The 56,065-nt window shown below is 70.2% G+C and carries 51 protein-coding genes and 2 tRNA genes (2 of these 53 cut by a window edge); 25 read left to right on the plus strand and 28 right to left on the minus strand.

The window, feature by feature from the left end; all coding sequences use genetic code 11:
• From R3I40_RS11150 to R3I40_RS11185, 8 genes are all read right to left on the minus strand, one after another.
• Positions 1–750, minus strand: the 5' portion of a protein-coding gene (locus R3I40_RS11150; protein WP_285261965.1) for an HpcH/HpaI aldolase family protein. The gene continues 180 nt to the left of window position 1, outside the view; 750 of the gene's 930 nt are visible here — the first part of the coding sequence; the start codon lies at positions 748–750; its stop codon lies beyond the left edge, outside the window.
• Positions 747–1,577 carry a 2-keto-4-pentenoate hydratase gene (locus R3I40_RS11155; protein WP_285261964.1) on the minus strand — a complete coding sequence of 277 codons (831 nt, stop codon included), beginning with the start codon at positions 1,575–1,577 and terminating at the stop codon, positions 747–749. Before R3I40_RS11155 ends, R3I40_RS11150 begins: the two co-directional genes overlap by 4 nt.
• Entirely contained in the window at positions 1,574–2,683 is a 1,110-nt protein-coding gene (hpaD, locus tag R3I40_RS11160; protein WP_285261963.1) for a 3,4-dihydroxyphenylacetate 2,3-dioxygenase, read from the minus strand. Before hpaD ends, R3I40_RS11155 begins: the two co-directional genes overlap by 4 nt.
• A gap of 79 nt (positions 2,684–2,762) precedes the next feature.
• The gene (gene hpaE, locus R3I40_RS11165) at positions 2,763–4,262 is read right to left on the minus strand and encodes a 5-carboxymethyl-2-hydroxymuconate semialdehyde dehydrogenase (protein WP_285261962.1); all 1,500 of its coding nucleotides are present in this window, start codon (positions 4,260–4,262) and stop codon (positions 2,763–2,765) included.
• A complete protein-coding gene (locus R3I40_RS11170; protein WP_317700009.1) occupies positions 4,259–5,020 on the minus strand; it encodes a GntR family transcriptional regulator in 762 nt (253 codons plus the stop codon). The genes hpaE and R3I40_RS11170 overlap by 4 nt, the downstream gene beginning before the upstream one ends.
• Positions 5,017–6,552 carry a fumarylacetoacetate hydrolase family protein gene (locus R3I40_RS11175; protein WP_285261961.1) on the minus strand — a complete coding sequence of 512 codons (1,536 nt, stop codon included), beginning with the start codon at positions 6,550–6,552 and terminating at the stop codon, positions 5,017–5,019. The genes R3I40_RS11170 and R3I40_RS11175 overlap by 4 nt, the downstream gene beginning before the upstream one ends.
• 76 nt (positions 6,553–6,628) lie before the next feature.
• Positions 6,629–6,955: a tetraspanin family protein gene (locus R3I40_RS11180; protein WP_285261960.1), complete on the minus strand. Its 327-nt coding sequence runs from the start codon at positions 6,953–6,955 to the stop codon at positions 6,629–6,631.
• 17 nt (positions 6,956–6,972) lie between these two features.
• Complete coding sequence (locus R3I40_RS11185; RefSeq protein ID WP_285261959.1) at positions 6,973–8,670, minus strand: sodium:solute symporter family protein; 1,698 nt, start codon at positions 8,668–8,670, stop codon at positions 6,973–6,975.
• Between the two features lie 464 nt (positions 8,671–9,134).
• Between R3I40_RS11185 and R3I40_RS11190 the strand changes: the two genes are divergently transcribed.
• Positions 9,135–10,469 (plus strand): alpha/beta fold hydrolase, encoded by a 1,335-nt coding sequence (locus R3I40_RS11190; protein WP_317700011.1) that lies wholly within the window; start codon positions 9,135–9,137, stop codon positions 10,467–10,469.
• 63 nt (positions 10,470–10,532) lie between these two features.
• Here R3I40_RS11190 and R3I40_RS11195 read toward each other — a convergent pair whose 3' ends face one another.
• Together R3I40_RS11195 and R3I40_RS11200 are read right to left on the minus strand one after the other, a co-directional pair.
• Positions 10,533–10,991 carry a SufE family protein gene (locus R3I40_RS11195; protein WP_259922455.1) on the minus strand — a complete coding sequence of 153 codons (459 nt, stop codon included), beginning with the start codon at positions 10,989–10,991 and terminating at the stop codon, positions 10,533–10,535.
• Positions 10,991–11,911, minus strand: coding sequence for a sulfurtransferase (locus tag R3I40_RS11200; protein WP_183377301.1), 921 nt, complete (start codon positions 11,909–11,911; stop codon positions 10,991–10,993). The genes R3I40_RS11195 and R3I40_RS11200 overlap by 1 nt, the downstream gene beginning before the upstream one ends.
• Between R3I40_RS11200 and R3I40_RS11205 the strand changes: the two genes are divergently transcribed.
• Positions 11,910–12,059, plus strand: coding sequence for a hypothetical protein (locus R3I40_RS11205; protein ID WP_239376818.1), 150 nt, complete (start codon positions 11,910–11,912; stop codon positions 12,057–12,059). The genes R3I40_RS11200 and R3I40_RS11205 overlap by 2 nt on opposite strands.
• A 61-nt stretch (positions 12,060–12,120) precedes the next feature.
• On the opposite strand, the gene R3I40_RS11210 is transcribed toward R3I40_RS11205, so the two are convergent.
• The 5 genes from R3I40_RS11210 to R3I40_RS11230 all read right to left on the minus strand — a co-directional run bounded on the left by R3I40_RS11210 (position 12,121) and on the right by R3I40_RS11230 (position 18,271).
• Positions 12,121–13,176 (minus strand): SPFH domain-containing protein, encoded by a 1,056-nt coding sequence (locus R3I40_RS11210; RefSeq protein ID WP_259922458.1) that lies wholly within the window; start codon positions 13,174–13,176, stop codon positions 12,121–12,123.
• A gap of 12 nt (positions 13,177–13,188) precedes the next feature.
• Positions 13,189–13,686: a glutathione peroxidase gene (locus tag R3I40_RS11215; RefSeq protein ID WP_285261958.1), complete on the minus strand. Its 498-nt coding sequence runs from the start codon at positions 13,684–13,686 to the stop codon at positions 13,189–13,191.
• Positions 13,687–13,722: 36 nt separating this feature from the next.
• The gene (locus R3I40_RS11220; protein WP_285261957.1) at positions 13,723–14,694 is read right to left on the minus strand and encodes a PfkB family carbohydrate kinase; all 972 of its coding nucleotides are present in this window, start codon (positions 14,692–14,694) and stop codon (positions 13,723–13,725) included.
• Positions 14,691–16,682: an oxidoreductase gene (locus tag R3I40_RS11225; protein ID WP_285261956.1), complete on the minus strand. Its 1,992-nt coding sequence runs from the start codon at positions 16,680–16,682 to the stop codon at positions 14,691–14,693. The genes R3I40_RS11220 and R3I40_RS11225 overlap by 4 nt, the downstream gene beginning before the upstream one ends.
• 74 nt (positions 16,683–16,756) lie before the next feature.
• A complete protein-coding gene (locus R3I40_RS11230) occupies positions 16,757–18,271 on the minus strand; it encodes a SulP family inorganic anion transporter (protein WP_285261955.1) in 1,515 nt (504 codons plus the stop codon).
• 84 nt (positions 18,272–18,355) lie between these two features.
• On the opposite strand from R3I40_RS11230, the gene R3I40_RS11235 reads away from it, so the two are divergent.
• On the plus strand, positions 18,356–18,865 hold the full coding sequence (locus R3I40_RS11235) for an SRPBCC family protein (RefSeq protein WP_259922463.1): 510 nt from the start codon (positions 18,356–18,358) through the stop codon (positions 18,863–18,865).
• Positions 18,862–19,683, plus strand: coding sequence for an HAD family hydrolase (locus R3I40_RS11240; RefSeq protein ID WP_239376197.1), 822 nt, complete (start codon positions 18,862–18,864; stop codon positions 19,681–19,683). Before R3I40_RS11235 ends, R3I40_RS11240 begins: the two co-directional genes overlap by 4 nt.
• Positions 19,684–19,813: 130 nt before the next feature.
• On the opposite strand, the gene R3I40_RS11245 is transcribed toward R3I40_RS11240, so the two are convergent.
• A complete protein-coding gene (locus R3I40_RS11245; protein WP_285261954.1) occupies positions 19,814–20,953 on the minus strand; it encodes an EamA family transporter in 1,140 nt (379 codons plus the stop codon).
• A 43-nt stretch (positions 20,954–20,996) separates the two neighbouring features.
• On the opposite strand from R3I40_RS11245, the gene R3I40_RS11250 reads away from it, so the two are divergent.
• From R3I40_RS11250 to R3I40_RS11265, 4 genes are all read left to right on the plus strand, one after another.
• A complete protein-coding gene (locus R3I40_RS11250) occupies positions 20,997–21,854 on the plus strand; it encodes a sulfurtransferase (RefSeq protein ID WP_239376195.1) in 858 nt (285 codons plus the stop codon).
• Positions 21,851–22,582: a hypothetical protein gene (locus R3I40_RS11255; RefSeq protein WP_285261953.1), complete on the plus strand. Its 732-nt coding sequence runs from the start codon at positions 21,851–21,853 to the stop codon at positions 22,580–22,582. The genes R3I40_RS11250 and R3I40_RS11255 overlap by 4 nt, the downstream gene beginning before the upstream one ends.
• Before the next feature lie 56 nt (positions 22,583–22,638).
• A complete protein-coding gene (locus tag R3I40_RS11260) occupies positions 22,639–23,697 on the plus strand; it encodes a zinc-binding alcohol dehydrogenase family protein (RefSeq protein ID WP_239376192.1) in 1,059 nt (352 codons plus the stop codon).
• Between the two features lie 69 nt (positions 23,698–23,766).
• Positions 23,767–24,708: an NAD(P)-dependent oxidoreductase gene (locus R3I40_RS11265; RefSeq protein WP_285261952.1), complete on the plus strand. Its 942-nt coding sequence runs from the start codon at positions 23,767–23,769 to the stop codon at positions 24,706–24,708.
• Positions 24,709–24,715: 7 nt separating this feature from the next.
• Here R3I40_RS11265 and R3I40_RS11270 read toward each other — a convergent pair whose 3' ends face one another.
• Together R3I40_RS11270 and mtnN are read right to left on the minus strand one after the other, a co-directional pair.
• A complete protein-coding gene (locus tag R3I40_RS11270) occupies positions 24,716–26,548 on the minus strand; it encodes a BCCT family transporter (protein WP_183377288.1) in 1,833 nt (610 codons plus the stop codon).
• A 112-nt stretch (positions 26,549–26,660) separates the two neighbouring features.
• Positions 26,661–27,392 carry a 5'-methylthioadenosine/S-adenosylhomocysteine nucleosidase gene (mtnN, locus tag R3I40_RS11275; protein ID WP_246371094.1) on the minus strand — a complete coding sequence of 244 codons (732 nt, stop codon included), beginning with the start codon at positions 27,390–27,392 and terminating at the stop codon, positions 26,661–26,663.
• Positions 27,393–27,435: 43 nt separating this feature from the next.
• Between mtnN and R3I40_RS11280 the strand changes: the two genes are divergently transcribed.
• Positions 27,436–28,341 (plus strand): alpha/beta hydrolase fold domain-containing protein, encoded by a 906-nt coding sequence (locus R3I40_RS11280; protein WP_183377286.1) that lies wholly within the window; start codon positions 27,436–27,438, stop codon positions 28,339–28,341.
• Between the two features lie 86 nt (positions 28,342–28,427).
• On the opposite strand, the gene R3I40_RS11285 is transcribed toward R3I40_RS11280, so the two are convergent.
• The 5 genes from R3I40_RS11285 to R3I40_RS11305 all read right to left on the minus strand — a co-directional run bounded on the left by R3I40_RS11285 (position 28,428) and on the right by R3I40_RS11305 (position 34,774).
• The gene (locus R3I40_RS11285; protein ID WP_239376188.1) at positions 28,428–28,697 is read right to left on the minus strand and encodes a hypothetical protein; all 270 of its coding nucleotides are present in this window, start codon (positions 28,695–28,697) and stop codon (positions 28,428–28,430) included.
• A complete protein-coding gene (argS, locus tag R3I40_RS11290; RefSeq protein WP_285261951.1) occupies positions 28,694–30,475 on the minus strand; it encodes an arginine--tRNA ligase in 1,782 nt (593 codons plus the stop codon). The genes R3I40_RS11285 and argS overlap by 4 nt, the downstream gene beginning before the upstream one ends.
• Positions 30,476–30,626: 151 nt before the next feature.
• Positions 30,627–31,625 (minus strand): D-2-hydroxyacid dehydrogenase, encoded by a 999-nt coding sequence (locus R3I40_RS11295; protein WP_285261950.1) that lies wholly within the window; start codon positions 31,623–31,625, stop codon positions 30,627–30,629.
• A gap of 14 nt (positions 31,626–31,639) precedes the next feature.
• A complete protein-coding gene (locus R3I40_RS11300) occupies positions 31,640–32,809 on the minus strand; it encodes a PTS sugar transporter subunit IIC (RefSeq protein WP_317700017.1) in 1,170 nt (389 codons plus the stop codon).
• A gap of 276 nt (positions 32,810–33,085) precedes the next feature.
• Positions 33,086–34,774, minus strand: coding sequence for a SulP family inorganic anion transporter (locus R3I40_RS11305; protein WP_239376183.1), 1,689 nt, complete (start codon positions 34,772–34,774; stop codon positions 33,086–33,088).
• A gap of 330 nt (positions 34,775–35,104) precedes the next feature.
• Between R3I40_RS11305 and R3I40_RS11310 the strand changes: the two genes are divergently transcribed.
• From R3I40_RS11310 to R3I40_RS11335, 6 genes are all read left to right on the plus strand, one after another.
• Entirely contained in the window at positions 35,105–35,590 is a 486-nt protein-coding gene (locus R3I40_RS11310; RefSeq protein ID WP_239376181.1) for a flavin reductase family protein, read from the plus strand.
• 290 nt (positions 35,591–35,880) lie between these two features.
• Complete coding sequence (locus tag R3I40_RS11315; protein ID WP_285261948.1) at positions 35,881–37,692, plus strand: DUF7937 domain-containing protein; 1,812 nt, start codon at positions 35,881–35,883, stop codon at positions 37,690–37,692.
• Positions 37,693–37,707: 15 nt separating this feature from the next.
• Positions 37,708–38,973 (plus strand): uracil-xanthine permease family protein, encoded by a 1,266-nt coding sequence (locus R3I40_RS11320; protein ID WP_259922493.1) that lies wholly within the window; start codon positions 37,708–37,710, stop codon positions 38,971–38,973.
• Position 38,974: 1 nt separating this feature from the next.
• Positions 38,975–39,274, plus strand: a complete 300-nt coding sequence (locus R3I40_RS11325) for a putative acetyltransferase (protein WP_239376177.1) — start codon at positions 38,975–38,977, stop codon at positions 39,272–39,274.
• A 61-nt stretch (positions 39,275–39,335) separates the two neighbouring features.
• Entirely contained in the window at positions 39,336–40,160 is an 825-nt protein-coding gene (locus R3I40_RS11330) for a DUF5926 family protein (RefSeq protein ID WP_239376176.1), read from the plus strand.
• Entirely contained in the window at positions 40,157–41,029 is an 873-nt protein-coding gene (locus R3I40_RS11335; RefSeq protein WP_285261947.1) for a glycosyltransferase, read from the plus strand. Before R3I40_RS11330 ends, R3I40_RS11335 begins: the two co-directional genes overlap by 4 nt.
• Here the strand turns inward: R3I40_RS11335 and R3I40_RS11340 are convergent.
• The gene (locus R3I40_RS11340; RefSeq protein ID WP_239376174.1) at positions 41,026–42,936 is read right to left on the minus strand and encodes a hypothetical protein; all 1,911 of its coding nucleotides are present in this window, start codon (positions 42,934–42,936) and stop codon (positions 41,026–41,028) included. The genes R3I40_RS11335 and R3I40_RS11340 overlap by 4 nt on opposite strands.
• 29 nt (positions 42,937–42,965) lie before the next feature.
• Between R3I40_RS11340 and pheA the strand changes: the two genes are divergently transcribed.
• Entirely contained in the window at positions 42,966–43,934 is a 969-nt protein-coding gene (gene pheA / locus R3I40_RS11345; RefSeq protein WP_183375965.1) for a prephenate dehydratase, read from the plus strand.
• Positions 43,935–43,972: 38 nt separating this feature from the next.
• Here the strand turns inward: pheA and R3I40_RS11350 are convergent, their stop codons facing one another.
• Positions 43,973–44,941 carry a diacylglycerol/lipid kinase family protein gene (locus tag R3I40_RS11350; RefSeq protein ID WP_183375968.1) on the minus strand — a complete coding sequence of 323 codons (969 nt, stop codon included), beginning with the start codon at positions 44,939–44,941 and terminating at the stop codon, positions 43,973–43,975.
• 22 nt (positions 44,942–44,963) lie between these two features.
• Here R3I40_RS11350 and serS point away from each other — a divergent pair, with 22 nt between their 5' ends.
• The 4 genes from serS to R3I40_RS11370 are packed head-to-tail and all read left to right on the plus strand — an operon-like array spanning position 44,964 to position 48,065.
• On the plus strand, positions 44,964–46,223 hold the full coding sequence (gene serS / locus R3I40_RS11355) for a serine--tRNA ligase (protein WP_183375971.1): 1,260 nt from the start codon (positions 44,964–44,966) through the stop codon (positions 46,221–46,223).
• Positions 46,224–47,126 carry an HAD family hydrolase gene (locus R3I40_RS11360; protein WP_239376172.1) on the plus strand — a complete coding sequence of 301 codons (903 nt, stop codon included), beginning with the start codon at positions 46,224–46,226 and terminating at the stop codon, positions 47,124–47,126.
• Complete coding sequence (locus R3I40_RS11365) at positions 47,119–47,646, plus strand: aminoacyl-tRNA deacylase (protein ID WP_239376170.1); 528 nt, start codon at positions 47,119–47,121, stop codon at positions 47,644–47,646. Before R3I40_RS11360 ends, R3I40_RS11365 begins: the two co-directional genes overlap by 8 nt.
• Positions 47,643–48,065, plus strand: coding sequence for a GNAT family N-acetyltransferase (locus tag R3I40_RS11370; protein ID WP_239376169.1), 423 nt, complete (start codon positions 47,643–47,645; stop codon positions 48,063–48,065). Before R3I40_RS11365 ends, R3I40_RS11370 begins: the two co-directional genes overlap by 4 nt.
• Positions 48,066–48,167: 102 nt before the next feature.
• On the opposite strand, the gene R3I40_RS11375 is transcribed toward R3I40_RS11370, so the two are convergent.
• The gene (locus tag R3I40_RS11375; RefSeq protein WP_259922511.1) at positions 48,168–49,250 is read right to left on the minus strand and encodes a zinc-binding dehydrogenase; all 1,083 of its coding nucleotides are present in this window, start codon (positions 49,248–49,250) and stop codon (positions 48,168–48,170) included.
• A 293-nt stretch (positions 49,251–49,543) separates the two neighbouring features.
• Between R3I40_RS11375 and R3I40_RS11380 the strand changes: the two genes are divergently transcribed.
• From R3I40_RS11380 to R3I40_RS11390, 3 genes are all read left to right on the plus strand, one after another.
• Positions 49,544–49,631: transfer RNA gene (locus R3I40_RS11380), tRNA-Ser, on the plus strand.
• A 158-nt stretch (positions 49,632–49,789) separates the two neighbouring features.
• On the plus strand, positions 49,790–50,266 hold the full coding sequence (locus R3I40_RS11385) for a peroxiredoxin (RefSeq protein ID WP_259922513.1): 477 nt from the start codon (positions 49,790–49,792) through the stop codon (positions 50,264–50,266).
• 3 nt (positions 50,267–50,269) lie between these two features.
• Positions 50,270–51,277, plus strand: a complete 1,008-nt coding sequence (locus R3I40_RS11390) for a hypothetical protein (protein WP_285261946.1) — start codon at positions 50,270–50,272, stop codon at positions 51,275–51,277.
• Here the strand turns inward: R3I40_RS11390 and R3I40_RS11395 are convergent.
• Entirely contained in the window at positions 51,183–51,953 is a 771-nt protein-coding gene (locus tag R3I40_RS11395) for a CDP-alcohol phosphatidyltransferase family protein (protein WP_239376166.1), read from the minus strand. The genes R3I40_RS11390 and R3I40_RS11395 overlap by 95 nt on opposite strands.
• A gap of 233 nt (positions 51,954–52,186) precedes the next feature.
• Between R3I40_RS11395 and R3I40_RS11400 the strand changes: the two genes are divergently transcribed.
• Positions 52,187–52,276: transfer RNA gene (locus tag R3I40_RS11400), tRNA-Ser, on the plus strand.
• Between the two features lie 307 nt (positions 52,277–52,583).
• On the plus strand, positions 52,584–55,430 hold the full coding sequence (gene ppc, locus R3I40_RS11405) for a phosphoenolpyruvate carboxylase (protein ID WP_259922517.1): 2,847 nt from the start codon (positions 52,584–52,586) through the stop codon (positions 55,428–55,430).
• Between the two features lie 76 nt (positions 55,431–55,506).
• Here ppc and R3I40_RS11410 read toward each other — a convergent pair whose 3' ends face one another.
• Positions 55,507–56,065, minus strand: partial view of a response regulator transcription factor gene (locus R3I40_RS11410; RefSeq protein ID WP_285261945.1) — the 3' portion only. The gene runs 89 nt beyond the window's last position; the window shows 559 of its 648 coding nt (coding positions 90–648); the start codon falls outside the window, past its right edge — the gene reads right to left on this strand; the stop codon is at positions 55,507–55,509.

The following is a 56,065-nucleotide window of genomic DNA, read 5'->3' on the forward strand; positions in this document are numbered from 1 at the left end:
GGGAGCGAACGCGTTGATGCCGACGGGCACCCCCGCCTCCTGCGCGATGCCGATCACCTGCTCCACCGCGGCCACCACCTCGGGTGCGCCCGGGTTGTTCGGGTAGCCCATGGAGCCGGCGAGATCGGCGGGACCGATGAAGATGCCGGAGACGCCGTCGGTGCCGGCGATGTCACGGGCGTTCTCCACACCGGCACTGGACTCGATCTGCACGATCACGTTGACGTGCTGGTCGGCCTGGTGCACGTACTCCGGCACCTGGCCCCAGCGGGAGGAGCGGGCGAGGGCAGCGCCGATGCCGCGGGCGCCGTACCGGCCGCCCTTCTCACCCGGGTAGCGGGCGGCGTCAACAGCGGCGCGGGCCTGCTCACCGGTGCCGACCTTCGGGATGATGAGGTTCTGCGCGCCGATGTCCAGCACCTGCTTGATGCGGACCGTGTCGTTCCACGGCACCCGCACCAGCGGGGTGGCGGGGTAGGCGGCGGTGGCCTGCAGAACCCGCAGGATGCCGTCGAGCTCCATCGGGCCGTGCTCACCGTCGATGATGAGGAAGTCCGCCCCGCTGGAGGCGAGGATCTCCCCGGCCACGGAGGAACCAGAGGAGTTCCACAGGCCCACCAGGGGCCGGAACCCGTCGGCCTGCCCCTCGGCGGCGGCGCGGGCCTCATCGACCCGCTGGTGGAAGGTCGGCGGCAGGATCACGCCGCGGGCGCGGGCATCCGCCATGGTCCGGTTGATCTCGTGACTCATTCGAAGGACACCTCCACTGCCCCCAGGTCCTGGTACTCCACCCGGAAATGATCGCCCACCTCGGCCCACACGGGCCGGGTGAAGGAGCCGGCGAGGATGGTGTCACCGGCGCGAAGACCGTCGCCGTGACCGGCGATCCTGTTGACCAGCCACGCCGCGGACAGCGCCGGGTCGCCGAGGACCCCGCCGGACACTCCGGTCTCGGTGATCTGGTCGTTGACGAAGCACTGAGCACCGATCCACCGCAGGTCACGGGCGTCCGGCGCGAAGCGGAGGTCCTCACCGCCGAGGACCATGGCGCCGAGGGCGGCGTTGTCGCTGATGGTGTCGACGATCGTGCGGCCCTTCAGCTGCACGTGCGCATCGAGGATCTCCAGCGCCGGCACCACGTAGTCGGTGGCGGCGATGACATCCGCAGCACCGATCGCGTCCTCACCGGCGACGCCCGCGAGGTCGTGCTTCAGCACGAACGCGAGCTCCACTTCGACCCGCACGTTCGACCAGCGGTCGTGGCGCACGCGCTCGCCGGAGCGGATCACCTGGTCGGCGAAGATGACCCCGTAGTCCGGTTCGGTGATGCCGGTGGCGTCCTGCATCGCCTTCGAGGTGAGGCCGATCTTGTGGCCCACCACGGTGCCGCCCTGGTCTTCGCGGCGCTGCCGCCACACGCGCTGCACGGCGTAGGCGTCCTCCACGGTCATGCGGGGGTGGCGCGGGGAGATCAGGTCGATGGTGCCGCCGGTGGTCGCTGCGCGCAGCAGGTCGTCCGCGATGGCGACGGTCTGCTCCTCGGTGAGGGTGCGGCCGGTCTGGGGAACGCCGGTCACAGCTGGTTCCCCAGTTTGAAGCCCTTGGACGCCTTGCCCCGGTAGGTGCCGTCCTCGTCGCCCTCGCGGGTGTAGGAGAACCCGTCGGCGCCGATCGTCACCTCCATTTCGGAGGAGTCGGTGCGCTGGGTGAGCGGCTGGACGGCGCCGTCGAGGTCGAGGACGCGGGAGGCGTCGGTGTACCAGGACGGCACCACGGGGTTGCCCCACCAGTCGCGGCGCTGGTTGTCGTGCACGTCCCAGGTGATGACGGGGTTGTCCGGATCGCCGGTGTAGTAGTCCTGCGTGTACACCTCGATGCGGTGCCCGTCGGGGTCCCGCAGGTACAGGTAGAACGCGTTGGAGACGCCGTGGCGGCCCGGTCCGCGTTCGATCTGGTCGGACAGCCGCAGGGCGCCGAGCTTGTCGCAGATCTGCAGGATGTTGTGCTTCTCGTGGGTGGCGAACGCGATGTGGTGCAGACGGGGCCCGTCACCGCCGGTGAGGGCGGTGTCGTGCACGGTGCCCTTGCGGTGCATCCACGCGGCGTAGGTGGTGCCGGCCTCGTCCTTGATGTCCTCGGTGACGCGGAAGCCGAGCTCCTCCAGGTACGTCCGGCCGCGCGGCACATCCGGGGTGACCTGGTTGAAGTGGTCGATGCGGACGAGCTCCCCGGCGGAGATGAGGTCGTAGCGCATATGGAGGCGCTCGGCGTGCTCCACCTCGTGGAAGAACTCGTACGGGAAGCCGAGCGGGTCCTCCACGCGGACGGTGTCGCCGACGCCGCGCACGAACCCGTCGGCCCGCCGCTCCACCCGGCAGCCCATCTCCCGGTAGTACGCCTCGGCCGCGTCGACGTCCTCGGGGGTGCGCACACGGTACGAGATGGCGGCGACGGCCGGCTCATCGCCCTGGCGCAGCACGAGGTTGTGGTGGATGAACTCCTCGAAGGAGCGCAGGTAGATGACCTGGTCGTCCTCCTCGGTGACGTGCAGACCGAGGACGTCCACGTAGAAGCGGCGCGACGCGGCCAGGTCGGTGACGACCAGCTCGGCGGAGGCGCAGCGCAGGATGTCGGGCGGCGGGCTGGACGGGGTGGGGATGGGGTCGGTGACGGGTGCGGACATGGGGACTCTCCTTTGAGTGCCGATGGCGGAATGGGGGCGGGGGCCGACGGGTGCCGAAGCGGGCCGACGGGTGCCGGCGTCAGCAGGCGCTGGCGCCGAACCGCTTCGTCTTCACATCGCCGAGGGTGATGTGCACGGCCTGCTGGTCGGAGTAGAAGTCGAGGGAGCGGTAGCCGCCCTCCTGGCCGAGGCCGGACGCCTTCACACCGCCGAACGGGGAGCGGAGGTCGCGCACGTTGTGACTGTTCAGCCACACCATGCCGGCGTTGACGTTCTGGGTGAACAGGTGGGCGCGCTGCACGTCCCGGGTCCAGATGTAGGCGGCGAGACCGTACTTCGTGTTGTTCGCCAGCTCCAGGGCCTCCTCCTCCGTGTCGAACGGGGTGATGGCAACAACCGGCCCGAAGATCTCCTCCTGGAAGATGCGGGCATCCGGCCGGACATCGGCGAACACCGTGGGCGCCACGAAGTTGCCCTCGTCGCCGAAGCCCTCGGGACGGCCGCCGCCGGCGACGAGACGGCCCTCGCTCTTGCCGATCTCCACGTAGCTCATCACCTTGTCGTAGTGCTCGGGGTGCACGAGCGCCCCCACCTCGGTGGCGGGGTCGGACGGGTCGCCGACGATGACGGCCTTCGCGCGGGCGGCGTAGCGCTCCACGAACTCGTCATAGATCGAGCGCTCCACCAGGATGCGGCTGGAGGCGGTGCAGCGCTCACCGTTGAGGGAGAACACGCCGAAGAGGGTGGAGTCCAGGGCGGCGTCGAGGTCGGCGTCGGCGAACACCACGGCGGGGGACTTGCCGCCGAGCTCCATCGACAGGCCCTTGAGGTGGTCGGCGGCGTTGCGGAAGATCAGCTGCCCGGTGGAGGACTCACCGGTGAAGGAGATGAGGGGGACGTCCTCGTGCTTGACGAGGGCGTCACCAGCGGTCTCACCGAAGCCGTTGACGAGGTTGAACACGCCCCGGGGCAGCTCCGCCTCTTCGAAGATCCCGGCCCAGAGCGACGCGCTCAGCGGCGTGAACTCGGCGGGCTTCAGCACCACGGTGCAGCCGGAGGCGAGGGCGGGGCCGAGCTTCCACGACTCCAGCATGAACGGGGTGTTCCACGGGGTGATGAGACCGGCCACGCTCTTCGGCTTGCGGTTCACGTAGTTCATCTGCATGCCGGGGACCTTGTAGGCGTCGTCCCGCTGGGCGACGATCAGGTCCGCGAAGAAGCGGAAGTTCTCGGCGGCGCGCTGCGCCTGCCCCTTCGCCTGCGTGATCGGCAGGCCGGAGTCGAACGACTCCATGGCGGCGAGCTCCTGGTCACGGGACTCGACGATGTCGGCGATGCGGTTGAGGACGCGGGCGCGCTCGCGGTTCTTCATCCGCGGCCACGGGCCGTCCTCGAACGCGCGGGCGGCGGCGGCGACAGCACGGTCGATGTCGGCCTTGTCGCCGCTGGCGGCTCGGGTGTAGACGGTGTTGCCGACGGGTTCCAGGACCTCGAACGTCTCCCCGGAGACCGATTCGACGCGTTCGCCGTCGATGTAGTGGGGGATCAGGTCGGGAATGTTCGCGGGGCGGGTGGTCATGCGGGTGCTCCTTCGCTCGCGGTGGTGATCGCGGGGCTCGTGCTGTCTGGTCTCGTGCGGTCAGGTGTCGTGCGGTCAGTGACGGTGCCACCAGCGGCGGGCGGCTGGTCGGCGTGGATGCGCGCCAGGTAGGCGCGCGGAGTGGTCATGCGGTGCTCCCGCATCGCCAGTTCGATGTCGATGCCGGCGGCGCCGCTCTCGATGAGGTGCAGGATCCGCTCGTGCTCCTCCACGGAAGCGGCCGCGCGGTCCGGAACGAAGCTGAACGTGGAGTTCCGCAGCGCGGACAGGCGGTTCCACGCGCGGTCCACCAGCATCACCAGATGCGGGTTCGGACACCGGTGGGACAGCGCCCGGTGGAACTGCTCGTTCAGGTGCGTGAACTCGACGGCGTCGAAGTCGCCGGCGGCGGCGAGGTCGCGCATCTGTTCGTTGACGGCGCGGGCCTCAGCGACCTGTTCGGCCGTCAGGGACGGCGCGGCGAGCGCCACGGCGGCGGATTCGATGACGCTCATCGTCTCCATCGTGTGGACGTACTCGCTCTCGTCGATGGCGGCGACGCGCGCTCCCACGAACTTCTCGAACGTCACGAGCCCTTCGGCCTGCAGGCGGCGGATCGCTTCGCGCACGGGCACCACGGAGGAGCCGATCTCCTCACCGATGTGCTCGAGCTTGAGGCGATCGCCGGGCAGGTAGTCGCCCTGGACGATCCGCTGCTGGATCATCCGGTAGGCGCGCTCGGACTTCGTGGCGGTCATCGCTGCTTCTCGAACTCCGCCCGCCATTCGGCGTTCATCGGGAACAGGCCCTCCACCGGGTGGCCCTCGGCGACGCGCGCGGCGATGAACGCCTCCTCCGCCTCCTTCGTCTCGCACGTGGAGATGATGTTCTCGAGCATCGACGGAGGGATCACGAGGACGCCGTCGTCATCGCCGACGATCACATCGCCCGGCTGCACCGTCGTGCTGCCGCAGGCGACGGTCTCGTCGATGCCCCAGGGGACGTGCCGGCGGCCCAGCACGGCCGGGTGCCCGCCCTTGTGGTACGTGGGCAGGCCGATCTCGGTGACTTCGGCGAGGTCGCGGACGCAGCCGTCGGTGACGATGCCGGCGGCGCCGAGAGCACGCGCGCGCAGGGCGAGGATGTCACCGAGGGTGCCGGCGTCATCCACACCGCGGGCATCCATGACGAGCACATCGCCGCTGGTCAGAGAGTCGAAGAGGCGCTTCTGCGCGTTGTAGCCGCCGCCGTGGGACTTGAACAGGTCCTCCCGGTTCGGCACGTACCTCAGGGTGCGGGCGGTGCCGATCAGCTTCTTCCCCGGCTGGGTGGTGCGCACCCCGTCGATGGAGACGTTGTTCAGGCCCTTGGAGCGCATCACGGAGGAGATGGTCGCCAGCGCCACCTTCTCGATGCGCTCGCGCATGTCGTCGGTGAGCGGGCCGACGGATCCGGCGCCCCCGTCGGCCCCGGAGAACTCACTGATGTCCCGGCCGGAGGCGTCCGCCCACTGCTGCGCGGTGGGCTTCGGCTGCGGGGAGAACGGCTCGAGGTCCACCGTGCCCTGCACCGCCTGGGTGCGGAGGCGGCCGGAGGAGAGGGCGGGGTCCTCCGACCCGCCGGCGGTGACCTCGACCTCCACCACCTGGCCGGGGCCGAAGGTGGAGGCGCCGGCGGGCGTGCCGGTGAGGATGACATCGCCCTTCTCCAGGGTGATCAGCTGCGAGAGGTCGGAGACGATCTGCGGCAGCGGGAACAGGAGAGTGGACGTGGAGTCCTCCTGGACGAGGTCGCCGTCCAGCCAGACGCGGATCGCGATGTTCGCCGGATCGAGGCGGTCCGCGGGGATGAGCCGGGGACCGATCGGGGCGTAGCCGTCGCCGCCCTTGGAGCGGACGTTCGCTCCCTTATCGGCCCAGCGGAAGTCGAACGCGCCGAGGTCGTTCGCGGCGGTGACGGCGGCGACGCGGCCCCAGGCGTCGGTGGGGGAGACGCGGCGGGTGCGCTCGCCGATCACCAGGGCGATCTCGCCTTCGAATCCGAGGATCTCGGCGCCCTTCGGCAGCTCCACCACGGTGGGGTCCTCACCGGTGGGGGTGGTGAGGGAGGTGGGCGGCTTCATGAAGTAGCCGGGGGCTTCAGGGGTGCGGCCCTTCTGCTCCGCGCGGGCGGCGTAGCTGATGTGCATCGCGTACACGGCGCCGGGCTTCGTCCCGAGGAGTGACCAGGCGGCTTCGGCCGGATGCGGGGCGGACTGCTCGGCGGATGTGGGGCTCGTCACTGAGGTCATGCCGGCATCGTATACGATCCCCGCTCAGCTGTCAGCTGTGTCACTACCCGGGATTCCACCGGCCCGGGCGGGCGCGTCAGAGCGCGGCGATGTCCTTCGGCTCCTCCGCGCCCGGCTCGTTGTCCGCCACCACGATGCGGATCGGTTTCACCTTCGCCCAGATCGCCATCAGCGCGCCGAACACGATCAGGCCCACGCCGACCCACAGGTTCGCGTTGAACCCGTCGGTCTTCTCGGCGTCGGCGGCGGAGAACGCGAACAGGCCGAGGGCCGCCAGGATGACGCCGTACAGCGCCATCAGCGCGCCGATGAACATGCGGATGTCGAACGCGCCGGTGGTCTCCACATGGGAGTCGGCGGGCAGCTGCGGGGTCTCGCCCGTCGGCGTGATGCTGGTGCTCATAACTGCTGCTCCTTCGATCAGGCGAAGACGATGTTCAGGCCGATCACCAGGACCAGGCCCAGGATCGCCATCGGGATGGGGCGGCGGAAGATCGGCAGATCGGCCTCGTCCGGATCCACCAGGTCGGCCTTCGGGGTCTCGGAGTACACCAGACCCTTCAGCTCATGCGCCGGCTTCGGCTGCGTCACCATCGTGACGACCACCGACACCACGATGTCCACCACGAACGCCGTCGCCGCGGACAGGAACGCCAGCCCCTGACCCGGCAGTTCGAACAGGCCGAAGAACGTGGAGGACGACCACAGGACCACCGCGGCGAGCGTGCCCGCCACCAGGCCCGTCCAGCCGGCGGTCGGAGTCATCCGCTTCCAGAACATACCGAGGATGAACGTGGCGAACAGCGGTGCGTTGAAGAACCCGAACAGGGTCTGCAGGTAGTCCATCAGGTTGGAGAAGTGGCCCGCGATCAGCGCGGTGAAGATGGCGATGATGCACGCGGTGATCGTCGCGATGCGGCCCACCGTCAGGTAGTACTCGTCATCGCGGTCCTTCTTCACGTAGGTCTGCCAGATGTCGTACGAGAACACGGTGTTGAAGGCGGACACGTTCGCCGCCATGCCGGCCATGAACGCCGCCAGCAGGCCCGCGATCGCCAGACCCAGCAGTCCGTTCGGCAGCACGTCCCGCATCAGCAGCAGGAGCGCGTCGTTGTACGTGACGCCCGTGCTGGCGGCCCCCGCGGAATCGCCCGCGCTCTCGAACTGCTTGAACGCGGTGAGCTCGTTGACCAGGACCGCGGCGATCATTCCGGGCACGATCACGATGAACGGGATGAACATCTTCGGGAACGCGCCGATGATCGGGGTCATGCGCGCAGCGGTGATCGACTTCGAGGCCATCGCGCGCTGCACCTCCACGAAGTTCGTGGTCCAGTAGCCGAACGACAGCACGAAGCCCAGACCGAACACGATGCCGATCACACTCAGCACCGGCGACTCGAAGCCGGACAGCTGCTGGCCCGGCCACGTGTGCAGCTGCTCCGCACCGAGCATGCCGTCACCGGACACCTTCTCCTTCAGCCCGGACCAGCCGCCCACACGGTGCAGACCGATCAGGGTCAGCGGCAGCAGCGCCGCCACGATCACGAAGAACTGCAGCACCTCGTTGTAGATCGCGGCCGTCAGCCCGCCGAGGGTGATGTAGGACAGCACGATCGCAGCGGCGACGATCAGCGCCACCCACATCGGCCAGCCCAGCAGACGGTTCACGATCGAACCGAGGAGGAACAGGTTCACGCCCGCGATCAGCAGCTGGGCCAGCGCGAACGACAGCGCGTTCACCAGGTGCGCGGCATTGCCGAAGCGCATCCGCATGAACTCCGGCACGGAGCGGACCTTCGAGCCGTAGTAGAACGGCATCATCACCACGCCGAGGAACAGCATCGCGGGGATCGCACCGACCCAGAAGTAGTGCATGGTCGGGAAGCCGTACTGGGCGCCCGTGGCGGACATGCCCATGATCTCCACGGCGCCGAGGTTCGCCGAGATGAATGCGAGGCCGGTGACCCAGGCCGGCAGAGACCGGCCCGAGAGGAAGAATTCGATCGAGTTCGAGACGCCGCGCTTGGCGTAGACGCCCACACCGATCACGAACACGAAGTAGATCGCGATGATGAGGTAGTCGACGATGTTCGCGTCGAGTCTGATGGTGTCCATGGCGCACAGATTCCAGTCAGGTGGGGGAAGGGGTGCTTGCCAACCTACCGCCCCGCGCCGCGCGACGGGAAGTCGGGCCGGGCCCCTCGGCCCGGGCGAAGTCTGGCCGGGCCCATCGCCCCGGGTCCATCGCCCCGGGCCCGCTCGCCGCCCATTCGGCTGGCGACCGATCACAAACCCTGGTGGAACCAGGGCTGTAGGCCAGTCCGGCTGCGAAAAAGGGCGGTTCAGCGGCTGAATCTGTTCGCGCACCCCTGCCGATCAAGGCGTGGAGGACGTGAGTGAGCACAATCCGACCAGAATCCGACCCCGGCGGGCGGTTCGCTGCCGAATCGGCCGATCTGCTCCAACTTGTGCACACGCCTCGCCACCGGCACTCCCGCCGTGCCGCCCGGGGAACGGGGCCGAGCCGTCCCTGCCGGCCGAGCCCCTGCCGGTCGCCGGGGCCGCGCTACGGTTGACCCATGCACACCTCTGACTCCGCATCCCGCCCCGCCCCGTTCCCGTTCGGGAACCAGAACCCGTCGGCCTCCCTCATGCCGGAGCACCGGATCGAGGACATCACGATCGATGTTCCGCTGGTGCACGATGACCCGTCGCGCGGCACGATCGAGGTGTTCGCCCGCGTCATCACCGCACCCGGCGGCGAGGACCGGCCGTTCCTGGTGTACCTGCAGGGCGGTCCCGGCAGCGAAGCGCCGCGGCCCGCGCCCGGGCAGCCGGCCTGGGTGGCGCGCCTGCTGGAGGAGTACCGGGTCGTGATGCTGGACCAGCGCGGCACCGGCCGGTCCACCCCGGTGGGTCTTGACCTGCCGTTCCCGCCCGCGCCGGAGCGCACGTTCCGCGAAGCGATCGAGCACAGCGCGGACGAGGTCGCGGAGTACCTCACCCACCTGCGGGCCGATGAGATCGTCAACGACGCCGAAGCGATCCGCCGCCACCTCGGCGCTGAGCAGATCTCCACGCTCGGCCAGTCGTTCGGCGGCTTCACCACCCTCGCCTACCTCAGCGCGCACCCCGAATCGCTGCGCGAAGTCCTCATCACCGGCGGGCTCGCCGCGGTCGGCCGCCACAGTGACGAGGTGTATGCGGAGACATGGCGGATCATGCGGGAGAAGTCCGAGGCGTTCTACCGCCGCTTCCCCCACGCCCGCGACCGCATCCGCGAGCTGATGGGCCTGGCGGACAGGGGCGAGATCCGACTGCCGAACGGCGACGCCGTCACCCCGGCGCGGCTGCGCACCCTCGGCCACCGCCTCGGCTCCGACGACGGCTTCGTGGCGCTCCACAACCTCCTCGAACTGGACCACCGCGCGCCCGCCTTCCAGCACGACCTCGCCGCCCTGCTGCCGTTCACCGGCCGCAACCCCCTGTACGCGGTCATCCACGAGAGCTGCCAGGCCGACGGGATCGTCACTGACTGGAGCGCGGAGCGCACCATGCCGCAGGACTTCCACGAGGATCCGACCCTGCTGGGCGGCGAGCATGTGCACCGCTCCCTGTTCGATGAGGATTCGGAGCTGGCGCCGTGGAAGCCGGTCGCCGAGATCCTCGCCGGCCACCAGTGGGGCCGCGTCTACGACGAGGACGCGCTGCGCAGCGCCGGGGTTCCGGGTGCCGCGGCCGTCTACTTCCACGACGCCTTCGTGCCGTCCGTGTTCTCCCTGGAGACGGCGGCGCTGATGCCGCAGGTCGCGCCGTTCGTGACCAGCGAGTACGAGCACTCCGGTCTGCGCTCCAGCGGCGACGCGGTGATCAGCCACCTGATCGACCTGGTGAAGGGCCGACGGGTCCGCTGATCCGCGGGACCCGTCGGCCGCCCGGCGGTCCGTCCTGCCGGGGCCGACGGGGCAGCCGTCTGCTCAGGCCTCCTCGGGGCCGATCTCCGCCTTCTCCCGCAGCTGCCGCTTGATCCGCGCCAGCATGCCGGCCATGCCGCGCAGGCGCAGCGCCGAGACGACCTCCGCGAGGCCCATCCGTTCGGTGACGTCGTTCGGAACGTCGAGGATCTCCCCGACGCTCAGGCCGTCGAGGCCCTCCGCGAGGATGCCGGCGAAGCCGCGCGTGGTCGGCGCCTCCGGCGGGGCGGAGAAGAACAGGTGCGCCTCGGCGTCGCGGCCCGTGCCCTCCACCTCGGTGATGAGGAAGATCGGCGACTGGCATTCCGGCACCGGTTCCAGCAGCTCCGGGTGGTCGGCGTAGCGCTCGGGCAGCTCGGGTAGGTCGTCGGAGAACTCCAGCAGCAGCTGCAGGCGGTTGTCGCCGGACAGTTCGGTGAAGTCGTCGGCGATCTCCTGCAGGGCGGCGGGGACGGCGGACATCAGCGGCCCTCCCCGGCGGTGAGGCCGACGGGTGCCTCGCCCGGCTCCTCGCCCTGGGCGACGGGCACGCGCACGGTGTTGCCCCACTCGGTCCAGGAGCCGTCGTAGTTGCGGACATTGTCGAAGCCGAGCAGGTAGGTGAGGACGAACCAGGTGTGGCTGGAGCGCTCACCGATGCGGCAGTACGCGATCACCGGCTCGCTGGAGTCGAACGACAGCTCGTCGACGTAGATCGCCTCCAGTTCCTTACGGGACTTGAACGTCTCGTCGTCGTTCGCGGCGCGCGCCCACGGCACGGACTTCGCGGTGGGGATGTGGCCGCCGCGCAGGGTGCCCTCCTGCGGGTAGTCCGGCATGTGGGTGCGTTCGCCCGTGTACTCCTGCGGGGAGCGGACGTCTACGAGCTGGCCGCCGAGGAAGCCGAGCACGTCGTCCTTGTAGGCGCGGATGGGGGCGTCCTGGCGCTCCACCACCGGGTAGTCGGTGCGCTCACGCTGCGGCTTCTCACGGGTCATCTCGCGGCCCTCGGCCTGCCACTTGGCGCGGCCGCCGTCGAGGAGGCGCACGTCCTCGTGGCCGAACAGTTCGAACACCCAGAGGGCGTAGGCGGCCCACCAGTTGGACTTGTCGCCGTACACCACGATGGTGTCGTCGCGGCTGATGCCCTTGGCGCTCATCAGTTCGGCGAACTCCTCGCCGCCCACGTAGTCGCGGGTGACGGGGTCGTTGAGGTCGAGGTGCCAGTCGACCTTCACTGCGCCGGCGATATGGCCGACGTCGTACAGCAGCACGTCCTCGTCGCTCTCCACCACAACGAGGCCGTCGGCTCCGAGGTTGTCGGCGAGCCAGTCCGTGGTGACGAGCTTCTCGGGGTGGGCGTAGTCCTGGAGCTTCGGTGCCGGATCGGCGGGGATGGTCATGAAGAAACGGTCCTCCAAACGCGGGGTCGGTTGTGCTCCGATTGTCTCACCCGTCGGCGGCGCCAGCGCCCAGCTCGCCGCCGCGATGAACCTGGTGCTGGACGCACAGGACCGCGCCCTGCTCGAGGTTCTGCTGCCGCAGACCTGAGCGCGAGCGCGGTCCGGATGGTGGGGCGGTCCCGGCGGGGCCGCCCCTCAGCTGATGGGGGTCAGCCCTGGTCGGAGCCGGCCGACGGGTGCTCCCACGGCTGCTGCGGCGCCGCCTGGTAGCCCTCGGGCTGAGAGGGCTGCTGGCGCTTCGGCTGGGCGCGGCGCAGGCGGGTCGCGGCGGAGTCGGCGTCGTCGTCGGCCTTCTGCGCGGCCTGCGACTGCAGCATGGCGTTGCGGATCTCGTCGCCCATGGCGCTGACGGAGCCGGGGTTGGACGGCAGGTACAGCACGTTGGAGCGGCCGTTGCGGGCCACGTCCTGCATGGTGTCGAAGTACTGGGTCATCAGCAGCAGCTGCTCAGCGGACTGTTCGATGCCCACGCGCTTGAGCATCTCGTACTGCTCGGCGATGCCCAGCGCGATGGCCTTGCGCTGTGCGGCCACACCCTCACCCTGGAGGCGCTTGGACTCGGCCTCGGCCTCAGCCTGGGTGACGCGCTTGATCTTGTCGGCCTCGGCGAGGGACTGCGCTGCCACGCGGTCGCGCTGCGCGGCGTTGATGGAGTTCATCGAGTCGCGCACGCGCGGATCCGGGGAGATGTCCGTGACGAGGGTGTTGACGATGTTGAAGCCGAAGTCGGCCATCTGCGAGGACAGGGTGTTCTCCACGCCGCGGGCGATGTCGTCCTTCGATTCGAACGCGGCGTCCAGCTCCAGGGTGGAGAGGGCGGAGCGGACGGTGTCGAACACGTAGGAGCGGATCTGCGCCTCCGGGTTGGACAGCCGGTAGTAGGCGTCCACCACGGACTCCTCGCGGATCACGTACTGAACGGCGACCGGGACGGTCACGAACACGTTGTCCTTGGTCTTGGACTCGATGTTCACTTCGAGCTGCTGGATGCGCAGGGAGATCGGCGGGGTGAGGGTGTCGCGGAACGGCACCTTCATGTTGAGGCCCGGCTTCGCAACGCGGCGGAAGCGGCCGAAGCTCTCCACGATCACGTTCTCCTGCGTGCGGACGGTGAAGAAGATCGACGAGCGGAGCCCGCCGAACAGCGCGAAGACGATCGCGATGAGGATGACGATCGGGATCAGGATCGCGATGAGCACCTCCATGGTGTCCCCTTTCTACTGGTCGGTGATGAGAGTGTCGATGCGGCGCGCGATCCGCGCCGGTGCGATGGGCGGCCCGAAGCGGTCCACTACGTGGCCGTCGCGGTCGATGAGGAACTTCGTGAAGTTCCAGGCGATCCGTCCGCCTGCGATGCCGGGCTTCGACGCCTTCAGCCACTGGTACAGCGGGTGCGCACCGGGTCCGTTGACCTCGATCTTCGAGAACATCGGGAAGTCCACGGAGAAGTTCGTGGAGCAGAACTCGGCGATCTCCTCATCGGAGCCGGGCTCCTGGTGGCCGAACTGGTCGCAGGGGAAGCCGAGGACGCTGAAGCCGCGGTCCGAGTACTCGTCCTGCAGCTGCTGCAGGCCCGCGTACTGCTTGGTGAAGCCGCATTCGCTGGCGGTGTTGACGATGAGGAGGACCTGACCGGCGAAGTCGGCGAGGCTGCGCTCCTGCCCGTCGATGCTGAGCGCGCTGAAGTCACGGATCGAGCGTGGGGTCTCAGTCATCGGGCCCTTCTCCGCTGGTGGCGTGCATCAACGGCGTCAGTCTATCGACGACCGCGGCGGATCCGAAGCGAGGAAGGCGGAGACTTCTTCCCGTGCGGGCACGGACGCCGGACCGAGCCGCGTCACCTTGAGCGCCGCCCCGGCGTTGGCGCGCTCCGCCGCAGCCGCCCAGTCGCTGCCCAGTGCCCGTTCGGCGAGCAGGATGCCGGTGTGGGTGTCGCCGGCGCCGTTGGTGTCCACCGGGGTCTGCGGGAACCCCGCCACGTCGACAGTCGCACCGCCGGCGAGGACGGTGCAGCCCTTCTCGCCGTCGCGGACGATCACCACGTCACCGGCGATCAGATCGCGGATCGCGTGCAGGTCATCGGCGGCGCCCACGAGGCCCTCCGCTTCGTCGGCGTTCGAGGTCCAGACCGTGGTCAGGCGCAGCATCCGTCGGCGCAGCTCCTCATCGAAGTCGGCGAACGGGGCGCCGGGGTCCAGCACGATCTCCACCCCGCTCGGCAGCGACTCGAGGAACTCCAGGAGGGGCTCGCGGGTGGGGTCGAACAGGCTGTAGCCGCTGACGCACACGAGGTCGCCCGGCTCCGGGGCGAGGGCGGCGAGGGAGGCAGCGGTGATGCGGCGCTCCGCCCCATAGGTGGTGACGAAGGTGCGCTCCCCGGACGGCTCCACGAACACGAAGCACGGGCCGGTGTCCTCATCGGGAACGGGGTCGGCGGACAGGCGGATCCCGTCGGCCGCGAGGGCGGCGCGGATCAGGTCGCCGTTGGGGCCGGTGCCATGGGCGCCACCGTGAACAGCGGTCGCGCCGGTGCGGGCGGCGGCCACGAGGATGGTGACGGCGCCGCCGGCGGCGTACTGCGGCATGGCGGTGGCGTTGGCGTTCTGGCCGCGGCGCGGCAGGTGCGGCACGGGGATGGTGACGTCCACGAGCGCCTGCGCGGTGTGCAGGACACGGGCGGGGCGCTCGGTCGGCTGGGGGCGGGCGGTGGTGCCGGTGCTCATGCGGCGAGTGTAGTGCGCACCCACGCGTCGGCGTCCCGGATCGCGCGCTCCAGGTCCAGGCCCTCGGCCTTCCGAGCCCCGCCGATCACTTCGGCGCCGATCGCCTCAGCGCCGATCGCTTCACCGAGTGCGCCGACGCGGTCCGCGGCCTCCTGCCCGGCGCACAGCACCACGGTGTCCACATCCAGCACCTGCTCGGCGCCGTCGCGATCGGTGAAGGAGAACCCGTCGGCCCCCACAGCGCCGTAGGTGACGCCCGTGTGGCCGATGACGCCGCCGCGCCTGAGGGCGGCGCGGTGGATCCACCCGGTGGTGGCGCCGAGGCGTGACCCGATCTTGTGGGCGGACCGCTGCAGCAGGTGGACCTCGTCGGCGCGCTCGGCGAGCAGCTGCGCGACGTCCACGCCGATCCCGCCGCCGCCCACGATCGCGACCCGGCCTCCGACGGGTGCCCCCGCGAACACGTCTGCGTAGGTGATGACGTCCGGGCCGGCATCGGGGTGGACGGGGATCTGGGGGTCGCGCGGCCGCACCCCGATCGCCAGCGCCACGCGGTCCGCGCCGACGCCCGCGATGTCCTCGGCGGTGAATCGGCGGCCGAGGCGGACGTTCACGCGGCCGCGGGCCAGGCGCTCCCGCCAGGAGTCCAGCAGCAGTGAGTAGTCCTCCTTGCCGGGGATGCGCGCCGCCCACGCGAGCTGCCCGCCGATCTCGGCGGAGGAGTCCACGAGGGTGACCTCGTGTCCGGCCTCCGCTGCGAGGCACGCGGTCTCCAGGCCCGCCGGGCCCGCCCCCACCACGAGGATCCGCTGCGCCTGGGCGGCGCGCGGCATGATCGGCAGCTGCAGTTCGCGGCCGGCGCGCGGGTTCACCACGCAGCCGGCGGGGCGGCCGGTGAAGATGCGGTCCAGGCACGCCTGGTTGCAGGAGATGCACGGCGTGACGACCGGGGAGTCGGCGGGTGCGGACTCGTCGCGCGGGCCGCCGGGCGCGTCGGCCTGCGCGCGCCATTTCTGCACCAGTCGGGCGTCGGCGAGGAACGGGCGCGCCAGCATCACCCCTTCCACCCCGGTTGCGGCGATGGCGCGCTCAGCATCGGCAAGGGTGTGCAGGCGGTTCGAGGCGATCACCGGCACCGCGCCGTCGATCGCCGCCGCGAGGTCCGCCGCCAGCGGTGCGAACTGCCCGCGCGGCACGCATGTCGCGATCGTCGGCACCCGCGACTCGTGCCAGCCGATCCCGGACATCAGCAGGTCCGCGCCGGCCTCCACCACGCCTCGCGCGAGGGCGTGGATGTCGTGGGTCTCCTGGGCGCCGGGTACGAGGTCCGCGAGCGAGATCCGGTACGACAGCAGCGGCTCAGGCCCGATCGATGCGCGCACCCGTCGGACCACTTCCAACGCGAACCGCCGGCGGGCCTCGGCGCTGCCGCCCCACGCATCGTCGCGGCGGTTCGTGGCGGGCGCGAGGAACTGGTTGATCAGGTAGCCCTCGGACCCCATCACCTCGACGCCGTCGTAGCCCGCCTCGATCGCGAGGGCGGCGGCGCGGCCGAAGTCCTCGATGGTCTGCTCCACCTCGGCCGCGGTGAGGGCGCGGACGGGCGCGGGGCTGATGGGGGAGTCCACGGCCGACGGGCCCACCGGCTCACCGTGCGCGGCGTACCGCCCGGCGTGCAGGAGCTGCAGGACGATCCGGGCCTCCGGGTTCGCGGCGTGCACCGCGTCGGTGACGGTGCGGTGCTGGGGGAGCTGGTCCGCTGAGTCGAGCCGGGCACCGCCGGATGTGAGGGCACCGGCGGCGTTGGGGGAGATGCCGCCGGTGACGATGAGGCCAGCGCCGCCAGCGGCGCGCTCCGCATAGAACGCCGCCAGGGCTGGAGCGCCGCGGGGATCGTCCTCGAAGCCGAGGTGCATGGATCCCATGACGATGCGGTGCGGCAGACGGGTGCGGCCCGCCTGCAGCGGTGCGAAGAGATCGGAAGACATACCGCGAGTTTAGTGGTACTGCCAGTATTGGGTAATGGTTTCGGGGAATCGGGCCGAGGCGGCACCCGTCGGCGTCAGGAGGACAGCCTGCTCAGACGCACCCGCATCCGCCGACTCACCTGATTCAGGCCCGCCACCTGCGCGGTGATCCCCGCCCTCCGGTACTTCTCGATCACCGAATCCAGCGCCGCGACAGTCGACGCATCCCAGATATGCGCCTCCGACATGTCGATCACGACCGACGCCGGATCCCGCGCGTACTCGAACTGCGCGAACAGGTCGTTCGAGGAGGCGAAGAACAGCTCCCCGCGCACGGAGTACCGCACCTCCCGCTCCGACACCTCCTCGCGCTCCAACGTCACCACATGCGCCACCCGGCGGACGAACAGGATGCACGCCAGCACGATCCCGGCGCCCACACCGATCGCCAGATTGCTCGTGACCACCGTCGCCGCGACGGTCACCAGCATGACCGCCAGCTCGCTGCGCGGCATCATCCGCAGAGTCCGCGGCGCCACCGAATGCCAGTCGAACGTCGTCACCGCGACGACCACCATCACCGCCACCAGTGCCACCATCGGAATCTCGGCCACCACACCGCCCAGCGACACCGTCAGCACCAGCAGGAACACCCCGGCCAGTGCAGTTGAGATGCGGGTGCGAGCTCCGGAAGCGCGCACATTCACCATCGTCTGCCCGATCATCGCGCAGCCGCCCATGCCGCCGAACAGCCCACCGAGCACCGTCGCTGCACCCAGGCCCCACGATTCACGTGTCTTGTCCGACCCGGTGTCCGTGATGTCATCCACCAGCGTCGCCGTCAGCAGGGTCTCCAGCAGGCCCACGAAAGCCACCCCCACCGCGTACGGCAGGATGACCCGAAGCGTCTCCAGGTCGAACGGCACGTCCGGGATCAGCAGCTGCGGCAGCGAATCCGGCAGCGCGCCCTTGTCACCCACGGTCGGCACATGGGTCAGCCCCATCCCCACCGTCACCAGCGTCAGCACCACCACCGTCACCAGCGGCGCCGGCACCGACCGGGTCAGCCGCGGCAGCAGCACCATGATCGCCAGTCCCGCAGCCAGCAGCGGATACACCACCCACGTCACGCCGATCAGCTCATGCATCTGCGCCATGAAGATCAGGATCGCGAGCGCATTCACGAAGCCCACCATCACCTGGCGGGGGATGAACCGCATCAGCTGCGCCATCCCGAACAGGCCCATCACGATCTGCAGAACGCCCGCCAGCAGGATCGTCGCAATCAGGTACTGGACACCGTGCTCCCGCACCAGCGGCGCGATCACCAGCGCCACCGACCCCGCCGCGGCCGTGATCATCGCCGGCCGGCCGCCCAGAACAGCGATCGCAACCGCCATCACGAACGAGGTGAACAGTCCCATCCGCGGATCCACCCCCGCGATGATGGAGAACGAGATGACCTCCGGGATCAGTGCCAGCGCCGTCACCAGGCCACCCACCACCTCCACCAGCAGCATGCGCGGACTGCGCACAGCCCGCACCCACGACTGACGCTGCTCAGGGGTGAGGGAGGGCGCCTGCGGCGCGGGGACGGAAGCAGTGGACACGCAGAATCCTCCAGAGCTCGAGGGATCGGCCGACGGGAGCAGTCCACCTTATCGGCGGCAGCGACCTGCCGTAGGGTGAGATGCATGACGGACAACGCCCTGACGCCGATCGCAGCCACCGCCGACATCGCCGCCGACCCCGCCACCATCTTCGAGCTCATCGCCGACCCCGCCCAGCAGCCCACCTGGGACGGCAACGACAACCTCGCCGAGGCAGGCGTCGGCCAGCGCATCACCGCCGACGGCCAGGCCTTCACCATGCGCCTCACCACCGGGGCCGACCGCGAGAACCGCATCACCGCGTTCGAGGAGGGGCGCCTCATCGAATGGGCGCCCGGCGAAGTCGGCGGGGAACCGTTCGGGCAGCGCTGGCGGTGGGAGCTCACCCCGATCCTGGACGCCGACGGGCGTGAGAGCGCCACCCGGGTCACCCACACCTACGATCCGACCCGCCTCGATCCCGCCACCTCCGCGGAGCGTCGGCTCCGCCGCGCCGCCGCCACCACCGAGGAGATGCTCGCCGCCTCCATCGCGCGGCTGCGCCGCGTCGCCGAAGGCGCAGGCTCCGCTGACCAGGGCACGGGCGGCGAATGACCCGCCTGAGCGCGGACGTGCCCCGGCCCGCCGCCATCGCCACCGACCTCGACGGCACCCTCCTGCGCGCCGACGGCACCGTCTCCGACCGCACCCGCGACGCCTTCCACGCCGCCTGGGACCACGGTCTCCACACCGTCCTCGTCACCGCCCGGCCGCCCCGCTGGGTGGACCGCCTCGCCGACCTCGCCGGCAGTCACGGCACCATCTACTGCGCCAACGGCGCCTTCACCTACGACCCGAACAGCGGCACCGTCACCGAGAACTTCGGCTTCGAACCCGACCTGCTGCAGTCCATCATTCAGGACCTCTCCACCGTGGACGGCATCGCCATGAGCGCCGAACTGCCCTCCGGTTTCTGGCGCCAGGCGGCCTACCCCTCCACTCCGCCCGACGGGCAGACCGACGAGGACGGCGGCATCGTCGCGCCGCTGGAGGACATCACCGAGGTCGCCGGCAAGCTCCTCGCCCGCTGCGACCGCCTCGACCCCGCCGCGTTCCACCGCCGCATTGAGGAGCTCGTGGGGGACCGGGCCGCGCTGCACGTCTCCACGTCCGACGGCCTCGCCGAACTCGCCCCGCTCGGCGTCAGCAAATCCGAAGCGCTCGGCCGCTTCGTGCGGGTCATGGAGATGACAGCCTCGGACGTGTGGGCGTTCGGCGACATGCCCAACGACATCCCCATGCTCACCTGGGCCGGGATGGGCATCGCCGTGGCGAACGCCCACCCCGATGTCCTCGCCGTGGCCGATGGAGTCACGGCGTCCAACGATGAGGACGGCGTGGCGCAGGCGATCGAGCAGGTGCTGCGCGGCTGAGCCGCGACCCATGACCTCGCGCCGGACCAGGCCGTGGCCGGGCCAGGGCCGGGCCGGGCGCAGGAGCGAGATGTGCAAAAAACGACCGAAATCCGCCTTCTGGCCCGGTTCTGCGGCTGGCAGGGCGGTTTCACTCCATGATCTGCACACCCCGGCCGGGCTCCGGCCCCCACTCGGCGGGGGAGTCGTCCACCATCTCCGGCGGGAGGCTGAACTCGCCGGTCGGCAGGCGGCCGCCGCTCACCTCGCCCGCGAGCGGCTCGGTGCTGGCGCCCGCGGCGGGCTGTGCAGCCCGGGCGGCTCTCGCAGCCCGCTCCTCGCGACGACGGGCGCGCCGCTCCGCCCGCGTCTCCGGCGTGCCCGCACGTGCAGCGCGCACATCGCCCCACTTCACCAGGGCAATGCCGATCAGGATGAACACACCGCCCACAAGCTGGATCGACGTCGGCAGCTCACCCAGCACGAACCACGCGGCGAGCGCCGCCAGCGGCACCTCCACCAGATTCACGAACGCGCCCACCGTTGCGCCCACGAGGCGCAGGCCGAGGATGCCGAACCCGTACGCGCCGATCGTGAACAGCACGAGCATCGCGAGCGGCCACAGCCAGCTCATGGTGCGGCCCGCGAACACCACATCAGCCGTGCGGAACACCGCCGGCATAACCCCCAGCAGGTTCAGCGCCGCGATCACCACCGCGCCGATCGTCATCCCCAGTCCCGTGAACGCGAACGGCGGCAGGCTGATGCTCGACTGAGACGACACGAGGAAGTAGATGGCGAGGCACACCGCGGCGAGCAGCGCCATCACCACACCGAACCCGGTCAGGTGCGCCCCGCGGAAGTCCAGCACCAGCACCACACCGGCCATGGACACGATCACGCCGAGGAACGTCAGCGCCACCGGCCGCACCTTGGTGGCGGCCCACAGGTAGAAGACGATCATGATCGGCGCGGTCATCTCCAGCAGCAGCGCGACCGTCACGGTCAGCTCCTGCACCGCCACGAAGTAGAACCCCTGGCAGCCCGCCATCGCGGCGAGGCCGTAGATGAGGACGGTGCGCCAATGCTCGCGGACCTCGCCCCACCGGCCCCGCATCTGCCACAGGGTCGGCGCCGCGAGGAGGAGGGATGCGCCGGTGAGGCGCACGAACGCGACCGACCCGGGGGTCCAGCCGGTGGCGTACATCGTCTTGGCGACCGCTCCGGACACGGCGAAGAAGAACGCGGACGCGAGCGTGAACGCGAAACCGAGGACGACCTGTCGTGACATGGGCCAAGTACACCAGACTTCCGGACCGGGGTAGCCTGACACGGTGAATTCTGAAACCGCTCTGCCGCCGATCGTGTCGGCCGGTGACGTCCCGGCTGCTGGTGACGGCGTCGTCATCGCCGACGTCCGCTGGTCCCTCGGCGGCCCGAAGGACGCTGCGACGTTCCGTGAGGAGTACGCCACCGGGCATATTCCCGGAGCGGTCTTCGTGGACCTCGATGACGACCTCAGCGACCACTCCGTCACCGGCGCCGGCCGCCACCCCCTGCCGAGGGAGGACGACTTCGCCGCCACCCGCGCCCGCCTCGGCATCGGCACCGACACCCGCGTCTACGCGTACGGCACCGACGACCCGGCCGGTGCCGCCCGCCTCGTTCTCATGCTCCGCTTCTCCGGCATCGCCGCCGCCCTCATCGACGGCGGCCTGCCCGCCTACCGCGCCGCCCACCCGGACGTGCCGATGGAGCCCGGCCACAACGACCCGACCCCGGTGGAGACGGTGGAGGAGCCGCTGGTGCGCCTGGTGTCCATCGACGAGGTCGCCTACGCCGCCCACTCCCGCAGCGCCCTGCTGGTGGACGCCCGCGCGCCGGAGCGCTTCCGCGGCGACGTGGAACCGGTGGACCCGCGCGCCGGCCACATCCCCACCGCCGTCAACGTCCCGTACGCCGCGCACCTGCAGGCCGACGGGACCTTCCGCAGCCCGGAGCAGATCCGCCGCACGTTCGAGGACGCGGGCGCGACGGGGGAGCGCATCGTCATCAACTACTGCGGCTCCGGTGTGAGCGCCTGCGTGAACGTCCTCGCGATGGAGCACGCGGGCCTGCGCCACGGCTACCTGTTCCCCGGATCGTTCTCCGAATGGTCCGCTGACCCCCAACGTGAAGTGGAGACCCGATGAAGCGCCGAATCCTCGCCCTTGCGGCCGGCGTCCTCGCCCTCAGCAGCTGCGGCATGGTGGACGCCGTCCGCAGCGACAGCCCCGACACCGCGAACTCCAACCCGGCGTTCGAGGCCACCGAGTCGCCCGCCGCCGGCGGTAAGGACGCCACGGACAGCAGCGACGCACCGGCCGACGGAGCCTCCGAGTCGCCCAGTGCCGACGCGCCCGACGGGGCCTCCCCGTCGCCGAGCGCCGACTCCACTGACGGCTCCGGGCCGAGCGATTCGGCGTCCCCGTCGGCCTCCGAGCAGCCGACGCGGGACCGCATCATCCTGCCCGCTGAGGCGTACCGCGGCGCCGGGGGCGACGTGCCCGCGTCCGCGAAGCCGATGACGAACGTCGAGGGTGATGACCCCGCGCTGCAGATCGCGCGGGTGCGCGCCCCCTCCGGCAACATCTGGTGCGATATCGACCCGAGGACCGGCGCCGTGTGCACCGTCAAGGAGATCACCGGGAAGGCGCCGAACCAGAGCATCGTGATCAAGCCCGGCGGTGAGCCCGAGTTCACCGACTCCGGCGCCGTCACCAACGATGACGCCGCGGTGGCTGCGCAGGAGATGCCGTACGGCACGCAGGCGAGCCATGGTGAGTTCGTGTGCGCGTCGGAGACGAACGGCATGACCTGCTGGTCCACGAAGTCCGGTCACGGCGTGTTCCTCAACCGGGACGGCATCAAGACCTTCTGACCGGGGCCGACGCTGTTCCTGGACGCATGCCCAGGGATGTCGGAGAGGATGAGGACATGACTTCCATGACTGTTCTCCACGGCGAATCGTTCCTGAGCCACCGCGCCATCGGATGCACCGACAACCTGCCGGTCGAGGACGATGCGGCGCTGGTCGAACAGGACATGCCCACCGCGGACCCCGTCGGCCGCGACCTCCTGGTGGAGGTGCGCGCGGTCTCGGTCAACCCCATCGACGTCAAGCAGCGCCGCAGCGCTCCGACCGACGGCTTCCGCGTCCTCGGCTTCGATGCCGCCGGAGTGGTCCGCGCCGTCGGCGGCGATGCCCGCCTGTTCGAGGTGGGCGACGAGGTCATGTACGCCGGACAGCTCAACCGCGACGGCTCCAACCAGAAGCTGCAGCTGGTGGACGAGCGCATCGTGGGCCGCGCCCCGAAGGACCTCTCCTGGGCGGAGCGCGCGGCCCTGCCGCTGACCAGCCTCACCGCGTTCGAAGCGCTCACCGACAGTCTCGGCCTCACGGAGGAGTCGGAGGGCACCATCCTCGTCAACGGCGCCACCGGCGGTGTCGGCACCGCGATGCTGCAGCTGCTGGAGGCGCTGTTCCCCACGGTCACGGTGATTGCGACCGCGTCCAGTGCTGAGAAGGCGGACCTCGTGCGCTCCCTCGGCGCGGAACACACCGTGGACCACACCGGCGACCTGGCCGAACAGGTCCTCCAGGTCGCCCCGGGCGGCGTGGACTGGATGTTCACCTCGAAGTCCGGGGGCCGCGGCAACGTGTTCGCGGACCTGATGAAGCCGCGCGGCCACATCGTCGCGATCGATGAGATCGAAGACGTCACCGACCTCATGGCGCTGAAGTCGAAGGCGATCACATGGCATTGGGAGTCAATGTTCGTGCGGCCCCTGTTCCAGACGGATCAGGAGATCACCCGTCAGCACGAGATCCTCGAACAGGTGGCGGACCTCGCCGACGAGGGCCGCATCCGCCCCGTGATGGAGGATGTTCTGCGCCCCATCAGCGCGCAGACCCTGCGGGAGGCGCACCGCCGCGTCGAATCCGGCCGCACCGTCGGCAAGATCGCCCTCGAGGGCTGGGAGCGGGACGAGTAGGACTGGGCGCGAGACGAGCGCCGAGCGCCCTGGGCGGCGGCCGACGGGTTCGTGGCTATGGTGTGAGCCATGACAACAAAAGTTCTGATCCCCGATTCCATCGACCTCGACTTGCCGGACGATGACCGCTGGCAGTTCATCACCACGAAGACCGACGAACCGATCCCGGAGGAGCACCTGGACGCCGAGGTGTACGTCCAGTGGATGCAGCCGCAGAACCTGGTGGAGGACGCCGCGAAGCGACTCACCGACGTGAAGCTGGTGCAGACCTTCATGGCCGGCGTGGACGCCGTGAAGAAGGCCGGCTTCTCCGACGACGTCATCCTCACCAACGGTGTGCACCTGCACGACGCCACCGTCAGCGAGCACACCATCGCGCTCACCCTCTACCTGCTGCGCCGCCTGGACGAATCGGTCCGCCAGCAGGAGAAGAAGAACTGGTCGCGCGAGCTCGGCGAAGGCCAGCCGCTGCACCCCGAGGACCGCGTCACCACCCTGATCGGCGCGAACGTGCTCGTGTGGGGCTTCGGCCAGATCTCCCAGCACCTCGCTCCGATCCTGAAGGCACTGGGCGCGAACGTCACCGGTGTCGCCTCCACGGCGGGGGAGCGCGCCGGCTTCCCCGTCATCGCTACCGAAGACGTCCACGACCACCTCGCCGACACCGACGTGCTCATCTCCGTGCTGCCGGCGAACGACTCCACGAAGGACCTGCTGAACGCGGACGTCTTCGCCGCGCTGCCGAAGCGGGCCGTGGTGGTCAACGTGGGCCGCGGACACGCCCTTAACGAGGACGATCTCCTCCGGGCCCTGGAGTCCGGGGAGATCATGGGTGCCGCCATCGACGTGACCAAGCAGATGCCGCTGCCGGCCGAGTCACCCCTGTGGGGTGCCCCGAACCTGCTGATCACGCCGCACGCGGCGGGTGGCCGCCCCGTCGGCGCTGAGGACCGCCTGCTGGCGAACCTCGAAGCGCTCGACGGGAACGGCGACTTCGTCGGGAAGCGCTGAGGGGCCCTCAGCGGTCCTTGGGAGCCCGCTGGCCCTTCGGGGCCTGTGGGCTCTTCGCGTTCCGGGGAGCCTCGCGGCGCTTGCGCTCCTTCGTCTGCATGGAGGAGGCGCGCAGGGCCTCGTGGTCGAGGGCGCCCTCGTCCGTGGTGATCTCATCGATCACCTGCGTGGTGACGGTGTCGGAGACGGCGCTGACCATTTCGCGCTTGCGTAGCCGCAGCTCGAGGTGCTCCATGTGGTCCACTTCCATGCGCAGGGCCTTGAAGCTGGAGAGCACCATGCCGATCATGACGAACGACCACGGCAGGGCGGCGATGAGGGCGAGTGCCTGCAGGGCGCTCATGCCGGTGTCGTCAGTGCCGGTGGCGGCACCTGCGGCGATCAGGGCACCGGCGATGAGGCCGGAGGAGATCGCCCAGAAGATGCGGGTGATGCGCGGCGGGTTCGGGTTGCCGCCGTGGGCGATCATGTCCATCACGAATGCACCGGAGTCGGCGGAGGTGATGAAGAAGATCGACAGCAGGACGATGGCGATGCCGGCGAGGAGCCCGCCGACGGGCAGGGTGTTCAGCATGTCGAACAGGGCCGTGTCAGCGTTGATGGTTCCGTCGGCCTGCGTGAAGTCCACGCCGTCGAACATTGTCTTGTAGATGGCGGTGCCGCCCATGATCGTGAACCAGAGGATGGTCACGAGGGTGGGCACGAGGAGCACGCCGATGATGAACTCGCGGACGGTGCGGCCGCGGGAGATGCGGGCGATGAACACACCCACGAACGGCGACCAGGACATCCACCAGCCCCAGTAGTTGATGGTCCAGCCGTTCAGCCAGCCGGCGCCGTCCTCACCGTAGAACGGCAGCGTCTGGAACGAGTTGGACAGCAGGCTGGAGAGATAGCCGCCGATGTTGTCCACGAAGTCGCGCAGCAGGAACAGGGTGGGGCCGAGCGCGAGCACGAGGAGGAGGAACACGCCGGCGAGGGCGAGGTTCATGTTGGAGAGGATCTTGATGCCCTTGTCCACACCGGAGGCGGCGGACAGGGTGGCCAGACCCGTGATGACAACGACCAGGATGATCTTCATCGTGGGGGTGCCGTCGAGCAGGCCGAGATGGTCGAGACCGGCGGTGATCTGGTTGACGCCGAAGCCCAGCGACATCGACACACCGAACACGGTGCCGACGATCGCGAGGATGTCCACCAGCTGGCCGATCCACGAGTTCACGTGGCGGCCGAGGAGCGGCTCGAGCGCCCAGCGGATCGTCAGAGGGCGGCCGCGGCGGTGCGCCGCGTAGGCGAGGGCGAGGCCCACCACCACGTAGGTGCCCCAGGCGTGGAAGCCCCAGTGGAGGAACACCTGGTTCATCGCCTCGGTGGCGCGGGCCGGATCGGCGAGGTCCGCGAAGCGCGGTGCGCCGCCGTCCTTCGTGAAGAAGGTGAGCGGCTCAGCGGCGCCCCAGAACACGAGGCCGATGCCCATACCGGCGGCGAACAGCATCGCGAACCAGGAGAACATGCCGTACTCGGGGCGCTCGTCGTCGCCGCCGAGGCGGACGGAGCCGAGGCGGGAGAACGCGATGACGAGGGCCGCGATGACGAAGCCGGTGACGGCGAGGACGTAGTACCAGCCGACGGCGCCGACGAGCTTGTCGTTGATGGTGCCGATGAAGTCGTTGAACTGGTTCGGCAGCAGGAGGGCGAAGCCGACCGAGATCAGGATGACGGCGGCGGCGACGCCGAAGACGACCTTCGCGAGGCCGAAGTTCTCACGGTTCTGGGGATCGGGCGCGGGGGAGGAGTCGACGGGCTCGGTCGCCGTCGATTCGGGAGTGGAGGAAGCCATAGACCTATCTCTCGTGATTGGCATAGTGCCTTTTGAGGCTATGGGGGACCCCCGCGCGTATCAACCCTCTGCCGTCCCGGTCACGTCGCTGTGACCCGCGTGTCGGCGCTGGTCAGACCAGCAGGTCAGCGCCTGTGAGGACCGCCGCGGCGGATGCTTCGGCGGCGGCGTCCAGCCCGATGGAGAACTCTTCGTCGGCCCGCGGGGAGCACAGGTCGCTGACGCCCCGCATAGCGAGGAAGGGCAGTCCGAACCGTTCGGCGGTGTGCGCCAGCGCGGTGGATTCCATGTCGGCCGAGAGGGCCGACGGGTGCAGTTCTCGCATGGGTTCGGCTTTGTCGGCTGTGACGAACGCGTCCCCGGAGAGCATGAGGCCGCAGCGGACCGCGGCCCCGGTGTCCGCGACGGCGTCGGCGACGGCGCTGGCGGAGGCGTGCCCTTCGAACACGGCAGGTGCGCCCGGCAGCTGGCCGTGGGCGTAGCCGGCGGCGGTGGCGTCGGCCAGGGAGTAGCTGTAGGTCTCTCCGATGACGACGTCGCCCACGTTGATGTCGCTGGCGAGGCCGCCGCAGGAGCCGGCGGAGATGACGATGCGGGGCGCGAACGTGAGGATCGCCCAGGTGGCGGCGGTGGCGGCGGGGGCGGTGCCGATGCCGGTGGTGACCTGCGCGCAGCGGACCTGCTGACCGTTGGCGGTGGTGAGCAGGCCGGTGCGGGCGGTGACGGTGGTGGCGGCGGAGCCGGCGGCCAGGGGGCTCTCCACCTCCTGGACCTGCTGCAGGTGCGGGGTGAAGGCGTCGGCCTCTTCGTGCATGGCGGTGAGGATCAGCAGGTCAATGTGCATGGAACCCATTCAATCATCCAGTGCTGTTCGCTACTGTGGCCGTATGAGCCGCCTCGTTGAGTACCCGAAGATCGCTGTCCGTGCCGTCCGCCAGGCACCCCTGCCGGGCTGGGTGTACACCACCGGCTTCGGGAAGGCGCGGATGGCGACGCCGACGGGGGCGGTGCTGAAGCGCCACGCGGTGGACGTCGCCATGATCAACCGCACCCGCACCGTGTGGCTTGACCGCCACAAGGCTGACAACGGCGTCATCGTCTACCTGCACGGTGGGGCGTATGTGTCGGGGCCGTTCGCGTTCGACTGGCAGTGGCTGTCCGACCAGGCTGACCGCCGTGAATGCGCCGCCGTCCTCATCGACTACCGCTACGCCCCGGACTACCAGCACCCAACGGGTCTGCTGGATGCCGCGGCGGTGATCAAGCGGCTGTCGGCCGACGGGGTCCTCACCGACCTCAACTGGATCCTCGCGGGGCAGAACTCCGGGGCGGGTCTGGCGCTGGCGCTTGCGGATCGACTCGGCACCGGGGAGGCGGAGAAGGCGAACGTTCCGGCGCCGCGCGGCCTGGTGATCATGTCGCCGTGGTGGGACCTGGAGCTGAACAACACGGAGCTGACGGAGACGGAGCAGCGCAACCCGGTGCATGAGCGCCGACTGCTGCAGGCCGCTGCGTCGGCGTACGCGGGCCGCACGCCGCTGGATGATCCGTCGCTGTCGCCGGTGAACGCTGATCTGGCGGCGCTGCCGTCGATCCACCTGTCGGTGGGGCTGAAGGACATCTTCCTGACCGACGCGCGGATCATGCGGATGCAGTTCGAGCGCCAGGACCTGCACGTGGACTACCGCGAGGTGGCGGGGAAGCTGAACGGCCGCCTGCGGATGTCGCGCGGGGCGGATATGGAGCGCCTGCTGCAGGAGCAGGCGGAGTTCATCGACCGCGTCCTCGCCTGACCCGGCGCTCCATCCGGCACCCGTCGGCCTTCCCGCTGCCGCGCGGGCAGCGTTCTCCGCGCCAGCCGCGGGCTGGGTGCGCCGGGTCAGCCGTGGGAGGCGAGCACCCAGGCGAGGCCGATGGATGCAGCGAGCGACCCCATCATGCACAGCAGCACCACACCCATGGTGGCGCCGCCGAGCAGCGTCACGATCAGGACGTACACCAGCAGCGCGGTGATCATGCCGATGGAGCGGAGGAACTCGCCGCCGTCGAAGCGCCGACCGCCGGACATCTGCGTGAGCGCGTGGTGGAACCGCCACGTGAACAGGGCCAGCAGACCTGCCGTGGCGATTCCGATGACCGCGAGGTTCACATGCGCTCCGGGGCGCTGACGCCCAGCAGGTCCAGGCCGGTCACGAGGACCGATTCGGTGAGGTCGGCGAGGGCGAGCCGGCCGGCGCGGACCTCGGCGTCCTCCTCCTTCAGGATCGGGCAGTGCTCGTAGAACCCCATGAACGCCTGCGCGAGGTCGAACAGGTAGGCGGCCATCCGGTGAGGGGCGTAGTCCGCGGCCACGGCGGTCGCCGTCGGCCCGAACTCCAGCAGCTGGAGGGCGAGGGCGCGCTCGGCGTCATCGACCACACGGGGTGCCGCAGCTGGCGCGGCGGCGCTGTCAGTGGCGGCGCTGTCAACGGCGGCCCCGTCGGCCCCCGACGCCTCAGCGGCGCGGCGACGGATCGAGCGGATCCGCGCCACCGCGTACTGCAGGTACGGCGCGGTGTTGCCCTGCAGGGCGAGCATCCGGTCGAGGTCGAACGTGTAGTCCGAATCATGCGCGGTGGACAGGTCCGCGTACTTGATGCCGCCGATGCCGATCATCTGCGCGATCTGCTCGCGCTCATCCTCCGGCAGGTCCGGGCGGAGCTCGTCGATCACGCCGCGGGCCTTCGCGGTGCCCTCCTGCAGCAGGTCCATGAGGCGCAGGGACGAGCCGGAGCGGGTTCGGAGGATCTTGCCGTCCTCACCGAGCACGGAGCCGATCTTCACGTGCTGGGCGTCGACCGACTCCGGCAGCCACCCGGCCTCGCGGGCGGTCTGGAAGATCATCTGGAAGTGCAGTTCCTGCGCGGTGCCCACCACGTAGGCGATGCGGGTCGCGCCGAGCGTCCGCACGCGGTGGCGGATGGCGGCGAGATCGGTGGTGGCGTAGCCGAAGCCGCCGTCGGACTTCTGGATGATCAGCGGCAGCGGCTGCTCATCGCGGCCGGTGAAGCCGTCGGGGAACACGCAGAGGGCGCCGTCGGAGACGCGGGCGATGCCGGCGGCCTTCAGATCGTCGCAGGTCTGCTGCAGCAGGTCGTTGTAGGAGGATTCGCCGGCGAGGTCGTCATCGGTGAGGGTGACGTCCAGGGTGGAGTAGATGCGGTGGAAGTACTGCTTGGACAGGTCCACGAGGCGGCCCCAGATCTCCAGGGTCTGCTCGTCACCGGACTGCAGGGTGGCGACGCGGGCACGTGCGCGCGTTGCGAACGCCTCGTCGCCGTCGAACTTCTGGCGGGCGGCCTGGTAGAACGCGTTCGGGTCGGTCTCCAGCAGCTTCGCGTCCGCGGAGTCCTCGCCCACGTCCAGCAGGTGCTCGATCAGCATGCCGAACGGGGTGCCCCAGTCACCGATGTGGTTCTGGCGGATCACGCGGTGCCCGAGGAACTCCAGGGTGCGGGCGAGCGCATCGCCGACCACGGTGGTGCGCAGATGGCCCACGTGCATCTCCTTCGCCACGTTCGGCGCGGAGTAGTCGATGACCACGGTGTCCGGGGAGGCGGGGACGGCGGCACCCAGGCGCTCATCCGCGGCGATTGCGGCGGTCTCGCCGGCGATCCACTCGGTGGACAGGGTGATGTTGAGGAACCCGGGGCCGGCGATCTCCGGGGCCGACGCGATCCCCGTCAGGTCCAGGTGCTCCACGATCTGTGCGGCGATGTCCCGCGGCTTCTGCCCCAGCTTCTTCGCCAGCCCCATCGCGGCGTTGCACTGGAAGTCGGAGAAGCGGCCCGGCCGGATGATCGGATCCGCATCGCGGTACTCCTCGCCGAAGGCGGCGGCGAAGGCGTCCTGGAAACGGGAGGCGAGAGCGATATCCGGTGCAGTCATGGGATCCAGCGTAGCCATGCCCCGAAGGCGCTGGGTAGTCACGGCCTGAGGGGTGCGTCACCCCAGCCGCGCTCCTGGACGCGGCTCCGCGCCGAGCCGCACAGGGCGGGCTCGGCGCGGGCACAGAATGCGCGCTCGGCGCGGGCGGGGGTCAGGCGGGCGAGACGACCGACGGGGCGGTGCCGGTGCGGGCTGCGAGCTCCGCGTTCTCCAGGCCGCCCACCACGAGGTTCTCCACGGCGGTCTCCGTGTAGAACGCCACGTGCGGGGTCATCAGCACATCCTCGCGGTCCAGCAGCTGCTCGAGCACGGGGTCGCCCAGGTCGCGGTCGCTCCAGTCGTACCGGTAGAACTGCGCTTCGTTCTCGTAGGTGTCCAGGGCGGCGCCGCTGAGGTGCCCCGAGTCGAGCGCCGCCAGCAGGGCCTGCGTGTCCAGCAGGCCGCCGCGACCGGAGTTGACCACGATCGCTCCGGGGGCGAGGCGCGCCAGCGCCGCCTGGTCGATCACGTGGTGGGTGGCGGGCATCAGCGGCATGTGCAGGGTGAGCACATCCGCGCCGTCCAGGGCCTCCTCCATGGTCGGCGCGTACTGGCCGACCTCGGTGAACGCGTCATTCGGGTACGGGTCGTACCCGACCACGGTGGCTCCGAGCGCTGCGAACAGGCGCGCGGTCTGCAGACCGATCGACCCCGTCCCGAGCACGGCCACGCGCAGGGTGGCGAGCTCGCGGCCCAGGAGGCCGCCGAAGCGGAAGTCCCGGCGCTGCAGCTTCTGCTCGATCTGGGCGAAGCGGCGGGTCAGGTAGAGCGCGGAGGTGAGGGCGAACTCGGCGATGGCGTTCGGCGAGTACACCGGCACATTGGTGATGACGATGCCGTGCTTCTGCGCGAGCGCGATGTCGTACATGTCCGTGCCCGCGGTGCGGCTGGAGATCTGACGGATCCCCGCGGCCTGCAGCGCGGCGTACACCTCCGGCTCCGGCGGGATCACCTGCTGAACGGTGAGGGCGTCGAACCCGTCGACCATGCCGACGGTGTCGGCTGTGAGGATCTCGGTCGTGGCCTCGACGTTGTGCTGCGGGTGCTCCTGGATCCAGCGGTCGAGGGCGGGGCGTTCGTCGTCACGGATTCCCATGAACAGGATCTTCATATCAGCCAGCTCCTTCAGGCTCGTGCGGGCGAGGCGCCCGCGTCGGTGTCAGCGGATCGGGTGGTCGGTGCACCGCCGGAGACGGATGCGTCCGGGTCGAGGGGCTCATCGGCAGCGCCCTCGGTCACCGGGGCGCCCTGCGGGGAGAACGCGAAGATGCGGGCCTGGTACACGCCGATCTTCAGGCACAGGGCGTGCACAGCGGCGGCCAGCGCAATCGGGATCACGAAGTAGACAAGGACGAGGATGAGGATCGCGGTGATGCCGCCCTGGTCGAGCTGCTTGGCGGCGGCGATGGGGCCCACGAGACCGGAGTGGCCGAAGCCGGCGGTCTCCGGGGTGCCCTGGATGCCGAGGATGCCGCCCACGAGGCCGGTCAGGCCGCCTACCAGGACGAGCGGGAGGACCATGATCGGGTACTTCAGCAGGTTGCCCATCATCATCTTCATGGCGCCGAGGAACGTGGACCAGGTGACGCCGGCGTTGTTGACGCGGAGGCTGCCGATCATGAGGACGGCGGCGGCAGCGGCGATGCCGAGGCTGGCTGCGCCGGCAGCGGGACCGGTGATGCCGATGGCGAGGGCCACGGCGACCGTGGAGATCGGGGAGACGATCATGACGGCGAAGATCATCGCGATCAGGACCGACGCGGCCAGGCCCAGGCCCTGGGACGCCGCGATCGTGTTGATCAGCGTGCCGATCGCCGTGGTGATGAAGGTGACGTACGGCAGGGTGAGGATGCCGACGAGGCCGGCGATGCCGCCGCCGATGATCGGCAGGAACAGGACCGTCAGGGACCCGAGCCGGTTGCCGACCCACGCGAGGATGAGGACGGCGACGGACGCGGTGATCATCGTGTTGATGAGGTCGCCGATGCCGACGAGCATGACCCCGTCGGGGCTGAACTTCATCGCTCCGGAGCCGACGAAGCTCGCGGTGCCGACGATCACCGTCTGCACGGCGGTGAAGCCGAACTGCATGCCGATCAGCACGCCCACGATCACCGGCACGGTGAACTGGAGGCCCACGACCACTTGGCCGAGGGTGGTGAACAGGGAGATGTCGGGGAAAAGTCGCGCCAGGAGCTTGAACAGCTCACCTGTGATCGCGTTCGGGATGAGACCGACCACGATGCCGACGGCAGCGCCGTTCAGCACGCGGTCGAGGAACAGTTTCGGTGTCATGGGTGTGTCGAACACGCGAATGCCTTCGTGCTGGAGGGACACGGGAACCGTGTGTGCCCCGGGGGCGTCTTCCTGCGAGGAGCCTCGTGGGCCGGAACAGAAAGAGGACGAGGAAAGAAGGGTCGCTTCTCTGCTCGTCCTGGGTCCAGACTACGGGCGATCCGGGGGCGCTGCGAGGGTCTTCGGTCCCGCGGTCGCAGGAGCATCCCGGCACTTCCGGAGGACCGCGCGAGCGCGCGTCGGAGCCTGCCCCGTCGGCCCCCGTCGCCCCCCGGCTCAGACGGCGGCGCCCTCCTGTGCGGCAGCGGCGCGCTTCGCTTCGCGCTCCCGCACGATCTGACGGGCCTGATTCACCGCGTCCGGCATGGACGCGATCACGTAGTCGTCCGGCTGCAGGGAGGACAGCACGCCGGTGCGGTCCGTCAGGCGCTGGTGGCGCGCCTGGATCCCCTTCACGATGACGGTGATGCGGCGGCGGCCGAACGTCTTCACCAGTTCGGACAGGACGCGCGCGCCCGAGGAGTCCATGAACCGCAGGTGGGACAGCCGCAGGATCACCACGTCCACTTCGTCGACATCGTCGAGGGAGGTGAGGATGCGGTCGCCGATGCCGAAGAACAGGGAGCCGTCGAACTCGATGAGGGCGATGCGCTCATCACCCGGCTCCGCCTCACCCGGCAGCTCCTCCCGGTGCACAACAGAGTTCAGCGACATGGCGCGCAGGGAGAACACCGCAGCAATGGCGATGCCGATCGCGACCGCCCAGATGAGGTCGAACGAGACGGTGATCAGCGCCGTCACCACGAACAGGAACGCATCCGAGCGGGACGTGCCGATGATGTCACCGGCAGTGCGGCGATCCACCATGCCGACTGCAGTCATCATCAGGACGCCCGCCAGCGCCACCATCGGGATGCGGCCCACGAGATCGGTCGCGAAGTACACCACGGCGGTGAGGAACAGGGCGTGCACGATCGCGGCGATGCGGGTGCGGGCACCGGACCGGACGGACACGGCGGTGCGGGCGATCGCACCCGTGGCGGGCATGCCGCCGAACAGGCCCGACGCGATGCCGGCGAGGCCCTGGCCCACCAGTTCGCGGTCACCGTCATAGGTGCCGGCGGTGGTCATGCCGGAGGCGACGCGGGCGCTCAGCAGCGACTCGATCGCCGTCAGCGCCGCCACCGCGAACGCCGGGCCGATCAGGGACCGCAGCATGTCCGGGTCCAACGGTGGTGCGTGCGGCATCGGCAGCGATGTGGGCAGCTCACCGATGCGCGCCAGGTTCCATCCCGCGAGGTCCACCACGATCGTCACCAGGACGATTGCGATGATCGAGCCGGGGATGCGGGGGTGGATCTTCGGCAGCAGCGTCATCGACGCCACCACGATCGCCACGCAGACCAGGCCGAGGAGGGCATCCGTCGGCCGCACCCCGCTGAGCGACTGGATCGCCGCCACCAGGGCGTTCAGTGACGGTCCCGGCTCCACGCCGAGGGCCGACGGGACCTGCTGCATGAAGATGATGACCGCGATGCCGAGGGTGAACCCTTCGATCACCGGCCAGGGGATGAACGACACGGTCCGCCCGAGGCGGAAGAAACCGGCGACGATGACGATCATCCCGCCCATTACCGCCACGATCGGCAGGGCGATCATGCCGTGGGTTGCGGCGATCGGCGCGAGGATCACGACCATGGCGCCGGTGGGGCCGGAGACCTGCACGTGGGAGCCGCCGAACACGGCGGCGACGAACCCGGCGATGATCGCGGTGATCAGGCCCATTTCGGGGTCGGCGCCGGAGGAGATCGCGAACGCGAGGGCAAGGGGGAGGGCGACGATGCCGACGGTGATGCCGGCGAGGATGTCGCGGGGCCAGCTGGTGGGCAGCTCCCTGTAGTCAGCGGGCTTCGGCAGCAGCCGCTCCACTCCCCACAGGAGGCTCGTCCGCTTCCGCTCGGCCATGACCACTCCAACTCCCCGCTCGCCGGTCAGCAACCGGGTCATTGTCTCAGTCACCGGACGGGCGGGGAAGGGATCTGTGGTCACCCCCTCCCGTCACGCGGCGTCCCCGCCAGCGCAGCGGCCTGCCTGTCGGCGCGGGCGGAACCGCTGTTCTGGGGGAGCCCGGGGAACGGTGTCCACGCAGCGGTGCGCAGGCTGCGGTGCGCACGGAGCAGTGGCCGTGCTGGTCGCGGACCCCCAGGTAGGGTGTCGAGCGGTCCGGTCCCACTGTTCCCCCATCGCCACCCGCAGCACTGCACATCTCAGCCGGCCGAGCCCGAAGGAGTCCTGATGCGCCCCGTCGACACCGTTACCTACCGACGCCTCAGCGATGACATCCCCTCCGGGCTCGCCGTCGCCACCGCGCGGATCGGCCGCTGGGACATCGCCTCCACCATCGACTCGTTCCTCGACGTCTCGTACGACCCGCCCACGATGCTGCTCAGCCTGTACGGCGAGTCCCGCCTCGCCGAAGCGATCGAGGAGGCCGGTACCTGCGCCCTGACCGTGCTGTCCAGTGACCAGCGGGACCTCGCGGACCGCTTCGGCACCCCCGGTCTGCCGCTGCAGGGAATGCTCAACGGCGTGGCGCACGAGCGCGACCCGAACGGCAACGCGGTGCTCACCGGCGGCATCGCCTCGTTCGCTCTGGAGGTGGCGGATGTGCACCAGGCCGCGACGCATCGCCTGATCGTGGGTCGGGTGGTGGCGCTCGCGGACGGCACCGCGATGCGCCCCGCGATCCGCTTCTCCCGCACCCACTACGACATCGTCTGACCGGCAGCCGGTCCGGTCCCAGCCCCCGATCCACCCCGCCCCCGGTCCGCATCGGCTGCCTTCAGCAGCGAGGCCGTGTGCAGAAGATGGAGCAGAATCGCCCTTTTGGGTCGTTGACCCGGTGGATCGGCGGATCTGCTCCAGGTTTTGCTCGCAGTCGCGCGCGGACCCCGGCGGCGGGGCCGTCCCCGCGACCTCCCGTGTGATGTGCGTTCACCCGCGCGCCGCGCCTCCATGGCCGAGCAGGGTGCGGGTCCTACACTGGCGAAGGACTCGACAGTGAGGGAGATATGGCTTCGGACAGGAACGCGTCGGACGACGACTGGCTCTTCGCCACCGACGATGGCTTCGTGCCCACCGAAAAGCTGCCCTCCCCGGAGGACTACGCTCGGATGCGTGCACAGCAGGCGCAGCTGGAGGACGACGCTGCCGCCCAGCCCCGTTTGACGCGCCCTGAACGCCCCGCCCCGGTCCGCGTCCCCGACATGCCCGACACCTCCACGCAGGAGATCCCGATCCTCGCGCCCGCGCCGGACACGGCTGCGCCCGCTCAGCCGGCGTCGCCCGCTGAGGAAGAAGCAGCCACCCGCCCCGGCGGCTCCACCGCCGTGCGGGTGCGCCGCGTCGATGACGACCTCGACGGGGAGAGCACCGCCGAGCACGCCGTGGTGAAGGAACCGATCCAGAAGAGCTACGCCCGCTCCGGCACCACCCCCACGGTGGCCCCCGAAGAGCTGAAGGCGTCGATCTCCCTGCCGGTGCAGTTCCGCACCGTCTCACCCTGGGACGTCGTGCGCGACGTCCTCGCCGTCGTCTCCTTCATCGCCGTGTTCGCCACCACCGTCACCGAATCCGAGCACGTGGTGCTGGATTCCGCGGCCCGCATCGCCGCCGGCATCGGCATCGTCGGTGTGGCCGCCGCGTCGCTGATGCGGTGGAAGGCGAAGGACACGAACTTCCAGGTCATCCAGAACGTCCGCATGCTCTGCCAGATCCCAGCGGTGGTGGCGGTGCTCGGCGTCATCGGCGCTGACTTCGGTGCCTCACTGCCGGACCTCTTCCATCCCCTGCCCGACGGGCCCACGATCGGCGTCGGCGCCGGGGTCGCGCTGCTGGCGCTCGGCGCGACCGTCGGCGGTGAGCCGCCCCGTCACGAGGGCCACACGCCCGGTGAGAAGCAGAAGGGCTGGGCGCGGATGGCGCTGCGGGTCATGCGCGTGCTCGCCTACGCGTCGTTCGCCCTCGCGGTGGTGATGATGATCGGCAAGGCGTTCGCGGGAGCGCACCTGTTCGCGCTGGTGACCTTGTCGCATGCTGTTCCGAGCCTCGCGCTGATCGTCCTGTTCCTCGAGGCGGTTCTGCACCGTCGGCCCTCCTGGTACGTGTTCGAGGTCGGTGCGGTGGGGCTGCTGGTCGCCGGCGCGATCATGGATTCGTCCCTCGAGATGGAGTACGCGGCGCCGCAGTCGTTCTCCACCGGGTACGTGTGGCTGCCGCTGCTGTTCGTCGGCTTCGGCATCGTGATCAACCGGGCGTACGTCCGCTCGATGCCGCTGAGCTTCAGGCGCTCGGACTGGATCATCTACACGGTGCGCGCGTTCGAGTTCTCCCTGATCATGCACGTGGTCGGGTTCGTGTCCGCGCTCGCGTTCGTCGTTGCTGTGTTCCTCGGGTACGACGACGGCACCCCGCTGTCGATCGCCGCGATGAACGCCGCGTTCATGGTGGTGTTCGCCGTCGCCTCGGCTGTGGCCCGCCACGAACTGATGTGCCGCCATGCGGCCAGGGCCCGCACCTCCGGGGTGGTGATCTCGGTGGCGCTGGCGGTCCTCGGGTTCCTCGGCGTGATCGTGAACTCCGTGGTCGCCTCCGCCGGCGGCACCCTGACGAACGGCGGGCTGGCCCTCATCATCGGCATCGCGGCCGGCCTCATGCTGACCGTTCCGGCGCCGGTGCGCGATGAGCACGGCGCACCGAGCCTGGACCGCTGGTTCTCCGAGTTCCGCCACCGCGACCTGACGGGCACGGGCCTGTGGGCCCGCGTCCCGGATGTGGGCGACGAGACCCGGCAGCGCCGCACATTCCCCACCCTCTCCCGCTGATCGAAGAAGGCACTCATGTTCCGTTGGACCCTGCATGGCAACGGCCGCACTGTTGAACCCGGTCGCGTGGTCGCGCCCGATGAGCGGCTGAACTGGTTCGCCACCATCGGCATCGGCGCCCAGCACGTCATCGCCATGTTCGGCGCCACGTTCCTTGTGCCGCTGCTGACGGGCTTCCCGCCGTCCACCACGCTGCTGTTCTCCGGTCTCGGCACCCTGCTGTTCCTTTTGATCACCCGCAACCGGGTGCCCAGCTACCTCGGGTCCTCGTTCGCGTTCATTGCGCCGATCACCGCCGCGAAGGCCGACGGAGGCATCGGTGTGGCCCTGGGCGGCGTCCTGATGACGGGCGTGATCCTGGCGCTGGTGGGTCTGCTGGTGCAGAAGGTCGGGACCCGGTGGATCGGTCTGCTGATGCCGCCGGTGGTGATGGGGTCGATCGTGGCCCTGATCGGCTTCAACCTGGCGCCCACCGCATACGAGAACTTCCAGAAGTCGACCGTGACGGCGGTGGTGACGCTGGCGGCGGTGGTGCTGTGCACGTCGATGTTCCGGGGCCTGCTGGGCCGCATCTCCGTGCTGATCGGTGTGGCGATCGGCTACGCGGTTGCGGTGGTCCGCGGCGAAGTGGACTTCACGGAGGTGAATGAGGCTCCTCTGCTGGGGCTTCCGCCGTTCCACTTCCCGGAGTTCCACCCGTCGGTGCTGCCGATGTTCCTGCCGGTGGTGCTGGTGCTGCTGGCGGAGAACGTGGGGCATGTGCGGTCGCTGTCGCTGATGACCGGGAAGCCGCTGGATCGGATGATGGGCCGCACCCTGTTCTCCGACGGCCTCGCCACGACGCTGTCCGCCACGTTCGGCGGCTCGCCCACCACCACGTACGGCGAGAACATCGGCGTCATGAGCGCCACCCGCGTGTACTCCACGGCCGCGTACTGGGTGGCGGGCATCACGGCGATCCTGCTGGCGATGAGCCCGAAGGTGGGGGCGCTGATCTTCACGATCCCGCCGGGGGTCCTCGGTGGTGTCACGTTCATCCTGTACGGCCTGATCGGCATCGTGGGTGTGCGCATGTGGGTGGACGGCGTGGTGGACTTCTCCCGCCCGAAGAACCAGTTCACCGCGGGTGTGGCGCTCGTGGTGGGCATCGCGAACGTGACCTGGCAGTTCGGCGACATCACCTTCAACGGCATTGCGCTGGGGTCGCTGGCGGCGCTGGTGATCTACCACGTGATGAACTCGCTGGGCCGCGTGTTCGGCACGGACGAGCCCGCTCACTGACGTGTCCGGCACCGACTCGACTGGCCCGGACCCGTCGGCCCGGCCGGCCTCCCCGGACCCGACGGGACGGCCCGGGTGGGCGCCGTTCCTGCAGGTGGGGGTGCGGGTCACCGCCCGCTACCGCCTGCCGACGGATGCCGCGTTCCGAGCGTCCGACGCCCTCGGGTACATCCGAGCCGTGGACGAGGAGACCATTACGGTGGAGACGAAGCGGGGCTTCGCGCGGATTCCGCGGCCGATCATCACCGCGGTGAAGGAAGTGCCGCCCCCGCCGCCCAAGCGGCGCCCCCGCGCCGAGTAGGCCGCCGCCCCCGTTCCCAGTCCTGACCGTTTCGGGCGGTTCCCGCCGGTAGGATGACCGCATGGCTTCCAGCTCTGAATTCGTCAACCGCCCCTTCCACAGCCTGCCGGTCGAGCGCGACCTCGTCGCGATGCGGCAGCTGATCCCGTCGGCCACTATGACGGCCCGCACCACCGCCGAGCACGGCGCCCAGGAGGTGGAGATCGCGACGATCCTGCCGATGAACTGGCCGTCCTGCAAGCGTGAGGACGGCACCGTGCTGCTCGGCATGCAGGCCACCGTTCCGGGGTCGGACGTGTCCCGCGGCCTCGGCCAGGCGCTGCTGTCGGCGCTGGAGGCGGATCCGGGCACGTCGTTCGCGCAGGTGGAGATGACGGAGGAGTCGCCGCGCCTGCAGGACCTCCTCGACCCCGAAGGCTTCGGCCCCCTGGAGATCCACGATGACTTCGAGTTCTGGATCGATGCGGGCGCGGAGCGCACCGATGAGCTCGATGAGGGCCTGAAGCAGGCGAACGACGCCATTATGATCACCCGCGCCGTGGACGGCCTCGACCACGGCTTCTGGGTGGACGCGGGCCCGAAGGAGCACCTGCGCTGGGTGTTCGACGCCCCCGAGGACAGGGTCATCGACGCGATCGCCCGCCTGCACGCCCGCCGCGAGTCCGCGATCACCGACGGCACGAAGTTCGTCGGCTCCTTCCGCGCCGACGGCCTCACCATCCCCGTGTGGGACCTGCCGAAGGGCTTCGGGGCCGACGGGGTCGCCGAGCACGCGGAGGAGTTCTCGAAGCGGTTCCTGGAGGCGCTGAACACTGATGAGCCGCTGACGGGTGCGGAGCGCCGCGCCCGCGGCGGCGTCCTGAGCCGGCAGGTCACGCTGCGATGACCGGCATCGAGGGGGCCCGCGTGCAGCACGCGGCAGTGGTGATCCCGGCGAAGGACGAGGCCGCCCGCATCGAGGCGACCGTCCAGGCGGCGTTCTCCATTCCGCGGGTGGACCTCGTGGTTGTGGTGGATGACGGTTCGACCGATGCCACTGCCGCGATCGCGCAGGGGGCGGGCGCCCTCGTGGTGCGTCACCGCGTCAACCAGGGCAAGGCGGCCGCGATGGCGACCGGTGCGCGCCTGATTGCGATGCGGGAGAACGCCGACCGGGCCGACGGGTCCGGGGACAATACCGAGCACATTGAGGAGCCGGTGCCGGGCCACACGGGTGAACTGCCCGTGGTGCTGGAGGACGGGGAGGACGCGCCGGTGCTGGCGCGGCCGATCCTGTTCATCGACGGCGACATGCAGGACTCTGCGGCGAACGCCGCCCCGCTGATCGACGCGGTTCTGGATGACGGCGTGGACATGGCGATTGCGGCCCTGCCGCCGCAGGAGGGTGCCGCGGGGATGGGCCTGGTGGTCCGCACGGCCCGCAACGGCATTGAGCGCGCGACCGGTTTCGTGGCGGAGCAGCCGCTGTCGGGCACGCGCTGCATCACCCGGGAGACGTGGGACGCGGTGCAGCCGCTCGCCCCGGGCTGGGGTGTGGAGACGGGACTGACGATCGACGCGCTGGACAAGGGCTTCTGGGTGAAGGAGATCCCCGCGGAGCTCTCCCACCGCGCCACGGGCCGCGACATGCGCTCGCAGCTGCACCGTGCGGCGCAGCTGCGGGACGTGATGCGGGCGCTGCGCTCCCGCCGCCACCTGTCGCCGAACGACCCGCTGGAGGAGCCCGTCGGCGACCAGGCCGACGAGACGGACTAGCGGCCTTTCCCGCTGACACGCGGCAGAAGCGCGAGCTGGACGAGCGTGCCGACGGCAAAGGCCGCGGCGAGCAGCGCCAGGCCCGTATCGTTCGTCAGCGCACCGATCCACGCACCCAACACGGCAATGGTCCTGAGCGCCCGACCGAGCGGCGCCTGTGCATCCCAGGCACTCACACGCCGCGAAGTGACCGCGAGCACCGTCAGCGCGACGATGATCAGCATGCCCGGCACCGCCACGACCGGATACAGCCACAGCGGCTCCAGCATCCGCACCGTCCGGCTCACCACCATCGAGGCTGCGGCCGACGGATCCTCCACCAGCAGCGCCGCAAAGTCCCCCAGGTGCGTGCGGGCACCGGCACCGCGCGACGCATCCAGCGCCGCCACCGCCGCGAGCAGAACAGCACCCGCAGCGCCCGCGACCAGCACGTGCACGGGCCGCAGCCGCACACCCCACGCCGCCATCACAGCGAGGAGCAGCACCGGTCCGAAGATCAGGGAGCTGCCGGCGTCGGCGCCGAACTGCGGCGCCGCGGACACCACCAGCACCACCAGACCGCTGACACCCACGACCAGGGTGCGGACCAGGCGCGACAGCTGCGGTGCGGCGTGCAGCAGCGCGATCAGGCCCATCGCCCACCCGGCGAGCACGAACGCCGTCAGATGATTCGACATCCCGTAGAACCGGCCGCCGTACAGCGGCTGATTCCCCAGCAGGGACGCCAGCTGCAGCCGCGACCCCGTCAGCGAATCCAGCAGGATGACGCCCGCGAGGACGGCGCCGGCGGCCGCGGCGTCGAGCCCGCGCACCGTCAGCACCCGTCGGCCCCGGCCCTGCGCGGACGCGAGGCGCGGCAGGAGGCGCCGCACTGAGACCTCCACCACGACCAGGCCGACGGTCGCCACCACGAGGATGTACCCGAGCACCGTCGCGGCCGGCCACGGCGACAGCGGCCACGGAACCGTGGACGTGGTCAGGCCGGCCGCCACCGCGAGCAGACCGAACGTCAGCACTGCGGTGGTGCGGCCCAGCGCCGCGAGCACCGCCCCGACCAGGGCGATCACGCCGATCACCACGACCAGGATCGGCGTCAGGTCATCCATTGCGCGGGCCGTCAGCGTCAGCGCCTCGGCATGGTCGCGGGAACTGTCCGTGCCGAGCGGCTCCACCGCCCGCACCGAGTCCTCGGCGAGGTCGAGGTTCGTGACGAGGCCCTGCTGACGCGTGGACGTGGAGGTGAGGGAGCGGTTCGTGGCCCAGCGGGAGTCCATCACGACCTGCAGGTTCAGCGGCACCTCCAGGTTGAACGTGTCGCGCTGCTCCTCGGCGGCGTCGGCCCGGTCGGCGGGCGGGTCGGTCATGCCGATGCTCGCCACCGCGATCGCGGGTCGATGGGGCGGGGTCGTGGTGGTGATGCCGCCGCAGCGGCCGGCCTGCTTCTCGAATTCGGCATCGATCGCGCGGATCGATGCCCGCCGCTGCGCGTCCGTCACGCCCGGTCCGTTCGCGACCGAGCCGAGGTCGCGGATCGGCACACCGGCCTTCGTCTGCTGCGGGGTGGGGGAGGGCTGCGGGCCGACGGGTGCGCGCCTGCCTGTTGCGAGCGACGTCCAGCCCTGCCGCTTCGTGGTCATGACACTGTCCGAGGTGAGTGCGACGGTGCCGGCGGAGGAGGAGCGGGCGAAGCAGGTGAGGTTCGGGGCGTCGGCCTCGGTGATGTCCGGCCAGGTGAGGCCGCTGGTGATGTAGAGCGCCTCCAGCTGTTCGTGGTCCCCGTCGGCCCCCTGCCCCGAGGAGCCCAGGGCGCCCACCGCGCCCACCGGGGCGGCGCCGACGGCCGCCGCGGCGGGGCCCACCAGCAGGACCGCAGTGAACAGGACCATCAGGTGGAGCAGGCGGCGCATGCCCCGATGGTAGGGCATAGGGTTGCGCCATGCGCTTTGGATTCCTCGGTCCCGAACGGACCTTCACACATCAGGCACTTCTTCAGGTCCTGAAGCAGCCGCTGCTGCAGGACGCGCTGAGGACCACCGGGCAGGAGCTGATCGCCTACCCGAACGTGGCCGGTGCCGCCGGCGACCTCGTGGCCGGTGACATCGACGCTCTCATGGCACCGATCGAGAACTCCGTGGAGGGCGGCGTCTCCGGCACCCTGGACGTCCTCGCCGCCACCACCGGCCTCACCATCATCGCCGAGGAGATCGTCCCCATCACGTTCGTCCTCGCCGCCCGCGAAGCCGTGGAGCTCTCCGAGATCCGCACGGTCGCCTCCCACACGCACGCGCAGGCGCAGTGCGCCGACTTCGTCCGCATCAACCTGCCCGGCGCCGCCCCCATCCCCGCGCTGTCCACCGCGGAAGCGGCCCGCACGATCGCGGAGATGGACCCGTCGGACCCGGCCGCCCGCACCAGCGCCGCGCTCTGCTCCCCGCTCGCGGCGGAGAGCTTCGGCCTGCACGTGCTGGCCGACGGGGTCGAGGACAACATCGGCGCCCAGACCCGCTTCGTGCTCGTGGCCCGTGACGGGAAGATCCCTCCCCGCACCGGCACCGACAAGACCACCATCGTGGCGCACCTGGCGCACAACCGGTCCGGGTCGCTGCTGGAGATCCTGGAGATCTTCTCCGCCTACGGCGTGGACCTCTCCCGCATCGAATCGCGGCCCCTCGGGGACGCGCTCGGCCGCTACTCCTTCTCCATCGACATGGAGGGGCACCTGGAGGACCGGCGCGTGGAGGCAGCGCTGCAGAGTCTGCATCGCATCTGCTCCCGCCTGGTGTTCCTCGGCTCCTACCAGCGGGCCGACGGCGCCGAACCGACCGTGGACGACGCCGTCTCCGACACCACGTTCGATGAGGCGCAGGAGTTCACCGCCCACCTGCGCGCACAGATCGCCGACTGACGCCGGTCAGGCGCCCGGCAGGTCAGGTACCCGGCGGGTCAGGCCTGATCGCGGGGGATCCGCACGGCGAGCGCCCGCGGCTGCACCCGCGCGGACACCGCGGTGGCGCGGCCGAGGGTGTCGCCGTCCACCTGCACCGGCATCGACTTGCGGCTGCTGACGGTGACGCGGCGCGCCTGGAAGGTCCGCGAGGACGAGATCTGGGCGAGCTCCGGCGCGTCCGGCAGCACCAGCTCCGTGGCGATCTGCGCGAACCCGGCCGGTCCGCGCCAGTTCAGCGCGAGGATCTCCAGCGACCCGTTGGTGGCGTCCGCACCGGGCATCAGCGTGACGCCGCCGGGCAGGCGGCCCACGTTGCCGATCATGACGGTGCGGGCCCGCATCGACATCTCCCGGCGGCCGTCCAGGGTGAGGGACACCCGCATCGCCTTGCCGAGCACGCGCGTTGCGCCCGCCAGCACGTAGGCGGCCACGCCCACCACCTTCTTCAGGCGGGACTTGGTGTCCGCCATGACTTCGGCATCGAACCCGACACCGGAGATGACGAGGAACGGATGCTCCTCGTCGGTGTCTGCGGGCTCGTCCTCCTCGGTGCGGCCGCGGTCGATGCTCAGCCAGCCCAGGTCAATGGTCTCCCGGGCGCCGTCGGCCAGCACCGCCACGGCCCCGTCGAGATCATCCACGGGGATCTCGAGGTTGCGGGCCATGAGGTTGCCGGTGCCCACGGGGATGATGCCGAATTCGGTGGAGGTTCCGGCGAGTGCGCCGGCGACCATGCGGACGGTGCCGTCACCGCCGGCGGCGACCACCATGTCCGCCCCGTCGGCCAGCGCCCGCTCCGCCTGCCCGGTGCCGGCGTCCTCCACCGTCGTCTCGATGAAGACCGGCTTCGGCAGTCCGTGCTCGGCGAACAGCTCTGCGACCTCCTCGGTGAACTCCGAGGGGTCATCGAACTTCGACGGGTTGACGACCACGGCGATGCTCGTGGGCTTTGATACGTGGTTCACAGGGCCAACATACAATGAGCGCATGATTGATCTTCGCCAGCTCCGTGAGAACCCCGACATCGTCCGTGAGGCACAGAAGGCGCGCCGCCGCGACCCCGCCACGGTGGACGCCGTGCTGGAGGCGGACGCCGCCTGGCGCGAGAAGACCCGCGCCTTCGAGGACCTGCGCGCCGAGCAGAAGTCCTTCTCCAAGCAGATCGGGAAGGCCTCCGCTGAGGAGAAGCCGGCGCTGCTGGAGAAGGGCAAGCAGATGTCGGCTGATGTCAAGCGCCTGGACGCTGAAGCCGACGAGGCGCTCGCCGCCCGCAACAGCGCCCTGCGCGCCATTCCCAACATCGCGGAGGGCGCACCGGAGGGACTGGAGGAGGACTTCGAGACCCTCGAGGAGAACGGCACCATCCCCACCTTCGACTTCGAGGTGCGCGACCACCTGGAGATCGGCGAGAAGCTGCAGGCGATCGATATGCAGCGCGGCGCGAAGGTGTCCGGTGCACGGTTCTACTTCCTGCGCGGTGTGGGCGCCCAGCTGGAGATGGCGATCCTCAATGCAGCGCTGGACCAGGCAACGAAGGCCGGCTTCACCCCGATGATCACCCCGACCCTCGTGCTGCCGGAGACCATGGAGGGCACCGGCTTCCTCGGTGAGCACGCCGACGAGGTCTACCACCTCGACAAGGGCGACGACCTGTACCTCGTCGGCACCTCGGAGGCGGCCCTCGCCGGTTACCACCGCGACGAGGTGCTCGACCTGGACGGCGGCCCGATCCGCTACGCCGGCTGGTCCGCCTGCTACCGCCGCGAAGCCGGCTCGTACGGCAAGGACACCCGCGGCATCATCCGCGTCCACCAGTTCCACAAGGTGGAGATGTTCTCGTACTGCAAGGTGGAGGAGTCCTACGAGGAGCACCAGCGCCTGCTGCAGTGGGAGCGAGAGATGATGGAGCGGATCGATGTCCCCTACCGCGTCATCGACACCGCCGCCGGCGACCTCGGCACCTCCGCCGCCCGCAAGTTCGACTGCGAGGCGTGGATCCCCAGCCAGAACACGTACCGCGAACTGACCTCCACCTCGAACTGCACCCAGTTCCAGGCGCGCCGCCTCAACATCCGGGAGCGCCACGACGGTCAGCTGCGCCCCGCCGCCACCCTCAACGGCACGCTCGGCACCACCCGCTTCATCGTGGCGGTGCTGGAGAACCACCAGCAGGCCGACGGGTCCGTGGTGGTGCCCGAGGGTCTGCGTCCGTACCTCGGGGGCCGCGAGATCTTCGAGGTGAAGTGAGTGCAGGGCGCCCTGCCTGACCCCGCCGGGATGCCGCGCAGCCTGATGGACCTGCTGCGGTCCGAGCCCGCCGTGGTGGGCCTGGATGTGGACGGCACCCTGCTGGATCACCGGATGCGGATGTCCCCGGCGATCGCGGACGTCCTCGCCCGCCTGTCCCGCTCGCAGCACCACACCGTGATCGCGACCGGCCGCGGCCTGTCGAAGACCCTGCCGGTGGTGCGCGCAGCCCAGGTGGCCGACGGGTACGCCGTCGCCGCAAACGGCGCCATCACCGCCCGGATCCAGGGCGGCGACGCGGAGATCATCGACACCCGCACCTTCGACCCCGATGAGGCGCTGCGCCGCATGCGCGAGGTGGTGCCGGAGGGCCGGTACGCGGTGGAGACCGCTGCGGGTGACTTCTTCGCCACGGAGTCGTTCGAGGATGCGGAGTTCGGCATCCACGCGGAGGTCGTGTCGTTCGAGGAGCTGTGCGACCACGAGGACGTGATCCGCGTGGTCGTCACGAAGCCGGACATGCCGCGGGAGGAGTTCCGCCGGATCGTCCAGAAGGCCGGGCTGCACGGTGTGGAGTACGCGGTCGGGTATTCGTCCTGGCTGGACATGTCCGCGCCGGGCGTCACGAAGGCGACTGCGCTGGCGCGCACCATCGACCTGCTCGGTGCCCGGAACGTGCTCGCGATCGGCGACGGCTCCAACGACATCGACATGCTCCGCTGGGCGAACCTCGGCGTGGCGATGGGGCAGGCGAACCGGAACGTGAAGGACGCCGCGGATGCGGTCACCGGCCCGATCGAGGAGGACGGCGCCGCCGCGGTCCTCAACGAGCTGCTGGCCGGCACTGAGTTCGCGCAGGACCCGTCGGCCGGCAGCGTGGGGGAGTGGGTGCACGTTGGCTGAGCAGGCCGGGCAGCCCGCTTCCGCTTCCGCTTCCGGGGCCGACGGCAACCGGGCGCTCGCGGCGCTGGCGGCCTCCGGCATCGACTACGACGTCACTGAGACGCAGCGCGCTTCGTCCCTCGAGGAGGCGGCGCACCTGCGCGGCATCGACCCGCATGACCTGGTGAAGTCGATGGTGGTGCGCTACCGGTACCCGCAGGCCGCGCCCGGCACCGATGAGCACCGGTTCGTGATCGTGCTGGTGCCCGGTGACCGCGCCATCTCGTGGAAGAAGCTGCGCGCACACCTGGGGACGAACCGGGCGGCGATGCCGAGTGCTGAGGAGGCCCTCGAGGTGACCGGGTTCGAGCGCGGCACCATCACCCCGTTCGGTGCGGGGCTGCCCGTGGTGGCGGATGAGACCGTCGGCCGAGGCCGCATCTCGATGGGTGCGGGGGAGCACGGCCGCGCCGTGTTCGTCAACGGCGCGCAGATGCTCGAGTTCGTCAGCGCCGATATCGCTGACGTCACCGACCCGTGAGCGGCCACGGCTGCACGCTGACGCTCGGCGTGCTGCCCGAGAGGGCGGAGACCCTTGCGCTGTACGACTCCGTCGGCTGGGCGGCCTACACGCAGCAGCCGGACGTCCTCATGTCCGCGCTCGCCGGCTCCACCACCGTGGTGACAGCGCGCGATGGGAGGGGCGGCCTGGTGGGCCTCGCGCGCGTCATCTCCGACGGCGTCTCCATCGCGTACCTGCAGGACGTCCTCGTGCACCCGGACCACCATCGTCGGGGGCTCGGGGCGGCGCTCGTGGACGCCGCGTTCGAACCGCACCGCTCGGTGCGGCAGAACGTGCTGATGACTGATACGGAGGCGCGGCAGGCGGCGTTCTACGAGTCCCTCGGCTTCACGGAGATGCACGCCGCGGACGTGCGCGGGTACGTCCGGTTCCGCTGACCGCCTCCTCTGGCTACGTCCGCTGACCGCTTCCGGTGACCGCGTTCGGTCATAGGGGCGCCGGGCGGCCGGGCGGACTGTCCAGCACGCTGCGGTCCGTCCTCACCGAAGGCGCAGCACGACCTTCCCGAGGTGCCCGCCGTCCCGCAGGATCTGGTGCGCTGCGGCAGCGTCCTCGAACGGCACCTCCGCCCGGATCGGGACGCGGATCTGCCCGCTCTGGATCAGCGGCCACATCTGGGAGCGCACCGCCTCCATCACTCGGGCCTTCGCCTCGCCGCGGCGGGACCGCAGGGTGGTGCCGATGATGTGCGCCTTCTTCAGCATCACCTGCATCACCGGCAGAGTGCCTGTCGCGCCGGCGAGCACGGCGATGATGACGAGCCGACCGTATTCGCTGAGGGCGCCGACGTTCTTCTCGAGCGCGTCACCGCCGCCGAGGACGTCCAGAATGACGTCGAAGCTGCGCGGCCCGTCGCCGGCGGCGATCTGCTCGAACACGTCGCCGTCGTGCCGGTTGAAGGCCACGTCCGCACCGATGCGGCGGAGGAGGGCCGCGTTGGTGTCGCTGCCGGCGATCGCGGTGACGTGGGCGCCGCGCGCCTTCGCGAACTGGACTGCGGTGAGGCCGACGGATCCCGTCGCCCCATGGATCAGGACCCGTTCGCCGGCGCGGACCTGCGTCTCGAGGTGCAGGTTCGAGACGACCGTGGCGGCGGCTTCGAGCACGGACGCCGCGAACGCGAAGCGGTCGGACGCGGTGCCCGTCGCCTCAGGGTTCCCGTCGGCCGGCCTGTCGCCGTCTGCGATCCCGTCGGCCGGCCTGTCGCCGTCAGCGATCCCGTCGGCCGGGGTAGTGGGCTGCTGGGGGAGGGGCAGCAGCGCCGACTCCTCCACTGCGACCACCTCGGCGTACCCGTTGCCGGCCACCAGGGCGACGACCTCATCGCCGGTGTCGCGCCGGGTGCCGGCGATCTCCACGCCAGGCGCGCAGAACTCGGCGCCGTCGGCGGTCCTCAGCGGGGTGAGGAACGGCGGGGGCGGGTAGGCGCAGGCGACTTCGGCGACGTCGGCGCGGTTCACACCGATGGTGTGGACGTCCACGAGGACTTCGCCTGCGGCCGGGGTCGGTTCGGGGGCGTCGATCAGATGGAGGGAGCGGTCGGAGATTCTGAAGGTGCGCATGCCACCAGCGTAGGGGTGCCGGCTCCGCCACCTGGGTGCCCGGCGCCGACGCTCTGGCCCGGTCACCCGTGCCGCTCTGGCCCGGTCGCCCCTGACGCGCGCACGCGTCGGCGTATGCAGGCAGCCCGATCGCCCTGGGGTACTGGTATGCCGCTATGCGCCAACGGATGCTGGCGGCCAACGGATGCTGGCGGCCGACGGAAGCTGACAGTCCGCGGGCATCGCGCCCGCTGGTAGACTGTTGCGGCGCCGTTGGCACCGCTGACATTCATGTCGGCACCGCTGACGTGCAAGGAGAGTTGACCGAGCGGCCGAAGGTGGCGGTCTTGAAAACCGCTGTGCGGTAACCCCGTACCAAGGGTTCAAATCCCTTACTCTCCGCGGACCACGCACCGAGAACGTCCCCCGTCCGTCCCGCCGCAGGGGCGCGGCGCGGGGACGTTCTCATTCCCCCGCGAGTACGCTCAGCCCATGAGCCCTGACACCGCCCGCCGCGTCGGCCCCGCCGCCCACAACCGCCCTGAATGAAGGAGACAGTGATGTCCGCGCAGAATGTGAAGCTGGAAGTGGGCCAGATGGCCCCCGACTTCGACCTGCCCGCCGCGGGCGGTGGTCGCATTTCGCTGGCCGACCTCGCCGGCGCCCCCGCCCTGATCTGGTTCTACCCGGCGGCGAACACGCCCCTGTGCACCACGCAGGCGTGCGACCTGCGCGACAACTACGACATGTTCACCGACGCCGGGTACCGCATCGTCGGCATCTCCCCGGACCCGATCGAGGACATCGAGACGTTCGTTGAGAAGCAGAACCTGCCGTTCACCATGGCGGGCGACGAGTCCCACGAGGTGATGGCCGCGTACGGCGCGTGGGGCATGAAGAACATGTACGGCCGCCAGGTGGAGGGCACTATCCGCTCCACCTTCGCGATCGACGCCGAAGGCCGCCTCACGTTCGTGAAGTACCGTGTCGGCACCCCGAAGCACATCGCTGTCCTGCGCGAGAAGCTCGTCCTCTGACGCATGGGGTCGATCGCGGACATCCCCCTCCTGCGCGACGCCGCGGTGGACCCGTCGGCCGTGCGGGAAGCCGCTGGCGTACCCATGCTGCTGTCGCTGGACACCCGCACAGTCCGCGAGGAGCCGCTCGCCGGCGCGATCCCGGCCGTGCTGGCCGGCGCCGACTCCGCAGGGGCCGACGTCGGCAGTGCGGGCACCGCGGGGGCCGACGGGGGCGAGCCCCACACGCTCACCGCTCTCGGCAGCGCCCTGCGTGTCGCGCTGGCCGACGGGGTCCTGCTGTGGGTCACCGCCCTCACCCCTGAGGAGCACGCAGCGTGGCAGGCATCGGACCTCGCGCCGCTGATGCGCGACGTCACCGACCACTCCTCCGCCGACAGCGCGCTGGTCGTCGGCATGGCGCCCACCGCGATCGTCCGCCACCTCCTCAGCGCCGGTGAGGAGCAGCGCGCCCTGCTGCGCGGATGGCTGGACGGCATCGACACCCTGAAAGTGCCGGTGGGTCTCTCCCGCGACCTCGCCGACTCGGGTGTGCGGGTCCGTCACCGCAGCCGGTGGGAGCGCTGGTCCCGCTCCGCCACCGTCATCGCGTACACGATCGTGTTCGTCTACTCAGCGCTGCGCGCCCTGCCGGTGTCCCTGGTGAAGGAGTTCCACGGCTCCCTCCTCACTCTGTGGGCGATCGACCTGATCACCGCGTTCCCCTACACGTGGGGCGTGATCACGGCCGTGTCCGGCACGAGCCGCCGCCAGCGCATCGCGGGCCTCGCCGTCACGGTGGGGACGTTCGTGGCGCCGTACGTCTACTTCTGGTTCCACGGCAGGCAGTATCCGCCCACGGTGATCGTCGTGGTGGTGCTGCTGATCGCGTCCGGGGTGGCGCTGGAGGTCACCAAGTATGTGCGGACAGCGCGGCTCAGTCGGCGGCTGCGGGAGCCGTCGGCGCCGCTGGGGCGGACCCGCCCTGCACCGTCCGCAGTGCGCTCACCAGCAGGAACCACAACCCGCTGATCCACCACAGGGCCAGCAGGCCCGCCGAGCGGTGCGGGTGGTCCGCCACGAGGATGCCGGTGGTGGCGATCCAGATGGTGACTGCGACGATGTTGAACGGCATGAGGCGGCGCACCCGGAACGGGTGCAGGTACGTCCACGGGACGAGGGTGAGGGCCGCGAGGATGACGATGGCGGCGCCGGCGCCCCAGGCGGGCAGCTGCAGGATCCACAGGGCCACGCCGACCACGTTCCATGCAGCGGGGAACCCGACGAAGAAGAAGTCGAAGGACTTCACCCCCGTGTTGCAGTAGCAGAACATAGAGGAGATGCAGATCAGGGCGGCCGCCGCCCACGCCCAGGTGTCTCCGCCGAGGTCGATGTGGGTGGCGATGAACAGGGCCGGGATGAACGTCCAGGTCAGGTAGTCCACGAGGTTGTCGAGGGTGGTGCCGTCGAACCAGGGGATGACCTCCCGCACTCGGGCGCGGCGGGCGAGGGAGCCGTCGAGCCCGTCGACGATGAGCGCGACGCCGAGCCATCCCCACATCGCGGCGATGTTCCCATCGGACAGCGACTTCAGCGCCAGCAGCGCCCACAGCAGCCCCGACAGGGTCAGCGCATGGACGGCCCAGGCGCCGGCGATGGCGCGTGGGGTCGGCTGGACGGGGCTGGTGGCGGTGCGGCTGGACGACATGCGCTCCATTATGCGGTGGGGGCGGCCCGAGCGAATCAGACCATTGACCAGATCACGCGTGAGCCCGGCCACCCCCGCTGCGGGATCCCTCCGGGGGACGGCACGCGAGGGGCCGACGGGTGAATGGTGTGACAGCGGTCCGCCTGCTTTGTGCGCAGGGCCCGACGTCCGATAAGGTGACTCGGTACGGACAGCGCGTGCGGCGGCCACCGCCCACAGTGCGAACCGTACAAGGAGACGTGGCAGAGCGGCCGAATGCGCTCCCCTGCTAAGGGAGTAGGTGGTGTTGATCCGCCTCGGAGGTTCAAATCCTCTCGTCTCCGCCGCGAAGAAGTGCCGCTGACCAGCAGAACCGCTGGATCAGCGGCACTTTTTCGCATCCTGCGTGATCGCCGTCCAGATCCTCCGCTGAAGGAGCTGCCGGTGCAGGAGCTGCCCCGCGCGAACCGGGCAGGCTCATGATGTGAACCGCGACCCCCAACTGGTGGACGACCGGCTACAGTGGGGACCGTCCGTTCGGAGCTGAGCCGGCCGCTTCGCCGCCCCCGCTGTGGGAATCCGAACGCACCCGGCACGGCCCCGGCAGCCCGCTAGAGCGCGCACCCCGTCGGCGCGCACCGAGGAGACCGGATGCCTGAGAACATGCACCTGCCCACCCTGACGGCAGAGTTCCCCGTGGTCGGCGACGACCCCCACATCGACGCCCCGCTGCGCGCCACCGTGCGCCGCCTGTCCACGATGCTGGGACAGACCCTCGCCGACCAGCACGGCCAGGAACTGCTCGACCTCGTCGAAGAGGTCCGCCAGCTGTCCAAGCACGCCTCCTCCGCCGACGGTGACGACAGCACCCGCCGCGCCGAGACCATCCAGCGCCGCCTCGCCGACCTCCCCATCGAACAGGCCACCGCGCTCACTCGCGCCTTCACCCAGTACTTCCTGCTCGCCAACGCCGCTGAACAGGTCTACCGAGTCCGCGCCATCAAGGACACCGACACCGACAAGCAGTGGATCCCCACCACCATCGGCCAGATCGCCGACGAACTCGGACCCGAGGCGCTGCAGGAGACCATCGACTCCCTCGACACCCGCCTCGTCTTCACCGCGCACCCGACGGAGGCCTCCCGCCGCGCCGTCCTCACGAAGCTGCGCCGCATCTCCGACCTCCTCGACAACGACACCGCCGAGGGCACCCGCGAACGCGAGAAGCAGGACCGCCACCTCGCCGAGATCATCGAACTGATCTGGCAGACCGACGAACTGCGCGACTTCCAGCCCACCCCGCAGGACGAGGCGCGCAACGCCCTCTATTACCTGCAGCAGATCTACGAGATCACGATGCCGGGCTTCATCGAGGACCTGCGCGACGAGGCCCGGCGCCACGGCGCTGATGTCCCCGTCGGCCGCGTCCCCCTCCGCTTCGGCTCCTGGATCGGCGGCGACCGCGACGGCAACCCGTACGTCACCGCTGACGTCACCCGCGATGTCCTCGCCATGCAGGCCGAGACCGCCCTTGACATCACCCGCGGGGTCCTCACCCGCCTCATCCAGTCGATCTCTGTGTCCTCCACCATCGTCGGCGTCGACGAAGAGATCGGCGACTCCGTCGACGCCGACTTCGCCGCCAACCCCGCCATCGGCGACACGGTCCGCCGCGACCTGTTCGAACGCGAGCAGTACCGCCTGAAGCTCGTCGCCATGCGCGTGAAAGTGGACCGCACCCGCGACCGGATCCGCAGCGGCTCCGCGCACCAGCCGGGAGTCGACTATGCCTCCGGCGACGAGATCCAGGCCGACTTCGACGAAGTCCGCGACTCCCTCCGCGCCCACCGCGGGAACCGCGTTGCCGACGGTGAGCTCGCCATCGCCCAGAGCGTCCTCGCAGGAGTGGGGCTCACCCTCGCCATCCTGGATGTCCGCGAACACGCTGAGAAGCACCACGATCTCCTCACCGAGCTGTACGCCCTGATGGGCGAAGACGACCTCGACGGCTCCGGCGCCTCCTACGCCGACCTCACCCGTGAGCAGCGCACCGACCTCCTCGGCCGCGAGCTCGGCAGGGGCCGCCCCATCGCCGGCGCCCTGGTCGGCACCGACGACTCCCCGCTGAGCGACTCCGCTGCCGCCGTGTTCTCCGTGTTCACCGCGATCCGCGACGCCCACCGCACCTACGGGACCGACGCGATCCAGACGTACATCGTCTCCATGACCCGCGGCGCCGACGACCTCCTGGCCGTCGCCCTCCTCGCCCGCGAAGCCGGCCTCGTGGACCTGCGCGGCCAACACCCCCGCGCCGATATCGGCTTCACCCCACTGCTGGAGACCGTGGACGAACTCCGCGGCGCCGGCCGCATCCTCGACGAACTCCTCAGCAACGAGCACTACCGCGAGATCGTGCGCCTGCGCGGCGACCGCCACGAGGTCATGCTCGGCTACTCCGACTCCAACAAGGAGTCCGGCGTGATGACCAGCCAGTGGGAGATCCACCAGGCGCAGCGGCGCCTGCGCGACGTCGCCGCGAAGCACGGCGTGACGCTGCGCCTCTTCCACGGCCGTGGCGGATCCGTCGGCCGCGGCGGCGGCCCCACCTACGACGCGATCCTCGCCCAGCCCAACGGCGTCCTCGAAGGCGAGATCAAGTTCACCGAACAGGGCGAGGTCATCTCCGACAAGTACACCCTGCCGGTGCTGGCGCGGGAGAACCTCGACCTGTCCCTCGCCGCCGTCATGCAGGGCTCCGCGCTGCACCGCGAACCCCGCACCCCCAAGGACCGCCTCGCCCACTTCGGTGACGTCATGCAGCAGGTGTCCGATGCCGCCTTCGCCCGCTACCGCACCCTCATCGACGACGAGAACCTCCCCGAGTACTTCGTCGCCTCCACCCCGGTGGAGCAGCTCGGCGAACTGAACATCGGTTCCCGCCCCTCGAAGCGCACCACCAGCGAGAAGGGCCTGGACGGCCTGCGCGCCATCCCGTGGGTGTTCGGCTGGACCCAGTCCCGCCAGATCGTGCCCGGCTGGTTCGGCGCCGGCTCCGGCCTCAAGGCCGCGCGCGAAGCCGGACTCGGGGCGGACCTGCGCGACATGTACGAGCAGTGGCACTTCTTCCGCACCGTCATCTCCAACGTGGAGATGACCCTCGCGAAGACCGACATGAACATCGCCGCCCAGTACGTGCACGCCCTCGTCCCCGAGCACCTGCACCACCTGTTCGACGCGATCCGCGCCGAATACGACCTCACGGTCGCCGAAGTGGAGCGCCTGACCGACGTGGTCGAGCTGCTGGACAACAATCCCGTCCTCAAGCGCACCCTGTCCGTGCGCGACCGCTACCTCGACCCGATCAACCACATGCAGGTGGCGATGCTGCGCCGCGTCCGCGAAGCACAGGCGCGCGGTGAGGACGTGTCCGAGATGGAGAAGCGGGCGCTGCTGACCACCATCAACGGTGTCGCGGCCGGTCTGAAGAACACCGGCTGACCGTCGCCCCTCCTCTGCGCGGCGCCGCGGAGGGGCGGCCGTTGGGACCCAGGAAGCCGACGGGGGCCCGGGTCGGCTAGAGCCAGCCGTTGTCGGTGGCGATCCGCACCGCCTCGTAGCGGTTCGACGCCCCCGTCTTGCGGATCGCGCTGGAGAGATGGTTGCGGACCGTGCCGTCCGAGAGGTGCAGCGCCGCAGCGATCGCAGCGGGCCCCGAGCCGTCCGCGGCGGCGCGGCACACCTCGACCTCCCGCTCCGACAGCGGATTGTCCGGCGCCATAAGGGAATCCGCCGCGAGTGTCGGATCGATGACCCTGAGGCCGGCGTGCACTCGGCGGATCGCGTCGCTCAGCTGCTCCGGCGGCGTGTCCTTCACAACGAAGCCGCTGGCACCCGCCGCGATCGCGCGCTTCACGTAGCCGGGCCGGCCGAACGTCGTCACGATCAGCACCCGCGTGCCCGGCGCCTCGGCCCGCACCGCGGCCGCCGCATCCAGGCCGTTCATGCCGGGCATCTCGATGTCCAGCAGCAGCACGTCCGGGCGCAGGTCGCGGACAGCCGCGAGCACCTCGTCGCCGCGGCCCACCCCGCCGATCACCTCCACCCCGGCCTGCAGATTCAGCAGGGCGGTCAGC

It is taken from the genome of Helcobacillus massiliensis (assembly GCF_033106145.1).
Lineage (GTDB): Bacteria > Actinomycetota > Actinomycetes > Actinomycetales > Dermabacteraceae > Helcobacillus > Helcobacillus massiliensis.

Excerpts from the sequence above, each read along its gene's own strand:
- R3I40_RS11265 (WP_285261952.1), top strand. The coding sequence starts at position 23,767 with ATGACAACAAAAGTTCTGATCCCCGATTCCATCGACCTCGACTTGCCG.
- R3I40_RS11240 (WP_239376197.1), top strand. The coding sequence starts at position 18,862 with ATGACCCGCCTGAGCGCGGACGTGCCCCGGCCCGCCGCCATCGCCACC.
- hpaE (WP_285261962.1), bottom strand. The coding sequence starts at position 4,262 with ATGACCACCCGCCCCGCGAACATTCCCGACCTGATCCCCCACTACATC.
- R3I40_RS11215 (WP_285261958.1), bottom strand. The coding sequence starts at position 13,686 with ATGACTGAGACCCCACGCTCGATCCGTGACTTCAGCGCGCTCAGCATC.
- R3I40_RS11255 (WP_285261953.1), top strand. The coding sequence starts at position 21,851 with ATGAAGCGCCGAATCCTCGCCCTTGCGGCCGGCGTCCTCGCCCTCAGC.
- R3I40_RS11335 (WP_285261947.1), top strand. The coding sequence starts at position 40,157 with ATGACCGGCATCGAGGGGGCCCGCGTGCAGCACGCGGCAGTGGTGATC.
- R3I40_RS11300 (WP_317700017.1), bottom strand. The coding sequence starts at position 32,809 with ATGACACCGAAACTGTTCCTCGACCGCGTGCTGAACGGCGCTGCCGTC.
- R3I40_RS11235 (WP_259922463.1), top strand. The coding sequence starts at position 18,356 with ATGACGGACAACGCCCTGACGCCGATCGCAGCCACCGCCGACATCGCC.
- R3I40_RS11390 (WP_285261946.1), top strand. The coding sequence starts at position 50,270 with ATGGGGTCGATCGCGGACATCCCCCTCCTGCGCGACGCCGCGGTGGAC.
- R3I40_RS11180 (WP_285261960.1), bottom strand. The coding sequence starts at position 6,955 with ATGAGCACCAGCATCACGCCGACGGGCGAGACCCCGCAGCTGCCCGCC.
- R3I40_RS11200 (WP_183377301.1), bottom strand. The coding sequence starts at position 11,911 with ATGACCATCCCCGCCGATCCGGCACCGAAGCTCCAGGACTACGCCCAC.
- hpaD (WP_285261963.1), bottom strand. The coding sequence starts at position 2,683 with ATGTCCGCACCCGTCACCGACCCCATCCCCACCCCGTCCAGCCCGCCG.
- R3I40_RS11280 (WP_183377286.1), top strand. The coding sequence starts at position 27,436 with ATGAGCCGCCTCGTTGAGTACCCGAAGATCGCTGTCCGTGCCGTCCGC.
- R3I40_RS11340 (WP_239376174.1), bottom strand. The coding sequence starts at position 42,936 with ATGCGCCGCCTGCTCCACCTGATGGTCCTGTTCACTGCGGTCCTGCTG.
- R3I40_RS11195 (WP_259922455.1), bottom strand. The coding sequence starts at position 10,991 with ATGTCCGCCGTCCCCGCCGCCCTGCAGGAGATCGCCGACGACTTCACC.
- R3I40_RS11395 (WP_239376166.1), bottom strand. The coding sequence starts at position 51,953 with ATGTCGTCCAGCCGCACCGCCACCAGCCCCGTCCAGCCGACCCCACGC.
- R3I40_RS11205 (WP_239376818.1), top strand. The coding sequence starts at position 11,910 with ATGAAGAAACGGTCCTCCAAACGCGGGGTCGGTTGTGCTCCGATTGTC.
- R3I40_RS11260 (WP_239376192.1), top strand. The coding sequence starts at position 22,639 with ATGACTTCCATGACTGTTCTCCACGGCGAATCGTTCCTGAGCCACCGC.
- serS (WP_183375971.1), top strand. The coding sequence starts at position 44,964 with ATGATTGATCTTCGCCAGCTCCGTGAGAACCCCGACATCGTCCGTGAG.
- R3I40_RS11225 (WP_285261956.1), bottom strand. The coding sequence starts at position 16,682 with ATGTCTTCCGATCTCTTCGCACCGCTGCAGGCGGGCCGCACCCGTCTG.
- R3I40_RS11305 (WP_239376183.1), bottom strand. The coding sequence starts at position 34,774 with ATGGCCGAGCGGAAGCGGACGAGCCTCCTGTGGGGAGTGGAGCGGCTG.
- pheA (WP_183375965.1), top strand. The coding sequence starts at position 42,966 with ATGCGCTTTGGATTCCTCGGTCCCGAACGGACCTTCACACATCAGGCA.
- R3I40_RS11385 (WP_259922513.1), top strand. The coding sequence starts at position 49,790 with ATGTCCGCGCAGAATGTGAAGCTGGAAGTGGGCCAGATGGCCCCCGAC.
- ppc (WP_259922517.1), top strand. The coding sequence starts at position 52,584 with ATGCCTGAGAACATGCACCTGCCCACCCTGACGGCAGAGTTCCCCGTG.
- R3I40_RS11310 (WP_239376181.1), top strand. The coding sequence starts at position 35,105 with ATGCGCCCCGTCGACACCGTTACCTACCGACGCCTCAGCGATGACATC.
- R3I40_RS11270 (WP_183377288.1), bottom strand. The coding sequence starts at position 26,548 with ATGGCTTCCTCCACTCCCGAATCGACGGCGACCGAGCCCGTCGACTCC.
- R3I40_RS11185 (WP_285261959.1), bottom strand. The coding sequence starts at position 8,670 with ATGGACACCATCAGACTCGACGCGAACATCGTCGACTACCTCATCATC.
- R3I40_RS11375 (WP_259922511.1), bottom strand. The coding sequence starts at position 49,250 with ATGCGCACCTTCAGAATCTCCGACCGCTCCCTCCATCTGATCGACGCC.
- R3I40_RS11190 (WP_317700011.1), top strand. The coding sequence starts at position 9,135 with ATGCACACCTCTGACTCCGCATCCCGCCCCGCCCCGTTCCCGTTCGGG.
- argS (WP_285261951.1), bottom strand. The coding sequence starts at position 30,475 with ATGACTGCACCGGATATCGCTCTCGCCTCCCGTTTCCAGGACGCCTTC.
- R3I40_RS11175 (WP_285261961.1), bottom strand. The coding sequence starts at position 6,552 with ATGACCTCAGTGACGAGCCCCACATCCGCCGAGCAGTCCGCCCCGCAT.
- R3I40_RS11245 (WP_285261954.1), bottom strand. The coding sequence starts at position 20,953 with ATGTCACGACAGGTCGTCCTCGGTTTCGCGTTCACGCTCGCGTCCGCG.
- mtnN (WP_246371094.1), bottom strand. The coding sequence starts at position 27,392 with ATGCACATTGACCTGCTGATCCTCACCGCCATGCACGAAGAGGCCGAC.
- R3I40_RS11220 (WP_285261957.1), bottom strand. The coding sequence starts at position 14,694 with ATGAGCACCGGCACCACCGCCCGCCCCCAGCCGACCGAGCGCCCCGCC.
- R3I40_RS11210 (WP_259922458.1), bottom strand. The coding sequence starts at position 13,176 with ATGGAGGTGCTCATCGCGATCCTGATCCCGATCGTCATCCTCATCGCG.
- R3I40_RS11315 (WP_285261948.1), top strand. The coding sequence starts at position 35,881 with ATGGCTTCGGACAGGAACGCGTCGGACGACGACTGGCTCTTCGCCACC.
- R3I40_RS11170 (WP_317700009.1), bottom strand. The coding sequence starts at position 5,020 with ATGACCGCCACGAAGTCCGAGCGCGCCTACCGGATGATCCAGCAGCGG.
- R3I40_RS11320 (WP_259922493.1), top strand. The coding sequence starts at position 37,708 with ATGTTCCGTTGGACCCTGCATGGCAACGGCCGCACTGTTGAACCCGGT.
- R3I40_RS11330 (WP_239376176.1), top strand. The coding sequence starts at position 39,336 with ATGGCTTCCAGCTCTGAATTCGTCAACCGCCCCTTCCACAGCCTGCCG.
- R3I40_RS11295 (WP_285261950.1), bottom strand. The coding sequence starts at position 31,625 with ATGAAGATCCTGTTCATGGGAATCCGTGACGACGAACGCCCCGCCCTC.